The 56,771-nt window shown below is 68.5% G+C and carries 52 protein-coding genes (2 of these 52 cut by a window edge); 19 read left to right on the forward strand and 33 right to left on the reverse strand.

What is annotated here, in order from left to right:
- The 4 genes from ACWDTS_RS01000 to ACWDTS_RS01015 form a co-directional block, all read right to left on the reverse strand.
- Positions 1-183, reverse strand: the start of a protein-coding gene (locus tag ACWDTS_RS01000; RefSeq protein ID WP_450117364.1) for an SDR family NAD(P)-dependent oxidoreductase. The gene continues 693 nt to the left of window position 1, outside the view; only the first 183 of its 876 coding nucleotides appear in the window; its start codon is at positions 181-183; its stop codon lies beyond the left edge, outside the window.
- Between the two features lie 13 nt (positions 184-196).
- Positions 197-1,102, reverse strand: coding sequence for an LLM class F420-dependent oxidoreductase (locus tag ACWDTS_RS01005; RefSeq protein ID WP_450117365.1), 906 nt, complete (start codon positions 1,100-1,102; stop codon positions 197-199).
- A gap of 176 nt (positions 1,103-1,278) precedes the next feature.
- The gene (locus ACWDTS_RS01010) at positions 1,279-1,527 is read right to left on the reverse strand and encodes a DUF2798 domain-containing protein (RefSeq protein ID WP_450117366.1); all 249 of its coding nucleotides are present in this window, start codon (positions 1,525-1,527) and stop codon (positions 1,279-1,281) included.
- A 234-nt stretch (positions 1,528-1,761) separates the two neighbouring features.
- Complete coding sequence (locus tag ACWDTS_RS01015) at positions 1,762-3,519, reverse strand: GNAT family N-acetyltransferase (protein ID WP_450117367.1); 1,758 nt, start codon at positions 3,517-3,519, stop codon at positions 1,762-1,764.
- 49 nt (positions 3,520-3,568) lie between these two features.
- Between ACWDTS_RS01015 and ACWDTS_RS01020 the strand changes: the two genes are divergently transcribed.
- Positions 3,569-4,348: an alpha/beta fold hydrolase gene (locus ACWDTS_RS01020; RefSeq protein ID WP_248673867.1), complete on the forward strand. Its 780-nt coding sequence runs from the start codon at positions 3,569-3,571 to the stop codon at positions 4,346-4,348.
- A gap of 15 nt (positions 4,349-4,363) precedes the next feature.
- On the opposite strand, the gene ACWDTS_RS01025 is transcribed toward ACWDTS_RS01020, so the two are convergent.
- On the reverse strand, positions 4,364-7,018 hold the full coding sequence (locus tag ACWDTS_RS01025) for a hypothetical protein (protein ID WP_450117368.1): 2,655 nt from the start codon (positions 7,016-7,018) through the stop codon (positions 4,364-4,366).
- Between the two features lie 474 nt (positions 7,019-7,492).
- On the opposite strand from ACWDTS_RS01025, the gene ACWDTS_RS01030 reads away from it, so the two are divergent.
- Entirely contained in the window at positions 7,493-8,470 is a 978-nt protein-coding gene (locus ACWDTS_RS01030) for a pseudouridine synthase (RefSeq protein WP_197258018.1), read from the forward strand.
- Between the two features lie 23 nt (positions 8,471-8,493).
- On the opposite strand, the gene ACWDTS_RS01035 is transcribed toward ACWDTS_RS01030, so the two are convergent.
- The 7 genes from ACWDTS_RS01035 to ACWDTS_RS01065 form a co-directional block, all read right to left on the reverse strand.
- Complete coding sequence (locus ACWDTS_RS01035) at positions 8,494-9,606, reverse strand: helix-turn-helix domain-containing protein (protein WP_450117369.1); 1,113 nt, start codon at positions 9,604-9,606, stop codon at positions 8,494-8,496.
- Positions 9,525-10,304, reverse strand: coding sequence for a GAF domain-containing protein (locus ACWDTS_RS01040; RefSeq protein ID WP_450117370.1), 780 nt, complete (start codon positions 10,302-10,304; stop codon positions 9,525-9,527). The genes ACWDTS_RS01035 and ACWDTS_RS01040 overlap by 82 nt, the downstream gene beginning before the upstream one ends.
- Before the next feature lie 113 nt (positions 10,305-10,417).
- Positions 10,418-11,230, reverse strand: coding sequence for a hypothetical protein (locus ACWDTS_RS01045; protein WP_450117371.1), 813 nt, complete (start codon positions 11,228-11,230; stop codon positions 10,418-10,420).
- Positions 11,231-11,303: 73 nt separating this feature from the next.
- Positions 11,304-13,625: a hydantoinase B/oxoprolinase family protein gene (locus ACWDTS_RS01050; protein WP_450117372.1), complete on the reverse strand. Its 2,322-nt coding sequence runs from the start codon at positions 13,623-13,625 to the stop codon at positions 11,304-11,306.
- Between the two features lie 25 nt (positions 13,626-13,650).
- Positions 13,651-15,777: a hydantoinase/oxoprolinase family protein gene (locus tag ACWDTS_RS01055; protein WP_450117373.1), complete on the reverse strand. Its 2,127-nt coding sequence runs from the start codon at positions 15,775-15,777 to the stop codon at positions 13,651-13,653.
- Positions 15,778-15,806: 29 nt separating this feature from the next.
- A complete protein-coding gene (locus ACWDTS_RS01060) occupies positions 15,807-16,226 on the reverse strand; it encodes an acetone carboxylase subunit gamma (protein WP_197257938.1) in 420 nt (139 codons plus the stop codon).
- A 46-nt stretch (positions 16,227-16,272) separates the two neighbouring features.
- Positions 16,273-18,192, reverse strand: coding sequence for a hydantoinase/oxoprolinase family protein (locus tag ACWDTS_RS01065; RefSeq protein ID WP_450117374.1), 1,920 nt, complete (start codon positions 18,190-18,192; stop codon positions 16,273-16,275).
- A gap of 496 nt (positions 18,193-18,688) precedes the next feature.
- Here ACWDTS_RS01065 and ACWDTS_RS01070 point away from each other — a divergent pair, with 496 nt between their 5' ends.
- The 3 genes from ACWDTS_RS01070 (at position 18,689) to ACWDTS_RS01080 (ending at position 22,713) form a co-directional block, all read left to right on the forward strand.
- Positions 18,689-20,197: an ABC transporter transmembrane domain-containing protein gene (locus ACWDTS_RS01070; RefSeq protein ID WP_450108220.1), complete on the forward strand. Its 1,509-nt coding sequence runs from the start codon at positions 18,689-18,691 to the stop codon at positions 20,195-20,197.
- On the forward strand, positions 20,194-22,059 hold the full coding sequence (locus tag ACWDTS_RS01075) for an ABC transporter ATP-binding protein (RefSeq protein ID WP_450108221.1): 1,866 nt from the start codon (positions 20,194-20,196) through the stop codon (positions 22,057-22,059). The genes ACWDTS_RS01070 and ACWDTS_RS01075 overlap by 4 nt, the downstream gene beginning before the upstream one ends.
- 84 nt (positions 22,060-22,143) lie before the next feature.
- The gene (locus ACWDTS_RS01080) at positions 22,144-22,713 is read left to right on the forward strand and encodes a YdeI/OmpD-associated family protein (protein WP_197257932.1); all 570 of its coding nucleotides are present in this window, start codon (positions 22,144-22,146) and stop codon (positions 22,711-22,713) included.
- 58 nt (positions 22,714-22,771) lie between these two features.
- On the opposite strand, the gene ACWDTS_RS01085 is transcribed toward ACWDTS_RS01080, so the two are convergent.
- From ACWDTS_RS01085 to ACWDTS_RS01100, 4 genes are all read right to left on the reverse strand, one after another.
- Positions 22,772-23,407, reverse strand: a complete 636-nt coding sequence (locus ACWDTS_RS01085) for a sigma-70 family RNA polymerase sigma factor (protein WP_450117375.1) — start codon at positions 23,405-23,407, stop codon at positions 22,772-22,774.
- Between the two features lie 500 nt (positions 23,408-23,907).
- A complete protein-coding gene (locus ACWDTS_RS01090; RefSeq protein WP_450117376.1) occupies positions 23,908-24,711 on the reverse strand; it encodes an ABC transporter permease in 804 nt (267 codons plus the stop codon).
- On the reverse strand, positions 24,708-25,640 hold the full coding sequence (locus ACWDTS_RS01095) for an ATP-binding cassette domain-containing protein (RefSeq protein ID WP_248673864.1): 933 nt from the start codon (positions 25,638-25,640) through the stop codon (positions 24,708-24,710). The genes ACWDTS_RS01090 and ACWDTS_RS01095 overlap by 4 nt, the downstream gene beginning before the upstream one ends.
- Before the next feature lie 157 nt (positions 25,641-25,797).
- On the reverse strand, positions 25,798-26,157 hold the full coding sequence (locus tag ACWDTS_RS01100; protein ID WP_197257926.1) for an Rv2640c family ArsR-like transcriptional regulator: 360 nt from the start codon (positions 26,155-26,157) through the stop codon (positions 25,798-25,800).
- 95 nt (positions 26,158-26,252) lie between these two features.
- Between ACWDTS_RS01100 and ACWDTS_RS01105 the strand changes: the two genes are divergently transcribed.
- Complete coding sequence (locus tag ACWDTS_RS01105) at positions 26,253-26,750, forward strand: ArsI/CadI family heavy metal resistance metalloenzyme (protein WP_450117377.1); 498 nt, start codon at positions 26,253-26,255, stop codon at positions 26,748-26,750.
- Positions 26,751-26,883: 133 nt separating this feature from the next.
- Here ACWDTS_RS01105 and ACWDTS_RS01110 read toward each other — a convergent pair whose 3' ends face one another.
- From ACWDTS_RS01110 to ACWDTS_RS01125, 4 genes are read right to left on the reverse strand one after another with little or no spacing between them, the layout of a single operon-like run.
- A complete protein-coding gene (locus ACWDTS_RS01110; protein WP_197257922.1) occupies positions 26,884-27,936 on the reverse strand; it encodes an ArsO family NAD(P)H-dependent flavin-containing monooxygenase in 1,053 nt (350 codons plus the stop codon).
- Positions 27,937-27,950: 14 nt separating this feature from the next.
- The gene (locus ACWDTS_RS01115) at positions 27,951-28,391 is read right to left on the reverse strand and encodes an arsenate reductase ArsC (protein ID WP_197257920.1); all 441 of its coding nucleotides are present in this window, start codon (positions 28,389-28,391) and stop codon (positions 27,951-27,953) included.
- Between the two features lie 58 nt (positions 28,392-28,449).
- A complete protein-coding gene (arsB, locus tag ACWDTS_RS01120) occupies positions 28,450-29,529 on the reverse strand; it encodes an ACR3 family arsenite efflux transporter (protein ID WP_450117378.1) in 1,080 nt (359 codons plus the stop codon).
- Positions 29,526-29,927: an ArsR/SmtB family transcription factor gene (locus tag ACWDTS_RS01125; protein WP_450117379.1), complete on the reverse strand. Its 402-nt coding sequence runs from the start codon at positions 29,925-29,927 to the stop codon at positions 29,526-29,528. Before ACWDTS_RS01125 ends, arsB begins: the two co-directional genes overlap by 4 nt.
- A 102-nt stretch (positions 29,928-30,029) precedes the next feature.
- On the opposite strand from ACWDTS_RS01125, the gene ACWDTS_RS01130 reads away from it, so the two are divergent.
- Entirely contained in the window at positions 30,030-30,578 is a 549-nt protein-coding gene (locus ACWDTS_RS01130; protein WP_450117380.1) for a DinB family protein, read from the forward strand.
- Between the two features lie 55 nt (positions 30,579-30,633).
- On the opposite strand, the gene ACWDTS_RS01135 is transcribed toward ACWDTS_RS01130, so the two are convergent.
- The 4 genes from ACWDTS_RS01135 to ACWDTS_RS01150 form a co-directional block, all read right to left on the reverse strand.
- Entirely contained in the window at positions 30,634-31,128 is a 495-nt protein-coding gene (locus ACWDTS_RS01135) for an ArsI/CadI family heavy metal resistance metalloenzyme (RefSeq protein WP_248673862.1), read from the reverse strand.
- 208 nt (positions 31,129-31,336) lie between these two features.
- Entirely contained in the window at positions 31,337-32,416 is a 1,080-nt protein-coding gene (gene ychF / locus ACWDTS_RS01140) for a redox-regulated ATPase YchF (protein WP_197257912.1), read from the reverse strand.
- 20 nt (positions 32,417-32,436) lie between these two features.
- Positions 32,437-33,036: a class I SAM-dependent methyltransferase gene (locus tag ACWDTS_RS01145; protein ID WP_197257910.1), complete on the reverse strand. Its 600-nt coding sequence runs from the start codon at positions 33,034-33,036 to the stop codon at positions 32,437-32,439.
- A gap of 29 nt (positions 33,037-33,065) precedes the next feature.
- The gene (locus tag ACWDTS_RS01150; protein WP_197257908.1) at positions 33,066-33,548 is read right to left on the reverse strand and encodes a hypothetical protein; all 483 of its coding nucleotides are present in this window, start codon (positions 33,546-33,548) and stop codon (positions 33,066-33,068) included.
- Between the two features lie 173 nt (positions 33,549-33,721).
- Here ACWDTS_RS01150 and ACWDTS_RS01155 point away from each other — a divergent pair, with 173 nt between their 5' ends.
- On the forward strand, positions 33,722-34,888 hold the full coding sequence (locus tag ACWDTS_RS01155; protein ID WP_197257906.1) for an AI-2E family transporter: 1,167 nt from the start codon (positions 33,722-33,724) through the stop codon (positions 34,886-34,888).
- Between the two features lie 15 nt (positions 34,889-34,903).
- On the opposite strand, the gene ACWDTS_RS01160 is transcribed toward ACWDTS_RS01155, so the two are convergent.
- A complete protein-coding gene (locus ACWDTS_RS01160) occupies positions 34,904-37,882 on the reverse strand; it encodes an AAA family ATPase (RefSeq protein ID WP_450117381.1) in 2,979 nt (992 codons plus the stop codon).
- On the reverse strand, positions 37,879-39,054 hold the full coding sequence (locus tag ACWDTS_RS01165) for an exonuclease SbcCD subunit D (protein ID WP_450117382.1): 1,176 nt from the start codon (positions 39,052-39,054) through the stop codon (positions 37,879-37,881). The genes ACWDTS_RS01160 and ACWDTS_RS01165 overlap by 4 nt, the downstream gene beginning before the upstream one ends.
- 87 nt (positions 39,055-39,141) lie before the next feature.
- Between ACWDTS_RS01165 and ACWDTS_RS01170 the strand changes: the two genes are divergently transcribed.
- Together ACWDTS_RS01170 and ACWDTS_RS01175 are read left to right on the forward strand one after the other, a co-directional pair.
- A complete protein-coding gene (locus ACWDTS_RS01170) occupies positions 39,142-40,305 on the forward strand; it encodes a DNA recombination protein RmuC (protein ID WP_197250443.1) in 1,164 nt (387 codons plus the stop codon).
- A 23-nt stretch (positions 40,306-40,328) separates the two neighbouring features.
- Positions 40,329-41,309: a DUF6542 domain-containing protein gene (locus ACWDTS_RS01175; RefSeq protein WP_308200786.1), complete on the forward strand. Its 981-nt coding sequence runs from the start codon at positions 40,329-40,331 to the stop codon at positions 41,307-41,309.
- A 72-nt stretch (positions 41,310-41,381) separates the two neighbouring features.
- Here ACWDTS_RS01175 and ACWDTS_RS01180 read toward each other — a convergent pair whose 3' ends face one another.
- Complete coding sequence (locus tag ACWDTS_RS01180; protein WP_248673859.1) at positions 41,382-42,383, reverse strand: 4-hydroxy-3-methylbut-2-enyl diphosphate reductase; 1,002 nt, start codon at positions 42,381-42,383, stop codon at positions 41,382-41,384.
- Between the two features lie 101 nt (positions 42,384-42,484).
- Between ACWDTS_RS01180 and ACWDTS_RS01185 the strand changes: the two genes are divergently transcribed.
- Genes ACWDTS_RS01185 through ACWDTS_RS01195 form a run of 3 tightly spaced genes read left to right on the forward strand, consistent with a single transcriptional unit; the run spans position 42,485 to position 44,575 of the window.
- A complete protein-coding gene (locus ACWDTS_RS01185) occupies positions 42,485-43,087 on the forward strand; it encodes a lipid droplet-associated protein (protein WP_248673858.1) in 603 nt (200 codons plus the stop codon).
- On the forward strand, positions 43,084-44,331 hold the full coding sequence (xseA, locus tag ACWDTS_RS01190; protein WP_197257189.1) for an exodeoxyribonuclease VII large subunit: 1,248 nt from the start codon (positions 43,084-43,086) through the stop codon (positions 44,329-44,331). Before ACWDTS_RS01185 ends, xseA begins: the two co-directional genes overlap by 4 nt.
- 16 nt (positions 44,332-44,347) lie before the next feature.
- Positions 44,348-44,575, forward strand: a complete 228-nt coding sequence (locus ACWDTS_RS01195; RefSeq protein WP_197257191.1) for an exodeoxyribonuclease VII small subunit — start codon at positions 44,348-44,350, stop codon at positions 44,573-44,575.
- 34 nt (positions 44,576-44,609) lie between these two features.
- Here the strand turns inward: ACWDTS_RS01195 and ACWDTS_RS01200 are convergent, their stop codons facing one another.
- Entirely contained in the window at positions 44,610-45,179 is a 570-nt protein-coding gene (locus tag ACWDTS_RS01200; protein WP_197257193.1) for a DUF4245 domain-containing protein, read from the reverse strand.
- 185 nt (positions 45,180-45,364) lie between these two features.
- Here ACWDTS_RS01200 and glpX point away from each other — a divergent pair, with 185 nt between their 5' ends.
- Together glpX and ACWDTS_RS01210 are read left to right on the forward strand one after the other, a co-directional pair.
- On the forward strand, positions 45,365-46,399 hold the full coding sequence (glpX, locus tag ACWDTS_RS01205; protein WP_197257195.1) for a class II fructose-bisphosphatase: 1,035 nt from the start codon (positions 45,365-45,367) through the stop codon (positions 46,397-46,399).
- A gap of 93 nt (positions 46,400-46,492) precedes the next feature.
- Positions 46,493-47,902 carry a class II fumarate hydratase gene (locus ACWDTS_RS01210; protein ID WP_197257197.1) on the forward strand — a complete coding sequence of 470 codons (1,410 nt, stop codon included), beginning with the start codon at positions 46,493-46,495 and terminating at the stop codon, positions 47,900-47,902.
- Positions 47,903-47,926: 24 nt separating this feature from the next.
- On the opposite strand, the gene ACWDTS_RS01215 is transcribed toward ACWDTS_RS01210, so the two are convergent.
- Positions 47,927-48,118, reverse strand: coding sequence for a hypothetical protein (locus tag ACWDTS_RS01215; protein WP_197257199.1), 192 nt, complete (start codon positions 48,116-48,118; stop codon positions 47,927-47,929).
- Positions 48,119-48,174: 56 nt separating this feature from the next.
- The gene (locus ACWDTS_RS01220; RefSeq protein WP_197257201.1) at positions 48,175-48,786 is read right to left on the reverse strand and encodes an LGFP repeat-containing protein; all 612 of its coding nucleotides are present in this window, start codon (positions 48,784-48,786) and stop codon (positions 48,175-48,177) included.
- Between the two features lie 196 nt (positions 48,787-48,982).
- Between ACWDTS_RS01220 and ACWDTS_RS01225 the strand changes: the two genes are divergently transcribed.
- Genes ACWDTS_RS01225 through ACWDTS_RS01235 form a run of 3 tightly spaced genes read left to right on the forward strand, consistent with a single transcriptional unit; the run spans position 48,983 to position 51,452 of the window.
- Positions 48,983-50,578 (forward strand): serine hydrolase, encoded by a 1,596-nt coding sequence (locus tag ACWDTS_RS01225; RefSeq protein WP_450117383.1) that lies wholly within the window; start codon positions 48,983-48,985, stop codon positions 50,576-50,578.
- Positions 50,575-51,003 carry a limonene-1,2-epoxide hydrolase family protein gene (locus ACWDTS_RS01230; RefSeq protein ID WP_248673855.1) on the forward strand — a complete coding sequence of 143 codons (429 nt, stop codon included), beginning with the start codon at positions 50,575-50,577 and terminating at the stop codon, positions 51,001-51,003. Before ACWDTS_RS01225 ends, ACWDTS_RS01230 begins: the two co-directional genes overlap by 4 nt.
- A 50-nt stretch (positions 51,004-51,053) precedes the next feature.
- Positions 51,054-51,452, forward strand: a complete 399-nt coding sequence (locus ACWDTS_RS01235; RefSeq protein WP_197257209.1) for a carboxymuconolactone decarboxylase family protein — start codon at positions 51,054-51,056, stop codon at positions 51,450-51,452.
- Positions 51,453-51,524: 72 nt separating this feature from the next.
- Here the strand turns inward: ACWDTS_RS01235 and ACWDTS_RS01240 are convergent, their stop codons facing one another.
- From ACWDTS_RS01240 to ACWDTS_RS01250, 3 genes are all read right to left on the reverse strand, one after another.
- A complete protein-coding gene (locus ACWDTS_RS01240; RefSeq protein ID WP_248676134.1) occupies positions 51,525-52,889 on the reverse strand; it encodes a PhoH family protein in 1,365 nt (454 codons plus the stop codon).
- A gap of 247 nt (positions 52,890-53,136) precedes the next feature.
- On the reverse strand, positions 53,137-54,432 hold the full coding sequence (gene glyA, locus ACWDTS_RS01245; RefSeq protein ID WP_197257213.1) for a serine hydroxymethyltransferase: 1,296 nt from the start codon (positions 54,430-54,432) through the stop codon (positions 53,137-53,139).
- 94 nt (positions 54,433-54,526) lie between these two features.
- The gene (locus tag ACWDTS_RS01250) at positions 54,527-55,717 is read right to left on the reverse strand and encodes a DUF885 domain-containing protein (RefSeq protein WP_450117384.1); all 1,191 of its coding nucleotides are present in this window, start codon (positions 55,715-55,717) and stop codon (positions 54,527-54,529) included.
- Between the two features lie 175 nt (positions 55,718-55,892).
- Between ACWDTS_RS01250 and coaA the strand changes: the two genes are divergently transcribed.
- Positions 55,893-56,771 carry the 5' portion of a type I pantothenate kinase gene (coaA, locus tag ACWDTS_RS01255; RefSeq protein WP_197257217.1) on the forward strand. The gene runs 54 nt beyond the window's last position, so only the first 879 of its 933 coding nucleotides appear in the window; it begins with the start codon at positions 55,893-55,895; its stop codon lies off the right edge, out of view.

Genomic DNA, 56,771 nt, shown 5'->3' on the forward strand with positions numbered 1-56,771 from the left:
TCCCTGCTCGCGCAACGACGAAGCCAGTGCCGCCACGGCATCGCGATCGATGTCGATCACGGCCGGCCGCACACCGTTCGCGGCGAGGTCACGCACGATCGCCTCACCGAGTCCTCCTGCGCCCCCGGTGATCACGGCGACCGACCCCGCCAGTCCGGCGCGCTCTTCGAACCATCCCGTCACGGCAGCAGCCCTGTCACGAGAGGTAGGTGGCGCCGAACGACTCGAGGAAGTCGACGGTGGCCGACAACCCCTCGATGGGGCACGAGACCGTCACCCAGTCGACACCGGCCTTCTCCAGGTCGGCGAACACCTCTCGATGACGGTCGGGATCGACACCGGGCGAACCGATCTCGCTGCTGTAGGAATAGACGACGTCGATGTGGTCGGAACGTCCCGCCGCGATCGCCGCCTCGCGCAGTTCGGTGATCTGTCCGGCGAGTTCACCGATGGGACCCAGTTCGCGGGTGCGGGCGGTGGTGCTGAGTTGCGTACCGCCCGACATCGGCATCCAACCCTGGGCGCGTTGCGCGACGCGACGCCGCGTGAGCTTGGAGTTCCCACCGATCCAGATCGGGATCGGCGTCTGCACCGGGCGGGGCCTTGCAATGATGTTGTGCGCGCTGAAGTGGCGACCCTCATAGCTGAACGGCTCGCCGCTCCAGTGCAGCGGCAGCACGTCGAGCGCTTCGTCGAACAGCGCGTTGCGTTCGTCGAAGTCGACACCGAGAGCGTGGAATTCGCTCTTCTGATAGCCGGTCCCGATACCGAGCGTGAACCGTCCACCGGAGATCTTGTCCAGGGTTGCGGCAGCCTTGGCCAGCAGGAACGGGTTGCGGTAGGGCGCCACCGCGAGATAGGTCAGCAGGCGCAGCCGCTCGGTCGCGCCGGCGACATAGCCGAGCGCGACGAACGGATCGAGCGTCTGGTGCCCTCCGGCGGAGAGCCAGCGCGCGCCGGGCGCGGGATGCTCACTGAACGAGAAGGCGTCGAATCCGGCACGTTCGGCAGCAACCGCCACGTCGCGGACGGGACCCGGGTCCAGCACGTCGCCGTCGGGGCCGTTGATCTCCGGGTAGTGGAAGATGAACCGCAACGTCACCAGCGCGCACCTCTCCGGCGAGCCGCCGACCCGCCTGCACCCGAGCCTCGTGTTGCGAGGCCGTCCCGTCAGAGAACACTACTATCGCTCGAAGATAGTCTGATTCTTACTCGGTGCAAACGGGCACTTGACTGATCGGCGACCGCGAGCGGGAGCCGGTGCGGGTCCGGCCCACGTCACGAAGACCGAGAAGCACTCGCCTCGCCGCGGGCACCGACGATCTTCGCAGTGAGGGCCATCGACGCCGGCCAGGCGACCATCGTGAGGCAGAAGGCGATCGGCCACGCGACGATGAACTGCAGCGGCCACCCGCGCAGCCACTGCATCGAGGGCCCGACGTTGACGAGCCCCATGATGCCCGACATCGTCGCCGCCATGATGAAGGTCATGATGACCTGCGAGAGAAGGATGCTCTTCTTGTCCATCGTCCATTCCTGTCCGGGACGACGACGACATCGATACTCACCGGCGCCACCGTCCCTACGTTGAGGGTTCGGGCGCCTTGGGTTCACGCCGGGAGGCGCGACTTCATCTCAGGAGTACCGAGGGCTGGAATAACCACACCAGCCAGAATCTTTCAGGCCGTTCGATCATACCGATGCCGCACGATCGGGCCGATGTGACGCTCCTCGCAACAAGGTCGACCCGATCCGACAGCGTCAGAGCGCCCGCTCGAGCCCGACGCGAGTGTCGTCGTAGCCGAGCCGCGCGAAGAACGTACGGACCCGCTCGCAGACCCGGTCCGCGGTGACCTGAGCGAGCGACGCCCCACGCTGTCGGCCGTGCCCGTGCGCCCACTCGAGCATCGCGGTGCCGACACCCCGGGAACGTTCGGACGGCGCCACTCTGACCCCTTCGATCTGCATCCGCGTGACACCGCCGCGGGAAAGCCCCGGAACGATGGAGAGCTGCATGGTGCCGACGATCCGATCGTCCTCGTCGCGCACCGCGGCCAGGTAGTGCGCGGAGTCCCGGGTCACCGCGTCGTACGCCTCCTCGTACCGCGCGATCTCGGCGCCTTCACGGCCGGTGTCGCCGGACAGGAGCGCGACCAGCGCCGGCACGTCCACGCGGGCGGCGCGCGTCACCCGGTACGTCCGGTCGCCGACACTCAGCCGTCCCCCGACCGATTCCCGCGCTCGTGACCGCAAGCGGGCGATGAGCGTGTCCAGCCAATTGCCGACATTCAGCCGGGCCTCGGAGGTGTCGGGGTAGCGGCAGCGCAGGTGCAAGCCGGACTCGTCGAGGATGAACCACAGCATCACGCCGTCGGTGCGGATCGTCGCGCCGACGTACTGCGCCTCCAGCCCGGTCGCGTCGACCCGGACCGGTAACCGGCGCAGATCCAGCCACGAGATCGCGAACATCCCCGGCGCCTCGGGCATCCCACCCCACGGACGCAGCACGTCCTCGAGGGGCCAAGACCCCATCCCCACCGCTTCCTTGACCGCCTCCGCGGCGGCGCGGGGCTCGGGGACGGCCGATTCCAGCACCGAATTGGTGATGAACCAGCCGACGGAGTCGTGCCACGTGGCGTCGTACCGGCTGTGCACCGGGAACACCGCCCGCAACGGAGAGCCGGCCAGCTCGAGGGTCACGTCGGTCATCGCCGCCACCACCAGGGCGAGGGTCGAGACGCCGTCGTCTTTGGCCTGCGCCCCGAAGGCAGCGCTGTCGTCGACGTCGAGCACGTCGCGCACCTCCACGCGTTCGCGATGCAGCGTCTCCTCGCCCAGCGGCAGCGGGAACCGCGGCATCACGTCGCCACTGGCCGCGAGGACCTCGGCCCAGCGGCGGCGTACGTCGTCGGGTGCGGTCGGGCGGTCGCGAAGCGCGCTGGTGTGCTCGGCGAACGCCGGTGCCGTCGGCAATGCCGGTTCACGGCCCTCGTGGACCGCTGCGAGTGCGGCGAGCAGGTCGCGGGCGAGCACCAGCATCGACCACATGTCGACGTGCGAGTGGTCGGCGGCGATCACCACCGTCGGTCCGTCCGCTGTCTCGAGCATGCACAGCCGGTGCGACGGACGGGTGTACGGCGAGCACGCGCGGTCGAGCACGTCCCGCAGGGCATCGTTGACCGCCTGGCCGGGCGCGATCGAGTGCTCGACCCACCGGCCGGGTGTGATTTCGACCTCGTACAACTTCGGCTCACCGTCGTCTCCGGGCACGAAGACCGACCGCAACGTGCCGTGCCGCGCGATCACCGCCAGCCACGCGGTCGCGAGATCGTCGGGTGACACCGGCTCGGAGAGCCTGAAGGACAAGGCCATCCAGGATCCGGCACGGTCGCCCGCACCGACGTGGCGTCCCTGGTCGAAGGAGACGGGCAGGGGCCGGCCCGGCTGTCCGGCTGTCACGTCGTAGCCGAGCAGCCGACCGAAGGGAAGGCGCAGGTGCGCGACGTTCGTGAGCCGCATGGCGGTATCCTAGGCGCCTTCCTCAGCGACGACCGACCAAGGAGCCGCCGTGCCGACCTTCAGTGTTCCGGGAGCCGAACTGGACGTGGAGCTGAGCGACGAGGGTGGCCACCCGGTTGTGCAACTCCACGGCCTCACCTCCAGCCGCCATCGCGACCGCCTGATGGATCTCGATCTCGGGCGTGGACTGAGCGGGACCCGACTCCTCAGGTACGACGCGCGCGGGCACGGCCGTTCGACCGGCCGCGCGGTGCCGGAGGACTACCGCTGGGAGGTCCTCGCCGACGACCTGCTGCGACTGCTCGACCACTGGTTCCCCGGCGAGCAGGTCCACGGCGTCGGCCCGTCGATGGGCACCGGAACACTGCTGCACGCGGCGGTCCGGGATCCGGGGCGGTTCAGTGGCCTCACCCTGATGGTGCCGGCGACCGCATGGGAAACGCGCGCGGCCAAGGCAGAGAGTTACCGGCAGAATGCCCGGGTCATCGAGGAGCAGGGACTCGACGCGTTCCTCCGAGCGGACCTGTCGCAGTCGCGTCCGCCTGCAACCGCGGGAACCCCGGAGACCGTGCCGGACGTCGCCGAGCACCTGCTTCCGTCGCTGTTCCGGGGAGCCGCGCTGAGCGACCTGCCCGACCCCGACGAGGTCGCCAAGATCGACGTTCCCGCAACGATTCTCGCCTGGATCGACGATCCCGGGCACCCGGTGTCCACGGCGGAGGCGTTGCTGGATCTTCTCCCGGACTCGACTCTGGAGGTGGCCCGCACGCCGGCCGACCTCGCCCGCTGGCCGAGCATCCTGTGCGCGGACGTGGCGCGGCAGGGGTAGCGGCGGGGCGAGTCGTCACATGCGTGGCGACTGGCGGAACTCCGGGGCCGGGGTCGGGGCACCACTGCGGAGGTCGGCGTCGGGCACATCCGGCCCCTTCCCCACGTTCTGCAGCAGCGTCTTCGCAGGGTCCCAGAACTGGCCGTTACTCGGAATGAAGAGCTGAACCTCGTCCGTCAGGCCTTCTTCCTCCAGCCACGTCTTCCCCGCGGCCTCGGTGGCACCTGCCTCGTGGAACAGGTCGCGATACGCGGGAAGCGCGATCGCGGTCGTCTCACAAACCTCGTCGAGGGTGCTCACCGCTGCGCGCAGACGCAGCCACTTGTGGCGCTTCCAACGCTTTTCGTCGGCTGCGAAGCGGTGCCGCAGTCTGGCCCCGGCGAGCGCACCGCGCAACGCCATCGACGCGACCGTCTCACGCCTCATGAACAGGTTGGTTCCGCCTTCCTCGGCACGCTGCCGCACCCACGCGACCCGGCCGCGGGTGCTGGGCATGTTCGTCTGCATGACATCCCGCCAGGTCCGGGCGGTGGACACGATCGCCGCGACGAATCCGGCCGCGGTCCCGCGAACTACGCTGTACGGCGGCACGCTGGACTGCCAGTCCTCGGGAAACCACACGTCCTGATGCTCGAATCCCCGCGGATGCCGCCCCAGGTTCAGACCGAACGTCGGCCATTCCGGCAGAGACTGGTCGAACAGGTGCACCGGGAAGTTCGAAGTGATACCGCCGTCCGACAGCCACAGTTCCTCTGCGATTTCGTTATCGGCATTCATCATCGGGGACTCGAGCGCCTTCTTCGGCTCGAACTCGAGCGGCCGACCCATATCGTCGCGCACCGTGGTCGGCTTTCGCAACCGGTAGACGCGGACGGCCTTGAAGAGGAACGGTAGCGCCATGCTAGCCCGGACCGCGAATACGACGGGAAGGTCCCACGGCTCGGGAAGCGCACAGAGTTCGCGCCGTTCCCACTTCCCCTTCTCGCCCCAGCACTTGTACATCTGTGCATTCGACTCACCGTCGACCGACTCGGGTGCCAGCAGATCGACGACCTCCGGCGGGAAGATCGCCGCGAGATCCTTACGGTCGACATAGAACTGGCTGCCCAGCGACTCCTTCATGCTCGCGTTGTCGACGAACGGAAACAGGAACGGCCGCTGCTGCGCCAGATCGGTGGTGACCAACTGCAGATTGACGCGGCGCGCGCGGGCACGGTGTGCCAGCTTCTCCCCCCGTCTGTTCTCATCGTTTTCGTCGACGCCCCACAGGTCACCGAACGTCAACGGCCTTTCCTGCCCGGCGAGATCCCGGAGCCGAGCGTCGATCCATGCCACCAGGCGATCCCCCGAGAACAGCCCGTACTGATCCCGCGACCGGAACTTCGCGTTCATGTCCATTGCGATGACGCCCAGGAACGCCGCGGACACGAGCGCCCACAACCCGGTGAAGGCCAGTACGAGCAATGCGGCCAAGACGACTCCACCGAGATCCATGGCCGAGCGGTCCGTCGCGATCCACACGAACGCCGCTGCGGCCGCGACGCAGGCCACCAGCCCGATCACGGTCGCTACGAGCACGCCCTTCGTCGCACGCGGCTCCTCGGCACTGGTGTGGCTCTTCAGCAGCTCCTGGTAGAGCGCGGTTGCCTTCGCGTCCTTGCCGGCGATCCAGTTCTCGATCTCACGATCCAGATCCCGTTTCATGCCGCGCGCTCGTTGGAGACGGAATACACCGACCGCGCTCACGACCACCAACACGATCGTGAGGATCCCGGTCACCGACAGTCCCAACGCCGAGCCCCACCGGCCCCACGCGTCACCGGCCGGTTCGTCGACGGCCCGGCGCATCGCCACGACCAGGAGCGCGAAGGTCCCGGCGCTGATCAGCATGCCGAGGGTGCACCATCGCAATCCGAGCGCCAGCGCGGCCCGCCAGACCGCCTGGTAGCGATTGCGTCGCCGCATGATCGGCTCGAGCAACCCGAACAGCCGCCGCTCCCGACGCTTCGCCGACTGCGCCTTGCGAGACTCCGAACTACCAGGCGCCGGCTCGTTCGGACGGAAGAGTCCTGCGAGCCGAAATTCGTCGTCCGACTCCCCTTCCGTGTCGGGCCGGGTCCCATCGAGTTGCGTCAGCCAGCGCACGACTTCTGCGACTCCTGCGAAACCGCGCTGCACGGACTCCGGCGTGGACGCCTTCGTTGGCACTTCCACCTGTTCGATCTCCCGGATGCGCCCGAGCTCCGCGGCGGCAGCTGCGGCCGCGGCGATCGCACCCGCCGACGTCCCACCGATGTTGCGCAGCCGGAACGCGCGGGCGATCTCACACACCGCGAGCGGGTAGACGATGCCCGAGGTCGTGCCGCCGCGCATGGTGATATCCGTGCTGCGCCGACAATAGTCCCCGTACTTATCGACCTCGTCCGCGAACGTCTCCGCCGCCTCCGCGTGGCTGAGATTCAGATCAGGATTGCCCAGGTCGTTTTCGAAGTAAGTATTCGGGTTGAGATAGCCAGTCGCCGGGGGATCCGGCACGGGCGTCGGTGGCGACTCGGCCGGCTCGAGCCCCTTCGGATTCGGCTTGTCGCGCTGCCAGACCTTGCGCGACTCAGTACCGGCGAGCAATTCATCGAGTCGTTTCAGCGCCGACGACGGACCTGGCACGGCCATGGTCGCCGCCTCCTCCCTGTCGGTTCCACAACCGATCGCTATACGCTGCGCTCACCGAAAGGCTTGTCCAGAAGGCATTCTCGGATCGAGATCACACTTCCGAACCTGCCACCGCCGAGCCGGCATCAATGAAGAATTGGCCGAACCCAGATCAGAACGGCCCCAGCATATTCCGACACACCCTTGTGCCTCTTGGGCGATTTCGAACTCCCGAGAAGTGTCGAGTCCCCGCCTTTCGTGAGTAGCGCGAGCTTCGTTGCGTCTACAACCACGACCGAACTGCACGACACCGACCCATTCACATTCCGACCGGTGCAACAATGTCCCCCGACTGCGCATTCGATTCTAGGCCAGGGCCCTCGGGTTGGGCGGCGAGTTCGTGCGGTAAGCCCATCCCGACGACCATCGGCGTTGATCACCGTCTACCGGCGCCTCGGCGCGACCCGATGCGCGGCCGAACCGGCGGCCGATGAGATGATGACGGGCGTGCCCATGCCCTCACCACTACCTGTCAGGAACGGCGTCGGGCCGACGCGACTGCGCGTCCCGAACTCCGGCCCCTGGTCGACGATCGCCGAATACGTCGTCGCCAGGTTCGATCACCTCGACGCCGACGACCTGTACCGGCGGTTCGACGCCGACGAGATCGTGGGCGCCGACGGCAGTCCGATCGACCGCGATACGGAACTGGGAGCGCACCGGTTCGTCTGGTACTACCGCGATCTGCCGACCGAGGAACCGGTGCCGTTCGACGAGGAGATTCTCCACGTCGACGACGACCTCGTCGTGATCGACAAGCCGCACTTCCTGCCGACCACCCCGGGCGGGCGGTACCTGCGCGAGTCCGCGCTCGTCCGACTGCGGACCCGCCTCGACAATCCGGATCTGACGCCGATCCATCGACTCGATCGAGCAACCGCAGGTCTGGTGATGTTCTCGACTCGTCCCGAGACGCGCGGCGCCTACCAATCGCTGTTCGAGAAGCGGCAGGTCGTGAAGGTCTACGAGGCGGTGTCGGCGCTTCCGTCCGAATGGGACCCTGCCGCACCGGCGCTCGCCAGGCACGCCGTGCCCGTCGTCTACCGCAACCACATCGAGTCGCGCCGCGGCGAGCTGCGGGTCGTCGTCGACGATTCGCGAGAGCCCAACTCCGAGACGGTGATCGAGGTGCTCGGCACCGGCGTGAGCGCCTCGGGACGTGCGGTGCTGCACACGCTCCTGCGGCCGCACACCGGACGGATGCACCAACTGCGGGTGCATCTGGCGGCGCTCGGCGTCGGGATCCTGGGCGACCGTTGGTATCCCGACCTCTTGGCCGAGGAACCCGACGATTATTCCCTCCCCCTCCAATTACTGGCGCGGGAACTGGAATTCACCGATCCACTGTCAGGGGTGCCGCGACGGTTCGTCACCCGACGGACGTTGAGCGAAGCACCCGTTCCGGGACGCTGAGCCCGTCCGAAGATCGCACTCGGTCAACCGGCCGGCTCCGCAGCGTCGGCGAGCCCGAACTTGGCTAGTTTCCGGTACAGCGACGACCGTGAAATGCCCAGTGCGCGAGCGGTTTCCGCCCGGTTCCCGCCGGCATCCCGCAACGCTTTGGCCACCACGTCGCGCTCGACCGCCTCGACGGCGCTCAGTTTGCGGCCCGGCCCGTGATGGCACCATTCGGGCAGGTCCTCGCGCGTGATTCGCCCGGCCGGCCGCAGCGCGACGGCGCTGCGCAGCGCATCCTCCAGCTCGTGGATGTTGCGCGGCCACGGGTAGCGCACGAGGAGGCGCATCGCGTCGGGCGTGAGCTCGCGGCTCGACGAGCCGGTGATCGTCCGAAGCACCTGCGCCACCACTCCGGGGATGTCGTCGGTGCGGTGCCGCAGCGCGGGCACGTGCACGGTTCGCTCGAGCGCGTCGAGCAACGGAGCGAGGAACTCCGGCGCCGGTTCATCCGAATCCTGCATGGTGGCGACGACGAACACGTGCTCGGGACAGGGTTTCGCCAGCGCCGCCGCCAGGGTTGCAACCACCGGTTCGGGCATGGATCGAATGTTGCGCAGTACGTACAGGGTGGGAGTCGGGGAATCGTCGGTAAGCCCCGAGAGGTCGGTACTGCCGTCGACGAGGATGCTGCGCCCGCCGGGCACCACCGAGTGGAAGATCTCGGACGCCAGCGAGGCCTTGCCCGTGCCCGGCTCGCCGGTGACCAGCACCCGCTCCCCCGTCCGCACCGCGTCCTCGATCTCGTTGCAGGTCCGGGTCCACAGGGGCGAACCGCCGGCCCGCAACTTCCCGGTTCCTGCGGCAGCCAGTCCCGCCCCATGCGAGGGCACGCGGGGCGGAGCGGTGGGCCGGACCGCGGCCGGGATCGCGGCCGCCGCAGCGGCGGATTCGGACACTTCGATCAGGTACCCGGCAGTGTCCTCGCCCGCCCGGATCCGGACGGCCCGCACCCGGACGCTGACACCGTCGGGCAGTTCGACGTGCTCGTCGATGCGGTCGCGATGGCCGATCATGTAGTCGACATGCTCGCCGACGCGGCGCTGATCTTCCGGCGCCAGGATGGCGTGGGCGAGCGGATTCGCCAGCGACATCGCGCTGCCGGTGGCCAGCAGCGCCGTCCCCCACGTGCGTCGGCGCGGACGAACGCGTCGAACAGCGCGTGCTGACGGGCGCTGCGATCGCGAAACAGGTTCAGTTCGATCTCGGATGCTGCGCTGCGCGCCACGCTCGCCAGCAACGGGGAAGAATGCTCGGAGAGACAGCTGAGGTCGACGACACCGGCGATGTGGCCGCTGAACGGGTCGCGGATCGGGGCACCGGAACACGCGAACGGTTGGAACCGGTCGTGGAAGTGCTCGGCGCCGTCGATCTGGACTGCCTGTCCGGATTCGAGCACGGTCCCCACGCCGTTGGTGCCGATCTCGGCCTCCCGGTAGTCGAAGCCGGGCGCGAGCGAGACCCGGTCGAGGAGCCGGCCGATGCCGCGGGCACCGTCGATCCTCATCAGCACCTGTGCCTTCGCGTCGGTCAGTGCGATGCTGACGGGAACGTCGACCATGTCCGCCGCGAGCCTGTCGAAAACGGACATTGCGCATTGCACCAGCCGGGATTCCCGATCCACGTCACCGACGTACCCGACGTCCCCACCGGAAGGCTGCACCCCGGCTGCCTGCGACCGCTGCCACGAGGCGGACACGAGCGGCGACACCAGGGACTCGTCCGGCTCTCCGGAATCGAGGAACCCGGCGCGGGCGACCGCCACCGTCAGCCGTCGGTCTGCGTTCTTCATCGTGTTCCTTCCACCACGTCGCAGTGATCTGCGTCACTCGAGGGTACCGGTCGGTTCCGTGCGACGCCCGGACCGAGTGTTCGGTCGGTTCCGTGCGATGCCCGGGCCCAGTGTCAGTTCACCCCCGAGCGAACGCTCTCGCGGTCCAGGTCGGCCAGCCGGGCCAGCACTGTTTCCGGCACCGCACCCTCGGGGAGCCGGGCGAGCCGGAACGCCCCGGCCTCCGCGGGCACGGCGGCGCGGTCGCCGAGCCAGAAGTCGTCGCCGAGCACATCCCCGTCGCCTTCACCGAACGACACGCTTCGCTGGTCACGCAGCCCCAGCTCCCATCGGTAGTGCACGGCGACGTTGCCGATCGGCGCATAGGCCTCGGGGGGTACTGCAGGCACATCTCCGGCCGCGCGCTCGTCGAGCAGGACCGCCGCGACGGGCACGTCGGCGAACCCGCGCAGCCAGTCGGCCACGTACATCGCCGCGTTCTCCACCCGGTCGGCGTCGAGATCGTCCGTCGTTCCGGGGTGTGTCTGTGCCAGCCACGCACGCGGGGACGGGATCTGCAGGACGAGCGGCAGCCGTGTCGTGCCGGCCACGGTGGCAACCAGCGTCACCGCAGCCCGGCCGGCCTCCGCGTCTCCGAGCAGGGTGCGCAGCGCGTATCCGGGACGCGACCGTGCGGTCATCGCATCCTGCAGGCGGGGGTCCCCGGCGAGGATCCGATAGTAGGCACCGAGGTCGAGCAGCGTGGCGTCCGGGCGCAGCAGCCCGTGTGCCTGGTTGAACAGGTTCGACAGCGCGGTCGGGTCGCCCCAGGGAATCGGATTGCCGCGCAACAGGACCCGCTGACTGTAGTCGAGATGGTCGATGATCAAGGGGGTGCGGCGCCCCGAGGCCGGTGCAGCGAGGAACTCGGGCTTCGAAGTGGTCATCGTGGTCTCCGGGGGGTGAAGGGGTGCCCGCACGCACGTCGTGCGGGCACCCGGTGGACGGGGCGGACGGTGGTCAGGACTTGCGGTGGACCACCTCACCGTGCTTGGCCTCGAGTTCCTTCACCCGCGCGGTCAACTCGGCGATCTTCGATTCGCGTCGGTCGGGCATCATGATGATCGGCATCTTGTCGATCGTCGTGGTGACCCGCTGTGCACCGTGGACGGTGAAGTGGGTGGCGGTCAGTTCCTCGGTGTCACCCCAGGACCCGTAGTAGAGGAGGTCCTTTGGAGGTTCAGGGGTGACGAACTGCTCGACGAACTGCGCGTAGGGAACGCCGCGGGCGATCCGGGCTCGGCGCATCGACGCACGCAGTTCGTCGGTGGCTTCGGTGTCGACGACGAACGTCTCCGGCTCGTACACGACGCCGTAGATGTCGTGCGCGACCTTCGGTGAGATGCGGTCGATCTCGAGATCCGCGACCACGTCCTCGGGGGCTCGTTCGAGCGGGTCTCCGTAGCCGCCGCCGGTGCCCTGCGAAATCATGTACAGCTCACCGTCCTTGGCGACGTCGAACTGCAGGCCCATGTGGCTGGTGGTGTACTCGGCGCCTTCGAACGGCTGCTCGTTCATCACCTTCTCGATGGACAGGTCGAAACGTTCCGGGTTGCGCCGCAGTTCGTCGTAGACGTTGACGCCCTTGACCATCGCGAGCGGATAGGTGTTGCAGCCGTAGCCACCGAACTGCCCGGTGATGGACGAGAACTTCGCACCCGAGGTGACGGTCATGAAGCCCCACAGCGGGGTGCCTTCCGCCGCCACGATCATCTCGTAGCCCATGCCACCGCGATACTTGCCGAAGCCCTGATTGTCGCGGACGATCCGCTTGCTCACCAGCTGCATGAAGGGCACCTCCTCCTCCATGACCTCCTGTTCGGCGGTGTCGGCCATCGCGCAGAACAGGGGCGATACGGCGTCCTCGCCGTCGCGGAACGCCTTCGCGCCGCCGCCCATGCCGTTGAGGTCGGCGCACAGATTCCCGACCTGATCACCGTGCTGGGTGACCCCGCCCCACAGGAAGGTGTTGATCTGGTTGAACCACGGGGCGATGACGTTGGAGAACTTCTCCGGGTTGGAGAACTGCAGCTTCGCCCAGGGGTTCTGCAACGCCGAGAACCCGCGGAACGAGGCCTGCAGGGATTGGCCCATCGGGGCGTCGTAGCCGGCGTCGGACCAGGTGTGCTCATCGGAGATGATCTCGATCGGACTCATCGCCGACGTGCAGCGCGGCAGATCCGGCCACCAGAACGCGAGGATGGCCTGCATCATCATCGACTTGACCGAGCACAGCGGCGAATTGATGGCCCGGTTGAGAATCTCGGGTCCGCTCCCGCGCAGATCGATCGTCATCTTGTCGCCCTTGACGGTGATCGCACAGGCGAGCTTGATGAGGATGTTCTCCTTGAGCGTCGAGTCCATGAACTGGTTGAACCGGACGGTGCCGTCGGGCAGCTCGCGGATCCGGCGGCGCACCTCGGCCTCGACGTCCTCGACGGTGATGCGCAGTGCAGCGACGGAGGTTTCCACTCCGACCTCGTCGATGATCGCGTCAACTCGTTCCTGGATACGTTGCACCGCACCGATCTTCACCTTCAGATCGGCGAGCTGCAGCTTCGGGTCGCGCACCGAGTGCTGCAGGAAGGTGAGCAGGTCGCGGCGCAGCTCGCCCCGTTCGACGATCTTGAACGGGCTCATCCGCAGGCCGTCGTCGAAGGGCGTCTCCGAGCCGGAGGGCATGCCGCCGGGCTCGCACGCGCCGTTCTCGCCCTCGTGGATGGTGGCCGCGATCCACGCGATGATCCGGTCGTCACGGATGATCGGCATGATCATCGACTGGTCGGTGTTGTGGACGTTGCCGAAGCGGGCGTCGTTGTGGATGAAGCCGTCGCCCGGGTGGATGCCTACGGTCGGCTCGTCCTTCCAGTACTTCATGATGTACCGGATCGGGTGGTGCAAGATCGCGGAGAACGCGATCACGCCGTGGCAGGACAGGTAGGTCACATCGCCGGCGGCGGTGTAGATAGCGGTGGTGAGGTCACCCCATTTGGCGCCGGGAGCCGCACCCATCGCCTCGCACATCTCGAAGCCCTCGTCGAGGGCGCCGGCCAGGCGTTTACGGATGCGATCCACCTCGAGCGGATCGATGCCCTTGGCGATGCATTCCTCCTCGAGCTCGCTGCGCGAGGCGATGTGGTGCGAACGCATGATCTCCCGATCGGGGCCGAGGAACAGCGTGGTCTCGTCCATGAATTCGTCGACCCATTGCTGTTCCTGCTCGTCGAGCGACGCGAGGCGTTCGGCGGCGGCGTTGGCGAGGTCGTCGTGCACTGCGGTCATGACATTGTCTCCTGGTGTTTCTGCGCTAGTCCTTGAGGAACCAGACGGCGCCCTGCGGGGAGGGTTCGAGGCGCCAGCCCGGCTCGACGAGATAGGTCGTGTTCTCGGTGGTGACGATCGCCGGGCCGGGGATCACATGCCGGGCATCGAGGGCCTTCGCGTCGTAGACCGCGGTGCTGATCGCCCGCGGGTGCCCGACGAAGTGCGCGTCCCGATGTCCGATCGGGACAGGCAGCGTTCGTTCCCCGCCATGATGCAGCGAGTCGAATTCCACCGTGTCGCCGTTGACGTACGACGCGACACGGATGGTCTGCACACGGATCCCCGCCTCGGGTGCGGCCGACCCCTCCCCGTACCGTTGCGAGTAGATGTCGGAGAAGGTGCGGATCAGGTGCAGGACGTCCCCGACCCCGTGAATCCGGTTGATGTCGAAGGACACCGCGGTCGTCACCAGCTGGTTGCCGTACCGCAGGTCCATTTCGAGGCGATGCTCGATCACGTCGTCGGTGATGCCCTGCCGACGCAGATCCTCCGCACCCTTCGCTTCCAGGGCAGCCACGATGTCGTTGAACTCCTCGTAACGGTCGTAGAGTGCTCGCGTGGTTGCGTTGTAGAGCACCACGTGCACGCCCCGTTCGTGGATGTGCAGCTGCTTCATGTTGCCGGCGCCGCACGCGGAGAACACCGACGAGAACGGCGGCGCGAGGATCCGGCGGATACCGGCGTGGTCGGCGATGCCGCACGCGTGCAGCGGGCCGTTGCCGCCGTAGGCGAGCATCGTGAAGTCCTCGGGCAGGTAACCGCGCACCCGCAGTTCCTTGGCGATGCCGATCGCCATCTGCTCGTCGACGGAACTCTTGATGACCTTGGCCACGTCGATGACGTCGAGATCCAGTTCGTCACAGAGGTTTTCCTCGATGGCGAACACCGCGCGCCTGGGGTTGAGCTTGATGAAACCGTTCGCGTAGTTGTCGGGGTCGAGGTAGCCGAGCAGCAGATCGGCGTCGGTCACCGTCGGGCGCAGTCCGCCGCGGTCGTAGCACGCCGGGCCGGGGTCCGATCCCGCGGACTCGGGTCCGAGCCGCACGGACTGGTGGATGCGGTCGTAGCTGGCGATGGAACCGCCTCCGGCGCCGAGGGTTTCGAGGTGAATCATGGGTACCGAGACCAGCCACCGGTCGATGGTGGGTTGGAAGTCGTAGTGCTTGACCCCACCGGCGGGCACCAGGCCGATGTCGAAGGAGGTGCCGCCCATGTCGGTGGTGATGATGTTGCCGATGCCCGATGACTCCGAAAGATGCTCTGCGGCACTGACTCCCGCGACAGGTCCCGAGTGGATGGTCTGCAGAGCATCGGTCGAGTTCATCTGTGCCATGCCGCCGGAGTTGTGGATGATGAGCATCGGCTTGTCGTAGCCGGAATCGCGCAGGTTGTTCGCCAGCTGGCTCATCGCGTGGAACATGATGTCGTGCAGGAAGCCGTCGACGATGGTGGAGGTGGCCCGCACGTACTCGCCCTTGCGGCCGGACACCTGATGGCCGAGCAGCACCGGGATGGCGCCGAGCTGATGCTCGGGGTACTCCTCCTGGATGATCTCCATGATCCGCAGCTCGTGCGCCGGATTCTCGGTCGAGTTGACCAGCGACACCACCAGCGCCTGGACGCCGGCATCGACGAGTTCGCGCACCATCTCGCGCACGTTCTGTTCGACGAGCGGGATGACGATTTTGCCGGCGGAGTTGACGCGCTCCTTCACCGAGCGGATCAGGCTGCGGTGCACCAGTGGTTCGGGACGCTCGGCAGCGGGCAGATTCTGCTGCATCGACGGGTCCAGACCCTCACCGTAGCCACGGCCGCGCGAGAGCGGGATGGTGTCCTCGAAGCCGTGGGTGACGATGGCACCGACGCGGGGCCCCTTGCGCTCGATGAGCGCATTGGTACCGAGAGTGGTGGCGTACCGTACCGAATCCACCTCGGACAGCACGTCGTCGCGGTCGAGGTTGGCCCGTCGGCAGGCAAGGTCGAGGGCCTCGTTGAAGCCCTGCGCGAGGTTGTGGTGGGTGGTGAGGGCCTTGGCCTCGACGTACTTGTCGTCCCAGGCGAAGAAGCAGTCGGTGAAGGTGCCGCCGATGTCGACGGAGATGCGTTTCATGGTATCGGATTCCTTGCGATCGAAGATGTTCAGTGCTGGTGGCGGCGGCCTTCGAACTCGCCTTCGGCGTCCTGCCCCGGTCCGTAGGTGATGACCTCTTCCGGATCGGTGCCGCGTTCGAGCCACTGGGCACGCAGGGCGTCGATGTCCCACTCCATGTCGACGGTCGGCGGATGGCCCGGCGGGACGTACTCGGTCTCGATCTGGGTTCCGCAACCCGGGCAGTAGTACTCGAGGATCCGGCAGTAGTTCGGGTCCGGTGAGAATGTGAACTCGTAGCGGTCCGGGTCGATGATCGGCTGATGGATCTCGCGCGGATCGCGGTCGTAGACGAGGGTTCCTTCCTTGTAATTGCCACGGGCGCTGCCGAATTCGTGTTGGCACACCCGGCACAGCCACAGTTCGGTGTCGAGATCGATGACCAGGTATTCGGTCATGGGAATTCGCATGTCGTGCATCCTTCGAAGCGGTGGGAGCAGGCGTCGCGCCTGTCGGTCAGTGGGTGTCGGTGAGCAGCAGGTCGCCGCCGGCGGTGACGTGGAAAGTCCAGCCGTCCTGCACCCGGGCGGTGAAGAAGGGGCCTTCGACGATGGCAGGTCCCTCGGCGGTCGCACCCGGCTGCTGCTCGGTGAGCGTGTACACCGGCACCTCGGCGCGTCCCGCGGCACCGAGCACGGTGCGGACACCGGTCGCCTGCGGGTCGCAGGGTTCGGCGAACGAGCTGTCGGGCAGGGCGATTCGATTCATTCGGCGCGTGACGACGAGGGTCAGCGCCCTGGAGGCACCGGCCATGAGTTCCACCGGCTCGCCGGGCCGGTAGGCGGTTTCGTCGACGGTGACGCCGTGCTCGTCCTCCGAGGCAACCGTCCACGACAGAGTGCACTCGTCGAGGGAATGACCCTCCTGGAACATGTCGCGTTCGGCCTTGGCGAGCAGGTCGGCGGTGGCATCGGCGAGTGTCGCGTCGCTCGTGTCCACGAGGTCGGTCTCGTAGCTCTGCCCGATGTCGGAGAATCCGATCCCGAACGCCGAGAAGACGGCGGCGAGCTTGGGGATCAGGACGGTGCGGACACCGGCGTCCCGGGCAGCACCACACGCACTCATCGGACCGGCACCGCCGAACGCGGCGATCGTGGTCTCGTCGGCATCCTGGACTGCCGGGGCGATGGCACTCCCCATGGCTGTGAAGTAGGCCTGCTCCATCGCGATCAGCGCCTCGTCGAGGGTGAGGCCGAGCGGCTCGGCGACGGTCTCGCGGACGACCGCGCGGGCCCGGTCCGCATCGAGGGTGAAGCCGCCGTCGAGGTAGGTGGACGGATCGAGTACCCCGAGCAGCAGATTGACGTCGGTGATGGTGGCGGCGGTACCACCGAAACCGAAGCAGGCCGGTCCCGGTGCTGCGCCGACGCTCTCGGGGCCGACCGTGATGACACCGTCGGTGACGGCGATGACGGAGCTGCCGCCGATGCCTGCGGACTCGACGTTGGACATCGGGAAGGAGATGGGGATCCCGGCGATGGAACCTCGTCGGTCCGTGAGGATCTCGCCGCCGGTGACCGTGCCGATGTCGGTGGTCGTGCCGCCGACGTCGATCATGAGGACGTGCTTGAGGCCGTAGACTTCGGCCAGCGCCCGGGTGCCTTCCAAGCCGCCTCGCGGTCCCGACGAGTAGGTCTTGAGCGCAACCGATTTCGCCACGCGCGACGAGGCCCCGTCGTTGCGGTAGATCAGCAGTGGGTTGCGGACGCGATGGTCGCGCAGACGATGCTCGGTGTTGTACAGGAACCGTTCGATCGTCGGGTGCAGGAAGGTGTTGATCACGGCCGACCAGATGCGCCGGGACGCGGTGCGATCGGTGCTGAAGTCCCACGAGTACAGGAACGGCACCGACCCGAGCAGGTGGCGCGGGAACTTGCGCAGCAGGACCCTGCGGATCTCGCGTTCGCGGCCGTCGTTGGTGTCACCGACCGCGACGACGATGCGGGCCGCGCCGTCGGTGATGAGCCGGTTGACCTTGGCGACCAGTTCGCTGTCGAGGTCGTCGGCGGCGCTGTCGATCACCGCGACGCGGCTGCCGACGAGGTCGTCGAACAGCGCGCGCTGCTCGGGGGTGCGCCTGAGCTCGTCCACCGTGCCGGCCGAGTCGGTGAGGATGCCGACACTCGGACCCTTCCGCTCCACGAGCGCGTTCGTACCCTGCGTTGTCGAGTAGCGGATGTGTGCGGTCGAGTGCAGCAGCTCGGGCAGATTCTCCGTGCCGTAGATCTCCCGCGACACTTTGGTGAGACCGTCGAACAGGCACTGCGACAGGTCGAACGGGGTGGTGAGGGTCTTGGTGAAGCTGAAGTCGTGGCCGTCCCACGCGCAGATGTCGGTGAGGGTACCGCCATTGTCGATGTTGATCAGTCTGTCCATGGTGTCCTCGGTCCAATGCGGTGTTGCGATTCGGATGAGGAAATCCTGGGGCTGCAGACATCGTGTGAAGTGTGTCACTTGCGGACACCTTGAGTGATATACGCCCCAACCTGGGGTTTCGGTGTTCGTCCCGCACGACCGATGCGCGCGGGTGTCGGCGTGGTGGAGGGAAGTGTCCGGATGAGGGACACTTTCCGGTTCGATGGGGAGTGCAGGCGAACACGGGAACCACAGATCTCCTAGAGCTGGGGACGACCCGTTTCGGACCCGGCCCCGTAGGGGACTGCCCCACTCGAAGTGAGGGCAGTCCCTTCGGACTCTCGGTCCCTGCCGCTGATGCGTGAAACCGGAGACAGACCACCGCGACACGACAGCCGGGCCGCGGTAGTTCGCACGTGTAACATTTTCGCTCGTGCTCGTCATCCCTCAAGCTCACGGACAGGAAAGTATCGTCGACTATTCGGCGCTTCCCGGACCTGGCGGGCAACAGTCCAAGATGCCTGCGCTCGACGCACGGCAGTGGACGCTGAAGGTCGCGCTCTCGCAGCGTCCGTGGAGCTTCGTCGCCTCGGTCGGCATGGCGGTCGCTTTCATCTGCAACGGCCTGACGCCCGTCGTCGTGGGCAGGGCCGTGGATGAGGCCATCGCCACCTCGTCTGCCGGCCGACTGGGATTCTGGATCCTGGTTCTGGGTTGTCTTTTCGTGCTCGCCATCGTCGCGAACTGGATCGCGCGCTTCATGTTGATCCGCAGTCAGCAGCTGGTCAGCCATGATCTGCGCACCATGGTCACCGACCGCATCCAGGATCCACGTGGGTTCGCCGGCCGCGAGCGCACCGCAGGCGGCTTGCTGTCGATCGCATCGTCCGACACCAGCCGGGTCGGCGAGATCGTGATGATGACGGTCATGCCTGTAGCCGAGGCGGCGGCCATCGTCTACGGCGCCACCATGATGTTCACCATCAGTCCCTGGCTGAGCCTGGCCACCCTCATCGGCGGTCCGCTCCTGGCGATCGTGGCCCTCCGGGTGGCCCGCCCGCTGCAGAGTCGTTCGGTCGCACGTCAGCATGCGATTGCTCAGGCCGCGGCGACCGCCGCGGATGTGGTGCAGGGACTGCGCATCCTGAAAGGCCTGGGCGCGATCGTCACCGTCCGGGTTCGCTATGCCGAGGTCTCGGACATCGCCTATCACAAGACCATTCACGCCAATGCCGCCGAGGCGCGCCTCAACGGGGCCACAGAGGCCACCGGCGCGATCTTCGTCTCCGCCCTCGGCATCACCGCCGGCGCGTTCGCACTCAACGGGCACATGACCATCGGCGACCTCATCACCGTCGTCGGCCTGACGCAGTTCCTCATCACTCCGATGACCATGTTCGGCAGGAACCTCGCCTCGCGATGGGCCTCGGCCGAGGCATCCGGACGGCGTATCCGCGAGGTTCTCGGGGCAGACTTCGAACACACCACTGAAATCGACGAAGCCAGGACCGCCAACTTCCTGGAGGCCCTGCCGACCGGTCTCACTGTCGTGCGCGGCACCGACCACGAGCTGATCTCCCAGCTGGAGTCGCTACCCCGGACCAGGGTGATCGTCGTCCCGCACGCGGCTGACCTGTTCGACGGCAGCGTCGCCGACAACGTCCACCCCGACCGGGCCACCGCCGAGGAAGCACTCCGCGTCGCCTGCTGCGACGACATCCCCGAGGGCCCCGACAAGCGCGTCGGCGAGAACGGACGCATGCTGTCCGGCGGTCAGCGGCAACGCGTGGCCCTGGCACGCGCCATCGCCTTCGACCCCGAGGTCCTCGTGCTGCAGGATCCGACCACCGCGGTGGACTCGGTGACGGAGCAGAACCTCGCCGAGCGGGTGTCCCGGCACCGGGCAGGCAAGATCACGCTCGTGTTCAGCGAGGCCCCGGCCTGGAACGCCGTGGCGGCCAACCACTCGAGCGTGGCGGAGCTGAAGGCGACGGCGGAGGAGCTGCTGGCGGGGGCCGCCCGATGAATCCGTCGACGAACGCGAGCCCACCCGTCAAGACCGACACCGCCCTTCGGTTCCCCCTGGCCACGCTGACGCAGGTGCGGCGCGAGGTCGCGCGTCAGCTGGGCCAAGTCCGCCATGCGAAGCTGTTGTTCCTGCTCGCCCTGGTACTGCTCGTCCTCGGCGCGTACGCCGGTGTGCTGGTGCCGCAGCTGATGGGCCGGATCGTGGACCTGGTGACGGACCACACCCAGGGATCGCTGTGGCTGATCGGCGCAGGTCTGATTTCCGCCGCGATCGCCGGCGCGGTCGTGAATGCCTGCGGCTTCTATCTGGTGTCACGGCTGTCCGAGCGCGTGATCGCGAACCTGCGCCAGGACATGGTCGGCACCGCTCTGGGACTGCCCACCCACCGAGTCGAGGATGCAGGCGCAGGCGATCTGGTCAGCCGTTCCACCGATGACGTCGCCGAGCTGTCCGCCGCCGTCACGGAGACCGTGCCGACGCTGTCCACCTCACTGTTCACTGTCATTGCCACCGTCACGGCCCTGTTCGCGCTGGACTGGCAGTTCCTGATCATCCCGGTGATCGTCGCGCCGGTGTACTACATCGCCGCGCGCCGCTACCTCGCCAAGGCCCCCGAGCGCTATGCCGCCGAGCGCGCCGCCATGGCCGAGCGTGCCCGTCGCGTCCTGGAGTCCATCCGCGGTCGCGCGACGGTGCGTGCGTTCTCGATGGAAAACCGCGTCCACACCGAAATCGAGAACGCCTCGTGGGATGTGGTCCGCAAGGGCATCAGGGCTCGCAGCACCATGCTCGTCCTCAACGTCTGGATGCTCGGTGCCGAGTTCCTCATGCTGACGATCGCGCTGTCGGTGGGTTACCGGCTGGTGTCCACCGGCGCCCTCACCGTGGGCGCCGTGACCGGGGCGGTGCTCATGATCATCCGATTGCGTGGTCCTTTGAACACGTTCATGCGCGTGCTCGACGTCGTGCAGTCCGGGTACGCATCGTTGGCACGAATCGTGGGCGTGGTCTCCGATCCGCCGGTGCCGGTGCCCGACAGCGGCGCAGATGCTCCCCGAGGGCACGTCGAGCTGCGCAACGTCAGCTTCAGCTACGGCGGCCCCTGGGCCGTCCGCAACATCAACCTGACCATCACCCCGGGCGAGACCGTCGCCATCGTGGGCGCGTCAGGGGCCGGAAAGACAACGGTGGCAGCGCTGCTGGCGGGACTGCACATACCCGACGAAGGCGAGGTGCTCGTCGACGGACACCCCGTGTCGTCACTGTCCGACCGTGAGCGCGTCGCGCGTCTCGCCATGGTCAGCCAGGAGGTGCATGTCTTCTCCGGAACCCTGCGCCAGGACATGACCCTCGCCAAGCCCGATGCCACCGATGGAGAGCTCCGTTCGGTACTCGATCTGGTACATGCCCGCTCATGGTTCGACCGGCTTCCGCAGGGGCTGGACACGGTGGTCGGCGCGCGTGGCATCCAGCTGGAGCCGGTCGCCGCGCAGCAGCTGGCGCTGGCTCGCGTTCTACTTCTCGACCCGGCCATCGTCATCATGGACGAGGCGACTGCCGAAGCCGGCTCGGCGGGGGCGGGGGCGTTGGAGGATGCCGCTGATGTGGTGACCCGTAATCGTTCGGCCCTGGTGGTGGCGCACCGCCTGGACCAGGCCTCGCGTGCCGACAACATTCTCGTCATGGACGCGGGTCAGGTCGTGGAGCAGGGCACCCACGACCAGTTGCTCGCCGCCGGCGGGATCTACCACCGTCTGTGGGCCGCTTGGACTGCCGGTCGGCGAGAGATCGGCAGCGCCGGCCGCGCTCCGGACGGAGATTCCGATCCCGACCTCGTCACTTCGGGGGTGACCACGTAGCCGCGTGCTCCATCCGGACCGGCAACTCGCCCCTCTTGCGCCGAGACCGGCCGTTGCGCGACCGCAGGCCCTAGCCTGGTCCGCATGGCCGACCCGAACGCAGAACACCTGCACCTCGAGTCCCTCGACGAGTGGCACGCGTGGCTGCGGGACAACCACGACCGGCCCCCCGGCGTCTGGATCGTGTTCTGGCGCAAGGAGTCCGGTAACACTCCCCTCGACTACGAGCAGGTCGTGCGGGAAGCACTGTGCTGGGGGTGGGTAGACGGGCACACCCGGATCATCGACGAGCACCGCCGTGGCATGTGGTTCACCCGACGCGCGCGCAACAGCGCGTGGGCCGCGTCCAACAAGGCTCGCGTGACCGAACTGATCGCCGAGGGACGAATGCAGCCGCCCGGGCAGGCCGTCGTCGACGACGCCAAGCAACGCGGTCTGTGGACGCTGCTCGACGACGCCGAGGCACTCGTCGAATCTCCGGAACTCACCGCAGCCCTCGACGCCGACCCTCGGGCGCGCACCAACTGGGACGCGTGGCCGCCGAGCGTCCGCAAATTCGCGCTCAGCCAGATCGCATTCGCGAAGCAGCCGGCGACCAAGACCAGGCGGATCGCCGGCATCGTCGAGAAGGCCGCCCGCAACGAGCGACCGTGATCGGGGCCGCGCCTACGGAACCAGGATGGTCTTGCCCGTCGTCTGCCGGCCGACCGATTCACCGGTCCGACGCGGGCTGTGTGGCACCGCAGGCGCAGGCGCCGCCGCTACGCGGTTGGTAGTCGTGCACATGACCGGTGCGGTCCTGGCTGATCCGGCAGCAGGCCTGCAACCGCTGCCGGAGGTGGGCGCGGCCTCGCTGGACGCGAGATTTCATGCCGGAGACGGAGATTCCGGCCTCGTCGGCGGCTGCGGCATGCGTGCGGGCGTCGAGATCGACCATCTTCACCGCCTCGGCCTGTTCGGCGGGCAGACCCGAGAGCATCGGCACCAGGCACGCGGCGAGTTCCTTCTGGACCGCCTCATCGGTCTCGGAACCGTCCGGCAACTGGTTGTCCGGGACGGCGTCGACAGGCAGTTCCCGGCGATGAGCCGCGGACCGGTAGTAGTCCGTGATCGCGTTGCGGGTGATCGAATACATCCACCCCAGCAGCCGATCCTGATCGCGCAGACCGTCGAGACTCCGGGCCATCCGCAGGAAGGCGATCGACAGGATGTCGTCGGCGTCCTCCGGGGTCGAGACCCGGCGGGCGATGAATGCCCGCAGGTCACCCGAGAAGTCCCGCCACAGTTGCTCGAGATCGCCCGGTGCCGGTTGCAGTGTTGTCGCAGTGGGGTCCGTCGTCTCGCCCATGATCTCTGATTCCTCTCCGTCTCCAGCATCCTCGCCGCGCGGCGCTTCCGCGAGCCCCGGACGGTTGCCGTCTCGTCGAGACGGACGATCTAAAGGGCTGTCGGACGCAACCCTGCGCGGCTGCAGCGAGGCAGGCGCTGCGTCCGATTCACATGGGTCTCGTCTGTAGAGGTGTCGATGTCGATATCGGGTTCCCCGATTCGACGTACCGGTAGAAGCGCGGTGAGGAGGTGAGAGCGATGTTGACCACGCATCTGTTGTCGGGTCTGACCAGTGAAGAGGTGGACCTGATCCTGGCGGAGGAACTGCATCTGCTCGACACCGCCGAATGAGCGCTGTCGACGCCCGCCCCGGACGTATCCACTGAACGCGGTACCCCTATCCCCTTCACGGATAGGGGTACCTGCCGTGCCCGGTGTCGGGCGGCGCCGAGACGCCGGAAACCGCCCTGCCCGTACCCGCCACCGGAGCGGGAACGGCGCAGAGCGGGATCCCGGCGCTCAGCGGGCCGACGACGGCCGGATCCGGCGGATCACGATCGGGAGGGCGATGACCACGGCCCACAACCCGATCGCCGCGATCAGGGCGGTGACGGTGTCACCGCCGCTGGCGGTGCCGAGCACGTGCCCGCGCAGGGCGTCGGTGGCATGCGCGACCGGGTTGAGCGACGCCATCGCCCGCATCCAGCCGGGCATCGTCTCGAGCGGCGCGAACGCACTCGAGACGAACATCAGAGGCATCATCACCATCATTCCGGCGAACTGCACGACGTCGGGACGCCGGAGCCGGTCCCCGATCAGCCCGAACAGCGCACTCATCGCCCCGGCCAGGACCACCAGCACAATCACCGCGGAGACGGCGTCGGCGGCGGTGCCGTGGAATTCGAAACCCAGTGCCGCTGCGGCGATCCCGAGCAGCACCGCCCGAGCCAGGGTGAACATCGCTTCGTTGAGGGTGCGGGCCACCCCCGGCACGCTCGGGCGCATGGGCAGAGCAGCGAACCGGTCGTGGAGGCCGTTGGTGTGATCGATCGCCGCGGACACCCCGGCGTTGGTGCCGGCCATCACGGTGGAGACGGCAAGCATCGCCGGAGTGAGGAAGTCGATGTAGCTGACTCCGGCCGGAAACTCCGCTCCGGCCGCGACGCTGCGGAACACCTGGCTGAACAGCACCAGCATCGCCATCGGCATGGTCAGCGAGAACATCAGCAATTGCGGGACGCGGGCGCTGGTGCGCAGGTTGCGTATGGTCAGGGCGGCGACCTGGCTCCCGAACGGGGAGACGGTCGGGCGGATGGTGGTCATCGGTGTGCTCCAGTGTTGTGGGCGAGGTGGGTGAAGACGTCGTCGAGACTCGGGGATGTCACATCCAGATCGGTGAGCTCAATACCTGAGCGGTGCAGGTCGGCGACCAGTGCGGTGGCGGCAGGAGCGTCGTCGACGGTGACCGACACCCGGATCCGGGCGCCGCCGTCGACCGGACGTTCGGTGTCCGGGGTGAACGGCAGCGCGCTTGCTCGAACGGCCGGGACGGTGGCGGCGAGGACCTTGCCGCCGACGATCCGCTTCAGATCGCTCGGGGTACCGCGGGCAGCGACCCGGCCACTGCGCAGGACCACGATGTGGTCGGCGAGCCGGTCGGCTTCCTCGAGGTACTGGGTGGTGAGCACCACGGTGGTACCCGCGGCGGTGAGTTCCTCGACGACCTCCCACAGCCCGGTGCGGGCGATCGGGTCCAGGCCGGTGGTCGGCTCGTCCAGGAACAGCACCGACGGGGAGCCGACGAGGCTGGCGGCCAGGTCGATTCGCCGGCGCGATCCCCCGGACAGTTCCCCGACCCGGCGGGTCGCGTACTCGTGCAACCCGAGCCTCTCGATCAGCGCGTCCGCCCGGGGGCGGGCGGTGCGACGCAGCCCGGTGAGGCGACCGATCAGCTCCAGATTCTCTCGGGCAGTGAGGAATTCGTCGAGACCGGCGTACTGACCGGTCACCCCGATGCGGCGGCGGACTGCGGTGGCGTCGGCGACGACGTCGAGACCGTCGACCTGCACTCGTCCGATGGTCGGGGTCACCAGGGTGGTCAGGGTGCGGATCAGGGTGGTCTTGCCGGCGCCGTTGTGGCCGAGCACCCCGACCGTGGTTCCGGCAGCGGCTTCCAGGTCGACGCCGTCGAGCGCCCACGTCTTGCCGTAGGCGACGTGGAGGTCTTCGACCACGACGGCCGGGGCGGTCATCGCACACCCCCGGCGGAGTCGGCGGCGGGACGGGCGGACAGTTGGGTGGTCATCGCTGGTTCCTCTCGAGCTGGCGGTGCCCCCACACGAACGTGGGGTCCGCTAGCTCAGACGAACCAATCGCTGCCCGGACGCACTGCCGCCGAGCGTTGGGGCGTCAGCGGCAGCAGTTCGGATCGAGGACGATCCGCAGTGCGTCGAGAGACTCGGTACGGGCGCGATAGAAGACGTTCATCCCGCGGCGTTCGGATTCGACCATGCCGGCCTTGCGGAGCTGCCCGAGATGATGACTGACGGTGGATTCGGCCAGGTCGACACCGGCGGCGAGATCGCAGGTACACACCTCGCCGCCGTCGGCGGTGAGCAGGATGGATACGAGCTTGATGCGGACCGGATCGGCCAGTGCCTTCAATCGGAGTGCGAGCTCGAGGGCAGCGTCGTCGCTCATCGGCGCGGCCGACACCGGAGCGCAGCAGATCGGTGCACTGACGTCGATCACGGGCAGGGCTTTCGGCATGATTCGAGACTACCCAAAAGCTTGACATATATCGAAAAGGTGGCGCACCCTGTAGCCGTCATACTTCGATATATGTCTCAGAGGTGGAGGTCATCATGTCCCGCGCCCAACTCGCCCTCAATGTCGACGACCTGCAGGAAGCGGTCACGTTCTACTCGAAGCTGTTCGGTACCGAACCGGCCAAGCTCAAGCCGGGCTATGCGAACTTCGCGATCGCGGAGCCGCCGCTCAAGCTGGTGTTGCTCGAGAACCCCGGCAAGGGCGGCACCATCAACCACCTCGGGGTGGAGGTCGAATCGAGCGAGAAGGTGCATGCCGAGATCGCCCGCCTGACCGGCGAGGGGCTGTTCACCGACGAGGAGATCGGCACCACTTGTTGTTTCGCCACGCAGGACAAGGTGTGGGTCACCGGTCCGGCCGGTGAGAAGTGGGAGGTGTACACCGTCCTCGCCGATTTGGAGACCTTCGGGACGAGCCCGCAGCACCTCGACAGCCCGGCCGGCGAGGGTGGCGTGTGCTGTGGCACCGCCGCCTGCACCCCGGAGGAGAACGAGCAGCCGCAGCCTGCAACCGCCGAAAAACCCTGCTGCTGAATCACATACCGGTGTCGGCTGCCTTTCAGGTGGCCGACATCGGTGCCCTCGGCGACGCACTCCTCGGGAGCAGGACTTCGGACGCGAGGCGTTGATCGCCGGGGTGCGCCCGGTCGAAGTCCTTTCACCGAGATCAGTTGTCGAGGTCGAGGTCCAGTTCGGCGACGGCAGATCGAGCGGTGCGGCCGACGCCGAGGATCGTGGCCGAGCCGGGGCCAGTCCAGTCGCCGTAGCCGAGCAGATGCAGGCGCGGTTCCTTCAGGGAACGGGTGCCGGCGACCGGCACCGTGCCGGTGTGATCGCGCAGCCGAAGCGGTCTCAGATGCGCGAGTGCGGGCCGGAAGCCGGTGGCCCACAGCACGACGTCGGCGTGCTGCCTACGCTCACCCCAGGCGATGCCGTCGACGGTGAGCCGGTCGAACATCGGCAGCGCGGTCAGCACCCCGCGGTCGCGCGCTGCGAGGACGTCCGGGACCATCACGATGTCTCCGAGGGCGGCGATGCCACCGGGATCGGGCCGGCCGGAGGCCAGGGCGATCGCGCGGCGGGAGGCGAACTCGAACAAGGCCCGGCCGTCGACGCCATCGGGCAGAAATCGTGGTGGCCGGGTGGTGACCCAGGTGGTGGTCGCGGTGGTGGAGATCTCGGCGACGAGTTGAGCGGCGGAGTTGCCACCGCCGACGATCACCACGTCCGCCCCGGCGAACTCGGCCGGGGTGCGGTAGTCGACGGTGTGCAACTGCCGTCCGGTGAACAAGTTCGCGCCCGGGTAGCTCGGCCGGAACGGTCGCTGCCAGGTGCCGGTGGCACTGATCACCCGGCGCGCCCGCCACTGCCCGCTGTCGGTGTCGACCAGCAGATCGAGGCCGTCACGCCGGACCGCGTGCACCCGCACCGGCCGCTCGACCGGCAGGTCGTAGCGGGTTTCGTAGGCGGTGAGATAGTCCACGACATGACGTGCCGGCGGGAACCCGTCCGGCCACCGGGGCATCGGCCGGCCCGGCAGGGAAGCGAATTCCGCCGGCGAGAACAGCCGCAGCGACGGCCACATGTGCGGCCAGGCTCCACCCGGACCCCGCTGGTCGTCGAGGATCACGAAGCGGTGCCCGGCCCGGCGCAGATAGTAGCCGGCGGCCAGGCCCGCCTGGCCGCCGCCGATCACGACCACGTCGACGCTCGTCGTCATCGAAGATCCTGCAGTCAGCGCTGGGACGGCTGCGCGGTCAGTTCGGCGATGAGCGCTCCGACCTTGGCGCGGATCTCGTCGCGGATCGGGCGCACCGCGTCGATGCCCTGCCCGGCCGGGTCGTCGAGCACCCAGTCGCGGTAGGACTTGCCCGGGAACACCGGGCAGGTGTCCCCGCAGCCCATCGTGATCACCACATCCGAGGCCTGCACCGCGTCGGTGGTGAGGACCTTCGGATTCTCCTTCGAGATATCGATGCCCACTTCGGCCATCGCGGCGACGGCAGCCGGGTTGACGTGCTCGGCGGGTGCGCTTCCGGCGGATCGGACCTCGATCCGGTCCCCGGCCAGCGCAGCGAGGAATCCGGCGGCCATCTGGGAGCGGCCGGCGTTGTGGACGCAGACGAACAGCACCGAAGGCCGGGTGTTGCCGCTGGTGGTGGAGTCGGTGGTCATGACGCTGGGGATTCCTTTCCGCAGGAAGTTCGGACGGAGACGGCGCTGTCCGGTCCCGTCAGCTCGTGGCGACGGCAGCCTGGCCGGTGAAGCGTTTGCGCAGTGCGAGCGAGACACAGACCAGGGCGACGAGGACCGGCACCTCGATGAGCGGTCCGACCACCCCGGCCAAGGCCTGCCCCGAGGTCACCCCGAACGTGCCGATTGCGACCGCGATGGCCAGTTCGAAGTTGTTGCCCGCCGCGGTGAACGCCAAGGTGGTGGTGCGCTCGTAGCCGAGTCCGATCGCGGCACCGAGCAGATACCCGCCGCCCCACATCAGCGCGAAGTACGCCAGCAAGGGCAGCGCGATACGCACCACGTCCAGCGGCCGCGAGGTGATCTGCTCGCCCTGCAGCGCGAAGAGGATCACGATGGTGAACAACAGCCCGTACAGGGCCCACGGCCCGATCTTCGGCAGGAACTTGTCCTCGTACCACTGCCGGCCCTTGGCCTTCTCACCGAAGTGACGGGTGAGGAACCCCGCGATCAGTGGGATGCCGAGGAAGATCAGCACCGACTCGGCGATCTGCCACGGAGAGACGTCGAGGGTGGTCTGCTCGAGACCGAGCCACCCGGGCAGCACCGACAGGTAGAACCAGCCGAGCACCGCGAACATGATCACCTGGAAGACCGAGTTGATCGCCACCAGCACGGCGGCAGCTTCGCGGTCGCCGCATGCCAGGTCGTTCCAGATGACGACCATCGCGATGCAGCGGGCCAGGCCGACGATGATCAGGCCGGTCCGGTACTCGGGTAGATCCGGGAGCATCAGCCAGGCGAGGGCGAACATGAGCGCCGGGCCGAGGATCCAGTTGAGGAGCAGGGAACCGACGAGGAGTTTGCGGTCGCCGGTGACGGTGTCGAGGCGGTCGTAGCGCACCTTCGCCAGCACCGGGTACATCATGATCAGCAGACCGAGGGCGATGGGCAGCGAGATCCCGTCGATCTCGATGAAGCTCAATGCTTCCCCGAGTCCGGGGATCATCCGCCCCAGCATCAGGCCGGCAACGATGGCGGCGCCGATCCACACCGCCAGATACCGGTCGAGGGTCGACATCTTCCCGACCACAGCCGGGTGTTCGGTGGTCGTGGTCACGAGACGTTCTCCTGAGGGAATTCACTTGGGGCGCAATCCGATCCGGGCAATACGCCGGATTCGGTGGCCAGCACCGCGGAGAGCTGCTCGAGCACGGACGGAATCACTCGGTAGTAGACCCAGGTCCCGCGGCGCTCGCAGTCGAGCAGCCCGGCTTCGCGCAGCACCTTCAGGTGGTGCGAGATGGTCGGCTGGGACAGGTCGAAAGCCGGGCTGATATCGCACACGCAGCTCTCCCCGCCCTGGTGGCTGGCGATCAGGCTGAGCATCCGCAGCCGCACCGGATCACCGAGGGCTTTGAACATCCGGGCCAAGTCGGCGGCCCAATCCGAGGTGAGGGGCTGCCGCATCAGCGGGGAACAGCAGGCGTCGCCGCTCGGATCTGCTTGCATTGACATGGATCAATATTGACAGACGTCGAATCAACGGCCAAACTCGGGTGGGTGCGGACGTTCCGTCACGACGGATGAGACCCGCCCCTTCCCGCCCCGAGGCACGCCATGCCGGAACAACAATCACCGGTCGACCGCCGGGAGATCGCCGCCGACCTCGAACGTGCCCGCCGCACCCTGCACTCACTCCTCGATCACGCCTCGTCCGAGGAACTCGACCGCCGCTCGCACGGCACCCGCTGGACCAACGAACAACTGTTGTTCCACATGGTGTTCGGCTACATGGTCGTCCGCCGGCTACTACCGCTGGTCCGGGTGTTCTCCCGGCTGCCCGACCCGGTCGGCCGCGGATTCGCGCGCGCCCTGAACGCGGCGACACCGGCTTTCCACGAGGTCAATTACCGGGGCTCGTGCGCGGCCGCGTCCGTATTCGACCGCCACCGGATGGGAAGGCATTGCGACCGCGTGATCGCGAAACTCCAGCGCTCGCTGGCCACCGAACCCGAGACGAACATGCAGCGCAGCATGGCGTTTCCGGTGCGCTGGGACCCCTTCTTCACCGACACGATGACCGTCGAACAGCTCTACCGCTACCCGGGCCGGCACTTCGACTTCCACCGGAATCAGCTCACCCTCGACAGAAATCCCCCGCTCTGACAGGAGGGCACCGGCGTGGGGCGCCGCAATCCCGCGGCACCCCACACCACCGAGGTCATCCGCAGCAGACGCTGCCGGCCGACGCATCCTGCTCGGCGCCGTCCTGCTCAGCGTTGTCCTGCCCGTTGCACGCGACCTCACACGCCGAGGTCGTCAGACCCTCGGGGTTGGCGGGGCTGTCGTCGGTCACCGCGTAGAACTCCCACCACCCGTTGGGCACGTCCGGTGCCTCGACGAACACCTTGTCCTGCACCGCATGGCAGCACAAATCCTGTTCGGCCACCGTCGCGGTCAGACCCACGTCCCGGAACCGCGCCAACGCGGCGGAGACGTCCTCGGATGTCGGCGATTCGACACCGATATGGTTCAGACTCTCCTGGGCACCGGGATTCTCGATCAACACCAGCTTCAGCGGAGGATCCTCGATCTCGAAGTTGGCGTATCCGTCGCGCTGCTTGTGCGGGGACACCCCGAACAGCGTCGAGTAGAACGCGGTCGCCGCCGTCACGTCTTCGACGTTGAGCGCGAGTTGAACTCGGGAGGTAGGCATCGTCGTCACCTTTCGGGAATTCGGGCACCGGCGCGAGCGTCCCCATCGGACTCTCGTCACCGTGTGCCGCCCCTACTGACGAGGCTCGTCCCGCAAGGACGCAACTCGGCCAGTGAACCGGTGGCATAGCCGCAAATGAGAAAGATAGCCGCGCGAGGCATGCATCGCGCGGCTATCTTTCTCGTCTGCGCTTGCGCGCGTCGGGGTCCTACACGTTGAAGCGGAACTCCACGACGTCGCCGTCCTGCATGATGTAGTCCTTGCCCTCCATGCGCACCTTGCCGGCGGCCTTGGCGGCGGCCATCGAACCGGCCTCGGCGAGGTCGTCGAAGGAGACGATCTCGGCCTTGATGAAGCCCCGCTCGAAGTCGGTGTGGATGACGCCGGCAGCCTGCGGAGCGGTGTCGCCCTTGTGGATCGTCCAGGCGCGAGCTTCCTTCGGGCCGGCCGTCAGGTAGGTCTGCAGACCGAGGGTGTGGAAGCCGGTGCGGGCCAGGGCATGCAGACCGGGTTCGGTCTGGCCGATCGAGTCCAGCATCTCCTGCCGGTCCTCCTCGTCCAGCTCGAGCAATTCCTGCTCGACCTTCGCGTCGAGGAACACGGCGTCGGCGGGGGCGACGGATGCGCGCAACTCGGCGACCTTCGCCTCGTCGGTGAGCACCGCCTCGTCGGCGTTGAAGACGTACAGGAACGGCTTGGTGGTCAGCAGGTGCAGCTCGCGCAGCAGGCCGAAGTCGAGCTTGTCCTTGACGCTGAACAGCGTCTTGCCCTCCTCGAGGAAGGCCTGAGCCTTGACGGCCTCCTCGTACTGGGGCTTGAGGTCCTTGTTCTTCTTCGCTTCCTTCTCGAGACGCGGCAGCGCCTTCTCGAGGGTCTGCATGTCGGCGAGGACGAGTTCGGTCTCGATGATCTCGATGTCCGAGGCCGGGTCGACGCGGCCGTCGACGTGCACAACGTCGTCGTCGGAGAACACGCGCACCACCTGGCAGATGGCGTCGGCCTCGCGGATGTTGGCGAGGAACTTGTTGCCCAGGCCGGCACCCTCGGATGCGCCCTTGACGATGCCGGCGATGTCGACGAAGGACACCGTGGCGGGCAGGATGCGCTCGGACCCGAAGATCTCGGCGAGCTTCTTCAGCCGCGGATCGGGCAACTCGACCAGGCCGACGTTCGGCTCGATGGTGGCGAACGGGTAGTTCGCGGCCAGCACATCGTTCTGGGTCAGCGCGTTGAACAGCGTCGACTTGCCGACGTTGGGAAGTCCGACGATTCCGAGAGTAAGGCTCACGGAATCAGCATTCTACGTGGTCACGCGCCGGCCCCGTCAGCCGCACGACGTGCGACGGCGACGAGCCAGTCCGCGGCGTCGTGCCAGGGGCGCAGATCCCAGGTCGCGAACCGCTGCTCGAGCACCATCCCGGAGGCGGCGAGGTCCGCGGCGAACTGCTCCGGACGGTAGACGCTGCCGGTGGTGAATCCGGCGACGAACACCCCGCCGGGCCGCAGGTGCGCGGCGATCGCGGCGAGCACCGTGCGTTCGCTGCCCGGTTCCAGGAACACCATCACGTTGCCGGCGGCGACGACCGCGTCGAACGGCTCCCCCGGCAGGTCCAGGGTCGCCAGGTCCGTGAGGTGCACGGTCAGGTCGGGATGGCGGCGGCGTGCCTCGTCGATCAGCACGGGATCGAGGTCGACGCCGGTCACCCGGTGACCGCGCCGGGCCAGTTCGGCCCCCACCCTGCCGGTGCCGCACCCGGCGTCGAGCACCCGGCTGCCGCGCGCGAGGAGGACGTCCACGAAACGCGCTTCACCGTGCAGGTCGGCGCCGGATTCCTCGAGACCGGTGAACCGTTCGATGTAGGCGCGGGAATCGTCGGCGCTGCGCTCGGTCTGCCATCGGGTGCCCATGGCACCCGAACGTACCGAGCCGGCAGTGCCTACGGGCAGGCGACCTTCACGAGCTGCGCGATGCGCGCCGCCTGGTCGTCGGTCGGTTCCACCGAGCCGTTGGTGGCGAGTTCCTGGACGGTCGCGTCGATGTCCTGCTGCGGAGCGCCGTCCTCGATCATCGGGCACGTGTCGGTGACGATCTTCTCGATCGACTCCGTTTCCCGATCCGCCGCCAGGTCCGGGTAGGCGGTGCGGAACGTACCGACGAATGCGCTGAGCTTCGCCTGGTCGATCGCTTCCCCGGCCTTCTCCGCGGCGCTCTCCGCGGCGCTCTGCACGGACGACACCGCACCCTCCGCCTGCTCGCGGACACTCGTCACGACCGCACCCAGCGACGACTGCGCCTCCTCGCTCGCCGGGGTGTTGTCCTCGTCGGAGGAACAGGCGGCGAGTGTGCATGCGACCGCGAGTGCGGCGACGGCCGCCGGAACCGACTTCCGGATCCGAGATCCCACGCTTCGTGTGCTCATGCACTCGAGGGTCCCACGCGTCCCGCGGCCGAACGCGGGAATCGTCGAATTCCGCCAGGTACACGACTCACAGCCCGGAGTTCCGCGGGGTCCGACGCGAGGCCCGTGTGCATCGGCGAACCGGACGCTCGCTCCGTTAGATTGTCGGAACGAGGCCGTCGGAAGGATCCCCGTTGAGCGAAGCGAAGTCCCCGCCCGAACTACCCGCACGTCCCCTCGATCGGGGCGCGGTCATCGGCGCCGGCGGCATCTGGCTGGCCAAGGTGTCGGCATGCGTCGTCCTGATCGCCGCGGGCGCTGTCGTCCTCGGCTGGATCATCGAGAAGATGTGGGTGGTCGTACTCCCGGTCGCCCTCGCGATCGTGGTGTCGACGGTCCTGTGGCCGCCGACCCGTGCCCTGATGAAACGCCGTGTGCCACCCGCGGCGGCCGCGTCGGTCACCCTGCTGCTGTTCTTCGCGGTCGTCGGCGGCATCATCGCCGGCATCGTGCCGTCGGTGGTGTCGCAGGCCCCGGAGCTGGGTAACAAGGCCACCGAGGGTATCCACAAGGTGGAGGACTGGATTCAGGGACCGCCGATCAACCTCCGCGACGAGCAGCTCGAGAACGCGGTCCAGGTGGTGGTGGAGAAGGTTCAGGGCAGCGCCGCGACCATCGCCAGCGGCGTGTTCTCGGGCGTCAGCACGGCCGGCTCGCTGCTGGTCACCCTCGGCCTGGTGCTGGTCCTGACGTTCTTCTTCATCAAGGACGGCCCGCGGTTCATCCCGTGGCTGCACGCCGTCGGCGGTGGGCGCGCGGGACGTCACCTCGAAGAAGTGCTCGTCCGCATGTGGGACACGCTCGGCGGGTTCATCCGCACGCAGGCGCTGGTGAGCTTCATCGATGCGTTCTTCATCGGTCTCGGCCTGGTCATCCTCGGTGTTCCGCTCGCACCCGTGCTGGCGATCATCACCTTCATCGGCGGGTTCATCCCGATCGTCGGCGCGTTCGTCGCCGGCGCCCTCGCGGTCCTCGTCGCGCTCGTGGCCAACGGCCTGACCACCGCGATCATCGTGCTGGGCATCATCATCGCGGTACAGCAGCTCGAAGGGAACGTGCTCCAGCCGGTGCTGCAATCACGGAGCATGCACCTGCACGCGGTCATCGTGCTGCTCGCGGTGACGGCCGGGTCGTCGCTGTTCGGCATCGTCGGGGCGTTCCTCGCCGTGCCGGTCGCGGCGGTCGCCGCGGTGGTGATCCGCTACATCGGCGAACAGATCGACGAACGCGTCGAAGCAGCCAACAAGGAAACCCTGGCGCTGCCCGCTCCCGGGGAGGGCTCGGCACCCGAACCGAGCTGACCGACGTGGCCGGGTTCAGCTCGCGATCTCGACCGTCGAGCCGGCCCGGCCCCGGACGACGTGCAGCCTGCTCGGGATGCGCTGCCGCATCTCGTCGACGTGGCTGACCACCCCGACGACGCGGCCACCGGCACGCAGTTCGTCGAGCACACCCATCACCGAGTCGAGGGCGTCGGCGTCGAGCGTGCCGAACCCCTCGTCGATGAACATGGTGTCGAGCACGAGCCCCCCGGATTCGGCGGCGACGACGTCGGCCAACCCGAGCGCCAACGCGAGCGACGCCTGGAACGACTCACCACCCGACAGGGTCTTCGTGGACCGGACCATCCCGGTGTACTCGTCGTGGATGTCCAGACCCAGACCGCCTCGTTTGCCGTGGCTGCCTGCGGCGTCGGAGTGCACGAATTCGTAGCGTCCACCGGACATTCGACGCAGCCGCTCGGACGCCGCCTCGGCGACCTCCTCGAGTCGCGCCGCGAGCACATACGACCGCAGCGACATCTTCCGCGAGTTCTGCCCGCCACCTGCGATCACATCCGCGAGTCCGGCCAGTTCGTTCTGCTCGGCCCGCAGGGGCGCGAGCTTCGCATCCTCCTGCTCGAGCCGGGTCGTGTACTTGTCGATGTCGGTGAGCCGCCGATCGGCCTCCGAGGCAGCGGTGAGCGCCGCGTGCAGTTCGGCGGCGGCGCGGTTCGCGGCGTCCTGCCGCGCCGCGACGTCGGCCGTCTCGTCTCCGATGAGCGCCGCGAGCTCGGGTTCGGCGAGCGTGGCGGCCGCGACCGCGCGGGCTTCCTCGGCGGCGCGGACGAGTGCGTCGATCTCGGCCAGACGCGCGTCGGATCGCACGGCGGCCAGTGCCGCGTCCAGGTCGTGGAATCCGGCGTCGACGGCGGCTTGCTCGGCGTCGCGGGCCCGCTCGTCGGCGAAGGTCCGGGCCCGGACGGCGGCCGCTCGCCGGTCGAGCAGTTCGGTGGCCGCGGCCGCGAGGGCCGCCAGCCGCGCGCGGCGGTCCACGAGCGAACCCCCGTCCCCGACCGCGGCGTGGATGCGAGCCCGGATCTCGTCGGCTTCGGCAGCGGCGACCGCGTCGGCCTGCGCGATCTCCGCGACCTCGGCCTCCGTGCCGCGCAGCCGCTCCTGCAGTTCCGCGTCGAGCCGTTCCAGGGTGTCGACCTGCGTGCGACGCCGATCGAGTTCCCCGGCCTCCGTGGCCGCCGCGTCGTGGGCCGACCTGGCGGCGTCACGTTCGGCGACGAGGTCGTCGAGCGGCCGCTCGCCGCACCGCTGGCGCAGCGCCGCAACGACTTCGGCCGCCTCGGCGACGGCAGCGGTTGCCCGGGCGAGTGCCGCCTCGGCGCGCTGCTCGGCCTCGCGGGCCGCGTCCTCGTCGGCCTTGGTGACAGTGTCCGGTGCGGGCCGCGCCGGCGCGGGATGCTCGGTGGATCCGCAGACGGCACATTCCTGCCCGTCGACGAGTTCGGCCGCCAATTCGGCTGCCATACCGGCGATTCGCCGTTCCCGCACGTCGAGCAGGACGGCCCGGGCGTCGAGATGCGCCGCACGCAGCTCCACGACGCGCTGCTCACGCTTGTCGAGTTCGGTTCTGCGCGAAGCAAGTTCGTCCGCTGCGGCGACCGCATCGGCGGCGCGGTCGCGGGTTGCGGCGAGACCCGGCAGTGCGGCCGCGGCCTGTTCCGCGGCGCGGACGGCGGCGGCAGCCTCGTCGCGGCGCACGGGCAACGCATCCCGCTGCGCGGTGAGTTGTTCGATGTCGGCGGCGAGCGTGCGACGACGCTCGTCCAGCCGGGACCGTTCGTCGTCGAGGGTCGCGACGCGACGCTGCTGCGCGATGAGATCGTCGAGCCGCACGACCTCCGCGGACCACCGCTGCTCGTGCCCGCGGATCCGATCGCGGTCGCCGTCCTCGGGCTGTTCGGGCAGTTCGTCGAGCAGCGCGCGACCGTCGTCGTCGCCGGACAGCGCGGCGAGTGCATCGGCCGCCGCCTGCAACGCTGCCGCGGCGGTCGACGCGGCGCGGCGGGATTCCTCACCGGTCACCGCGACCGGCACCGCCCGCAGCGCGGCCGCCCTCTCGGCGGCCAGCGCGGCCCGCTCGTCCGCAGTGGCGTCGAGGGCCGCGAGTTCGGACTGTGCGGCGGCGCGGCGCTCCAGGCGACGGGCCAGCGCGACCGCCTCCTCGAGTTCCGCGCGGGCGCTGCGCTCCGCGTCGCAGGCGGTGTCCAGCGCGACGATCATGCTGTCCCGGGTGTCGACGGCGTCCTCGCGCAGCTTGCGCGCCCACCCGACCGGGTCGGCGTCGGCACCGGCCTCGATCCCGGCCGCCGCGTCGACCTTCGCGCTGAGCACGTCGACCTTCTTCTGCTGTTCGGCGAGCTTCTTCGCACCGGCAGCGGCCCGCTCGCGGAACCATTTCTCGACACCGCCGAAGAGCGTCGTGTCGAACAGCCGCTCGAGCAGCGCGCCGCGTTCCTTGCTGTCGGCCCGGAGGAACTTCGCGAACTCCCCCTGGGGCAGCAGGACGACCTGGAAGAACTGAGCCGCGCTCATGCCGAGCAGTGCCCCGATCACCTCGCCGATGTCCTCGTGCCGCGACAGGTTCTGCCCCGACCCGTCCAGCCAGGTCAGCGTCGCCTTCGCCTTCTCCTTGGTCGTGCCGGTGCCGCGCAGCTTCGGGCGTTCGTATTCGGGGCTGCGCACGATCCGCAGGCGTCGGCCGGCGATGGTGGCCTCGAGCATCACCTTCGGGACGGCACCGGCGGCGGCGTGATCGGACACCAGCCGGCGCCCCTCGGCGCGCGCACCCGGCACCGTCCCGTACAGCGCGAACGCGACCGCGTCGAGGATCGAGGTCTTGCCCGCTCCGGTGCGGCCGTGCAGCAGGAACAGCCCGTCGGCGCCGAGTTCGTCGAAGTCGACCCGGACCGTGTCCGCGAACGGCCCGAACGCGGTGACCTCGAGTGCGTGCAGCCTCACGCCGACACCTCCACGACCTCGTCGGCGGCCGCGATCTTGTCCGCGCCTACGCGGTCGGCCTCGCGCAGCGCCTGTTCGATCCAGCGGGCGTCCCGCTGCGACGGCTCCGACCGCACGTCCGTCAGGAACGCGCACGCGACGTCGAGGTTGCTGCGGCCGTGCACCTTCTCCCGGTAGCTGGTTCCCGACGTCGTGTCGGGGCGGTTCCAGACGACGTGCACCGCGTGCGGGAACCGGGTCTGCAGCCGTCGCATCGCATCGAGCGGCCGAACCGCGTCGGTCAGCTCGGCCGCGACGTAGTGGTCCTCTGCAGCGGCGTGCTCGGGATCGGCGAGCAGATCCTCGAGTGTTCCGGACAGCTGGCTCAGGCCCCGCACGACGGGGAGCTCGACCCGTTCGACCGACGCCACGCCGGTCGCGTCGAGGTCGACGAGCCACACCGCCTTGCGGTGACTGCGTTCGCCGAAGGAGTACGGCAGCGGTGACCCGGAGTAACGGACGTGCTCGGCGACGGTCTGCGGGGAGTGAAGGTGCCCGAGGGCGACATAGTCCATGCCGTCGAACGCGGACGCGGACACGGTTTCGACACCGCCGACCGAGATGGACCGTTCCGAACCGGTCGCCTCCGCCCCGACGACGAACGCGTGCGCGAGCAGCACCGTCCGGCCGCCGCGGATCTCGGCGTCGGCGCGGACCCGGCCCATCGCGGCGTCGAGGATCTCCTGGTGGGAGCGGGCCTTGGGCACGCCCAGTTCTGCTCGGGTGATCTCCGGCTCGAGATAGGGGATGCCGTAGAACGCGACCGGGCCGTGCTCGTCGTCGACGATCACCGGGCGGTCCACGTCGGCGACCTTGGTGATCAGGTGCAGTCCCCCCTTGGCGGCGAACGCGGCGCCGGCACCGAGCCGCACCGGCGAGTCGTGGTTGCCGGAGGTCGCGACGATGATCGCGCCCGCCTCGTGGATCGCCTCGAACCCGGCGTTGCACACCGCTACCGCGTCGGAGCTGGGGATCGACCGGTCGTACACGTCGCCGGGCACGACCACGATGTCGACGCTGCGCTCGGCGACCAGTTCGGCGATCGCGGTCAGGGCGCGCGCCTGGTCTCCCAGCAGGTCCACACCGTGGAAGGTGCGGCCGATGTGCCAGTCGGAGGTGTGCAGGATCCGCATGGCGACGACCGTAGAGGACCGCACCGACACGTCCGGTTCGGGGTGAGTGCCCCGCGCATGTCGGTCCCGTGCGGCATCATCCGCCTCATGACTGCTCTCACGGCACTCGGGCTGATCGTGGCGCTCGTTCTCGGGTTCGGGCTGGGGTGGCTGGCGCAGGCGTCGCGGATCGGCGACCGGACCGCGCGCGCCGAGGCGCAGCTCGCGGCGCTGCGGGACAACGAGACGCAGTTGCGGCAGTCGCTCGGCGCAGTCAGCGAGGACGCGGCGCGCCGGCAGTCCGGCGCGATCGGCGAGCAGGTGTCGCGGCTGGTGGGGCCGCTGCAGGAGGCGGTGGGCGCGCTGGCCCGTCAGGTCGAGCACGTCGAACGCAATCGGGTCCACGCGTATGCCGGTCTGACCGAGCAGGTTGAGGGCATGCACCGGGCGTCGCTGTCGCTGTCGCAGCAGACCCAGCAGCTCGTGACGGCGCTGCGGGCCCCGCAGATCCGCGGCCGGTGGGGTGAGATCCAGCTCGAGCGGGTGGTGGAACTGGCCGGGATGGTCCGGCACTGCGATTTCGACACGCAGGTCGCCGCCGAGGGGGTGCGACCTGATCTGCTCGTCTACCTGGCAGGCGGCAAGCAGATCGTCGTCGACGCGAAGGTCCCGTTCGCCGCGTACCTCGACGCGGCGCAGGAAGAGGACGTCGCCGAACGCGATCGGCACCTGGCACGGCATGCTCGGCAGCTGCGCACCCACATCGACCAGTTGTCCGCGAAGGCGTACTGGGAGTCGTTCGACCCGACGCCCGAATTCGTGGTGCTGTTCGTGCCGGGCGATCCGTTCCTGGACGCTGCGCTCACCGCGGACTCGGGTCTGCTGGAGTACGCGTTCGGCCGGAACGTGATCCTCGCGACACCCACGACGCTGGTGGCGTTGCTGCGCACCATCGCGCACACATGGCGGCAGGAGGCACTGTCGCGCGACGCCGCGCAGATCCACCGGCTCGGCCGCGAGTTGTATCAGCGGCTCGGCACCGTGGGCAGTCACCTCGACCGGCTCGGCGCGCAACTGGGCAAGGCGGTCGATTCGTTCAATCAGACGGTGTCGTCGATGGAGACACGTGTCGGGGTGACGGCCCGGAAGCTCAGCGAACTGGAGATCTTCGACGGCGACGTGCCCGAGGTGCGTCGGGTCGACGCGTGGCCGCGGCGCGCCACCCTGACCGAAAACCCGGATCCGGCCGGTGCCGTCGACGAAGCAATCTGAGTCGGTGGGTCTACTGTCTATGTGTGTCTGCATCCCAACGTGCTCGCCCGGCGGTGGCGCTCGACATGCGCTCGCTCGCTCCGACCATGCCCGGAGTGCCCTGGTGGGGTGCCGTCGTCATTGCCGCCGGGGCGACTCTGCTCGGTGCGTTGATCGACTCGTTCCGCGGTGACGAGCTGACGACGGTCTTCTCCGTCTTCTATGTCCTCGGATGCATCGCCGCGGTCGTCGCGGTGCAGCAGCGCGGTGTGTTCACCGCGATGGCACAGCCTCCGCTGCTGCTGGTGGCGGCGATTCCCCTCGCCCAGGAGTTGCTGTTCGAATCGAGCGGCTCCGGCCTGCGGGATCTCGCGCTGAACGTGGCGTATCCGCTGGTGAACCGGTTCCCCGCGATGTTCGTTGCCACCGCGGCGGTGCTGATCATCGGTGGTGTCCGGATCTACATGGCCCAGCAGGAGACGGCGAATCGTTCCGGCGGGGCGAAGAGGTCCCGACCCGCCGCATTCAAGGGCACTGTGTCCAAGAGCCCTGCGTCCAAGAGCGCTGCCTCGAAGGGCGCGGCGGTGAGGAGCGCTGCGGTCAGGAGCTCGCGCCCGGCCGAGCAGAAGGCATCCGGAAGCGCGACCGCTCCCCGTCGCGAGGTCGTCGACGAACCCGGCCGGCGGCCGCGGACCGCGGCCGCACCCGCCCGCACCCGGCAGAGCGCGGAGCGTGCCCCGCAGAATCCGGCGCGGTCCCGCCGGGAGCGCGAGGCGGCCGACCCGACGAAGACGTCCGTCCGGCAGGTCGCCGACACCCGCGACAATCCGTCCGTTCAGCGGCGCCCGGCAGACGACGCCCGCGCACGGAGGTCGGAATCGGCGCCGCGCCGTGAACCGGATCCGCGCCGCCGCGAGCCGCAGCCGGAGCGGCAGGCACCGCCGCGCGCGACGCCCCGACCGCAGGTGAGCACCCCCGCCTACCCGCCGCCCGCGGTGCGTTACCGCGACCGCTACGAGGACTGAGCTGCGCTTCGCGCCGGTGTGTACTTCTGGCGGCTCCCGCCGCCACAAAGGCACACCGGCGGCGCAGCCGCCTTACCTGGCCCTGGCTGCGCGCAGCTCGCGTGGGAGTGCGAACACCAGCGTCTCGTTGGCGGTGGTGACGGTCTGCACGTCGCGGTAACCGTGTTCGGCGAGCAGATCGAGCACGCCGCGCACGAGGATCTCGGGCACCGACGCCCCCGAGGTGATGCCGACGGTCTCGACGCCGTCGAGCCAGGCCGGATCGACCTCACGCGCGTAGTCGACGAGGTGCGCGGCCTTCGCGCCTGCGCCGAGCGCCACCTCGACGAGGCGCACCGAATTCGACGAGTTGCGTGATCCGACGACGATCACCAGATCGCATTCGGGAGCCATCGCCTTCACCGCGACCTGACGGTTCTGGGTGGCGTAGCAGATGTCGTCGCTCGGCGGGTCCTGCAGCTGCGGGAACTTCTCGCGCAGCCGTTTCACGGTCTCCATGGTTTCGTCGACGCTCAGCGTGGTCTGCGAGAGCCAGATCACCTTCGATTCGTCGCGGACCCGGACGGCGTCGACGGCGTCGGGGCCGTCGACCAGTTGCACGTGATCGGGGGCCTCACCTGCGGTGCCCTCGACTTCCTCGTGGCCTTCGTGCCCGATGAGCAGAATGTCGTAGTCGTCGCGGGCGAAGCGCTTGGCTTCCTGGTGGACCTTGGTCACGAGCGGGCAGGTCGCGTCGATGGTGTGCAGGTCGCGGGCGGCGGCCGCCTGGTGGACCGCCGGGGACACCCCGTGTGCGGAGAAGACCAGGACCGATCCGGGCGGAACCTGGTCGGTTTCGTCGACGAACACGACACCGCGCTCGGCTAGCGTGTCCACCACGTGCCGGTTGTGGACGATCTCTTTCCGCACGTAGATCGGGGCGCCGTGCTTCTCGAGCGCCTTCTCCACGGTCTCGACCGCGCGGTCGACCCCGGCGCAGTATCCGCGGGGTTCGGCGAGCAACACCCGCTTCCCTGCGGACGCGGTCCCCGCCGACCGTGTGATACCGACTTCGAGTGGAACAGGCGCAGACATGCCTCCAGGGTACGGGCCGATGCGGGGCGGAGCCCGCCTCGGCTTCCGTCACGGCCCACCTCGGCTACCAATCGTGGGGCTCGTGAGGCAGTCTTGGGGGCATGATCCGTCCACCGTTCATGGCTCGGGTGGCGGCCGGGGTCGCCGTCACCGCCTACGAAGAGACACTCAAGCTGCCGTCGACCGCCCTCGCGCTGCCGATGACGACGGTCAGCCAGGTCCTGCAGACGACGATGAGGATCCAGCAGTCGATGACCGCGCTCGCGATCAAGGGGGATCGTCTGTTCGAGGCGCTGGGCGCCCGAGCCGAGGAAACCCCGGAGTGGGCGGTGTTCGACGAGGACGAGGCTCCGGCACCGAACGCCGCCACCAACGGGGCGGAGCAGTCGGAGGCGCCCGGCCGGTTCGCGCTGTACTCCATGCCGCCGGCCGTCGAGACCGAAACCGCGGCCGAGAAAGCGGCCGACGCCCCGGAACCGGGTGAGAGCGCGAAACCGGCCCCGACCGCGGCGGAGACCGAGGTGCCCGGGATCGTCGAGGACCTCGACTACACCTCGCTGACCCTCGCGCAATTGCGTGCGCGCCTGCGCACCCTGTCCGTGGAGGACCTGACGGCGCTGCTCGACTACGAGAACGCGACACGGGCGCGGGCGCCGTTCGTGACGATGTTGTCGAACCGGATCACGACCACCACCACGAAGTGACCTCGGCGCATCCCACCACCCAACCGAACTCCGCGGACAATCCGTGGCCGGTACGCACCGTGTCGCAGAAGGTCGCGGGCTGGATCGATCGGCTCGGCACGATCTGGGTCGAGGGCCAGATCACCCAGATGAACGTGCGCCCCGGAACGCGCACGGCGTACCTGACCCTGCGTGATCCCTCGGTGGACATGTCCCTGTCGGTGACGTGCTCCCCGCAGCTGATCCACAGTTCGCCGGTGACGCTGGTCGAGGGCGCGCGGGTCGTGATGTTCGGGAAACTGTCGTTCTGGCCGGCGCGCGGCAGCATCTCGCTGCGTGTCACCGAGATCCGCGCGGTCGGCATCGGCGAACTGCTCGCCCGCATCGAACGGCTGCGCGCGCTGCTCGCAGCGGAAGGTCTGTTCGATCCGCGGCTCAAGCGGCCGCTGCCGTTCCTACCGGGCCGTATCGGCCTGATCACCGGCCGCGGCGGCGCCGCCGAGCACGACGTGGTGTCGGTGGCGCAGCGCCGGTGGCCCGCGGTGCGGTTCGAGATCCGCAACACCGCGGTGCAGGGCCCGACCGCGGTACCGCAGATCCTCGATGCGCTCGCCGAACTCGACGCCGACCCCGCGGTGGACGTGATCGTCCTGGCCCGCGGCGGCGGCAGTGTCGAGGATCTGCTGCCGTTCTCCGACGAGACGCTGTGCCGCGCGATCGTCGCGTGCACGACCCCGGTGGTCAGCGCGATCGGCCACGAACCCGACAGTCCGCTGTGCGATCACGTCGCCGATCTGCGGGCCGCCACCCCCACCGACGCCGCCAAACGGGTCGTGCCGGATGCCGCCGCCGAGCAGGCGCTCGTCGACGATCTGCGGGCGCGCGCCGCGTCGGCGCTGCGCAACTGGGTGCGCCGCGAGGAGCACGTGGTGGCACAGTTGCGGTCCCGGCCGGTCCTGGCCGATCCGCTGCGCGCGATCGATCAGCGTGGCGAGGAGGTCGAGCGGTTACGGCAGGCCGGTCGCCGCGACATCGATCGGGTGCTGGCGGCGCAGGCCACCACGATCGAGCATCTGCGGGCCCGGCTGGCGACGCTGGGTCCGGCCGCGACCCTCGCACGCGGCTACGCGGTAGTGCAGCGGATCGTGCCCGACGGCGACCCGGAGGTCGTCCGGTCGATCGACGAGATGCCCCCGGGAACCCAGTTGCGGGTCCGGGTCGGTGACGGTGCCGCGCGGGCCGCGGTGATGGGACGAGAGAAGTGACGACGAGGATGACGGTGTGAGTGACACGAACGCGGATGTGGCGGAGCTCGGCTACGAGAGGGCCCGCGACGAACTGGTCAACGTGGTGAAGATGCTCGAACAGGGTGGCCTGGACCTCGACGAGTCGCTGGCGCTGTGGGAGCGCGGCGAAGCGCTCGCCAAGCGGTGCGAGGAGCACCTCGCGGGTGCTCGGCAACGGGTCGAGAACGCCCTGTCGCACAGCGAGGACGACGAAGAAGACTGACCGGTCGGGGACAACCGACCGGCCCGGTCGCGGCCTACGGGGTGAGCGGCTCCGCTGCGTTCGCCGCGGCAGCGATCGTGGCGAACTCGGCTTCGTCGCCGGATCCGCCGATCAGGATCCGCACGTCACCGAAGTCCGAGACCCACAGCGGCTCGCTCCCCTCCTCGGCGTACACCGTCCAGTCGCGGCCGTCGATGGTCTCGGTGCCGGTGACGAACCGGCTCGAGCCCGCGACGAACCGCACGAGCTCGTCGGTACCGGCGTTGGACTGGGTGAAGCGTACGTAGCGGCCGGACGGGGTGATGAACCCGACCGTGCTCGAGTCGCCGCCCTGCTGGCCGGTGATGATGCTGCGGCTGCCCGAGTTGGCCTGCCAGTCCTCGGGGACCTGCGGATGCCGGATGGGGAATCCCAGTTCCCTCGCGTCGTACTCGAGACCTGCATCGATGTCGAAGCTCGGCACCGGACCCGCGGTGGGACCGCCCGGGTTGAACGAGCATTGGCTTGCGATCGCAGCGATGACGAGGCACGCCAGGACGAGCGGAATGAGCGACCACGTCATGTCACGGGCGTCGTTCAGGATGCGGGGTTTCTCGGAAGCCACGCGTCCAGTCTGACAGCCTCCGCAGGAACGGGCCGCGGCCGGTCCGGGTCCCAGCCTCCGCCGCACCGGCGCTGATGAGACAATTGCAGCCTGAACCACCATCGGATTCGGCGGCCGCGCGACTCGACGGCCGTCCCTCGTGCCGGCGCACCGCGTCGACCGACAGCATCAGGAGGCAGTAGCCCATGACGGCCACCCCATCGCACCGCGAAGCTCCGGACCGCAACCTCGCCCTCGAGTTGGTCCGCGTCACGGAGGCCGCGGCGATGGCGGCAGGCCGCTGGGTCGGCCGCGGCGACAAGGAAGGCGGCGACGGTGCCGCCGTCGACGCGATGCGTCACATGGTCAGCTCGGTGTCGATGCAGGGCATCGTGGTGATCGGCGAGGGCGAGAAGGACGAAGCCCCGATGCTGTACAACGGCGAGGAGGTCGGCAACGGCGACGGCCCCCTGTGCGACGTCGCCGTCGACCCGATCGACGGCACCACGCTGATGTCGAAGGGTGCGCCGGGCGCGATCGCGGTCCTCGCGGTCGCCGAGCGCGGCGCCATGTTCGACCCGTCGGCCGTGTTCTACATGGACAAGATCGCCGTGGGTCCCGAGGCTGCCGACGTCATCGACCTGTCCGCGGGTGTCGCCGAGAACATCCGTCGCGTCGCGAAGGCCAAGAATCGCACCATCTCCGATACGACCGTCACGATCCTGGATCGTCCGCGGCACTCCGAGATCATCCGGGAGATCCGGGAGACCGGTGCGCGCATCCGCCTGATCTCCGACGGCGACGTCGCCGGTGCGATCGCGACCGCCCGCCCCGATTCCGGTGTCGACATGCTCCTGGGCATCGGCGGCACCCCGGAGGGCATCATCGCCGCGGCGGCGCTGCGCTGTATGGGTGGCGCGCTGCAGGGCAAGCTCGCCCCCAAGGACGACGCCGAGCGGCAGAAGGCCATCGACGCCGGCCACGACCTGGACCGGATCCTGACCACCGAGGAACTCGTCACCGGCGAGAACATCTTCTTCTGCGCGACCGGTGTCACCGACGGCGACCTGCTCAAGGGCGTGCGGTACTACGGCGGCGGCGCGACCACGCAGTCGATCGTCATGCGCAGCAAGTCCGGCACGGTCCGCATGATCGAGGCCTACCACCGCCTCGAGAAGCTGCACGAGTTCTCGTCGATCAACTTCACCGGTGTCGACGGCGCGCAGCCCCCGATGCCCTGACAATGCGCTTCGCGCCGGTGTGTCTTTGTGGCGGTCGGAACCGCCACTTCGACACACCGGCGGCGAAGCCGCCTCGGTGGCAAGCTGAGGTTCATGACTGAGAACAGCGAACCGCAGTTCCGCATCGAACACGACACGATGGGCGAGGTCCGGGTTCCGGTCGACGCCCTGTGGCGCGCGCAGACGCAGCGCGCCGTGGAGAACTTCCCCATCTCGGGTCGCGGTCTCGAACGCGCCCAGATCCGGGCGCTCGGCCTGCTCAAGGCGGCCTGCGCGCAGGTCAACAAGGACCTGGGGCTGCTCGACGCCGGCAAGGCGGACGCGATCATCGCCGCGGCCGGTGAGATCGCGGCCGGTGAGCACGACGACCAGTTCCCCATCGACGTCTTCCAGACCGGCTCGGGCACCAGCTCGAACATGAACGCCAACGAGGTCATCGCGTCGATCGCCGCCCGCAACGGGGTGACGGTGCATCCCAACGACGACGTCAACATGTCGCAGTCGTCGAACGACACCTTCCCCACCTCGACGCACGTCGCCGCCACCGAAGCCGCGGTGCGCGATCTGATTCCCGCGCTCGAGCATCTGCACGCCGCGCTGGCCGCGAAGGCCACCGAGTGGCGCACCGTCGTCAAGTCCGGGCGCACGCATCTGATGGACGCCGTTCCGGTGACGCTCGGGCAGGAGTTCGGGGGCTATGCCCGGCAGGTCGAGGCCGGGATCGAAAGGGTGCAGGCGTGCCTGCCGCGACTCGGAGAGCTGCCGATCGGCGGCACCGCCGTCGGCACCGGGCTGAACGCCCCCGAGGGGTTCGGGCGGCTGGTCGTCGCCGAACTCGTCGAGTCCACGGGCATCGACGAGTTGCGCCCCGCCCGCGATAGTTTCGAAGCGCAGGCCGCGCGGGACGGGCTCGTCGAGGCGTCGGGTGCGCTGCGCACGATCGCGGTGTCGCTGACGAAGATCGCGAACGACATCCGGTGGATGGGGTCCGGTCCGCTGACCGGGCTCGGCGAGATCCGGTTGCCCGACCTGCAGCCGGGCAGCTCGATCATGCCCGGCAAGGTCAATCCTGTTCTGCCCGAAGCAGTCACCCAGGTCGCGGCACAGGTCGTGGGGAACGATGCCACTGTCGCGTGGGGCGGCGCGGCCGGGGCGTTCGAGCTGAACGTGTACATCCCGGTGATGGCGCGGAACCTGCTCGAATCGATGCGCCTGCTCGCGAACGTGTCCCGGTTGTTCGCCGACCGGTGCATCACCGGGCTGGAGGCGAACGTCGAACACCTTCGGACGCTGGCGGAATCGTCGCCGTCGATCGTGACGCCGCTGAATTCGGCGATCGGATACGAGGAGGCCGCGGCGGTCGCCAAGCAGGCGTTGAAGGAGAAGAAGACGATCCGACAGACCGTCGTGGACCGGGGTCTGATCGGCGACGGCCTCAGCGAGGAGGAACTGGACCGGCGCCTCGACGTGCTCGCGATGACGAACGTCGAGCGCGACTCCTAGACGAGGACGGGTGCGGCGCACACGTCACTGCGCCGCACCCTCCGTGTCGTCGAAGAAGTGCCACGTGCCGTCCTCGTGCTGAGCCTCCATCCGCCAGCCGAGTTCGCTGTTGTCGGCTCGCTGATCGACGAACCAGGCGTGCGCGTCCTCCGCGCTCTCGATGTCGCGGGTGTCCACGACCTCGCCCTCCGGGTTGATCACTCTGTAGGTAGCCATGAGGACCGGCTTCCCGCGCCCAGGAGACGCCAAACGTCCCGACACACCGGCGGACGCTACTCGGTGACGACCTCGGTCCTGCCGTCGATGAAGGTGATGTGCCCCATCTCGAAATCGCTCTGCACACCGCCGGGGATGGGATGTTCGTCGCTGGTGGGGAAGCCGAGTTCGCCGGCGGCACCACCGGCGGCCTCCCACGCGACCCGGATCTCGCCCCCCACGATGTGGGCGTCGGTGTCCGGACTCCACGCGATGACGCCGCCTTCGAATTCGCCGATGCTGCCGTCGCCTATGCTCTCCTGGCTTCCGGTCGGCGGGCCGAGCGGACCGGCCGCTCCCCCGGTCTCGTTGTACTTGTCGAGGACAGCGCCGCTGATCGCGTATTCCTGACCGTCGGGGCCGGCCACCACGGTGGTCGCGTCACCGGCGATCTCGTTTCCGGCACTCTCGGCGGCGCCCACGGCGCTCTCGGCAGCGCTCTCGACCGCGGACTGGGCGCTCTCCACCACCGACTCCGCAGCGGACTGCGCGGCCTCGGCGGCACTGGTCTCACTCTGGTAGGCGCTCTCGGAGGTGGTGTCGTTGTCGTCGCTGCAGCCCGCGACCACCAGCCCGACGGTGGCAACCGCGGCGGCGGTGGTGGCGACTCGTCGTGGGATTCCCTTCACGGCTGACTCCTCACTGCTGAACTACACGGCTGTGCACTACGCATGCGTCCCTTCGCACGCTGCCATCCCATCGCGCGCCTCGTCGCGAATCCGCACAGACTCCTCCGAATCGTTGCAGTTCCCCGTCCCGGGGGTACGCTTTCGCCGACAGGCAGGCTCGCGCGGGACTATCATCCGACCGACGGAAAGGTCGCTCATGCGTGCATTCCCTCGCTTCGCGCTCGGTGTCGTGCTCGCTCTCGCGGCCTCGACAACCGGCTGCGTCACGATCGACACGAGCGACCGTGAAAGACCCCCGTCGCAACCCGCCGACCTCGCGCCCGACCAGGTTGCGGGAGTTCCCATTCCGGACGGGCAGATCGACGACGCGATCGCGCAGCTCGACGGCCTCGCGCAGAAACTGCTCGATCACACCGGGATCCCGGGTATGGCGGTCGCGGTCGTGCACGACGGGGAAACCGTGTATGCGAAGGGTTTCGGTGTCCGCGCGGCCGGTTCCGACGAGCCGGTCGATGCCGACACGGTGTTCCAGCTCGCGTCGATGTCGAAGTCGATCGGGGCGACCGTCGTCGCCCAGCAGGTCGGTGCCGGTGTGGTCGGCTGGGACGATCCCGTGATCGAGCACCTTCCGACCTTCGCGCTCGCCGAACCGTACGTCACCGAACACGTCACCGTCGGGGACCTGTACGCACACCGTTCGGGGCTGCCCGATCACGCCGGCGACGACCTCGAGGATCTCGGCTACGATCGCGCGCAGATTCTCGAACGGCTGCGGCTGCTTCCCCTCTCGCCTTTCCGTATCACCTACGACTACACGAACTTCGGTGTGACCGCGGCAGCCCAGGCGGTCGCGGACGCGGCGGGTGCGGACTGGGCCGACCTGTCGCAGCGAGTACTGTACGAGCCGCTCGGAATGAGCTCGACCAGTTCACGATTCGACGATTTCACCGCTCGGGAGAACCGGGCGCCGGGGCACATGCTGGTCGACGGCGAGTACGTCGCGCGTGAGGTCCGCGATCCGGACGAGCAATCGCCGGCTGGCGGGATCTCCTCGTCGGTGAACGACGTGGCGAAATGGCTCACCATGCTGCTCGCCGACGGGCAGTTCGAGGGGCGCACCGTCGTCGAGGCGTCGGCGCTGCAACCCGCACTGTCCCCGCAGGTGGTGTCGCGTGCGCCCGCGACCCCGGACAGCCGCGGCGGTTTCTACGGCTACGGGTTCAACGTCGGAACGCTCGCGTCGGGACGGACCTCGGTCGGTCACGCGGGGGCGTTCGCACTCGGCGCGGCCACCGCGTTCACCGCGGTGCCGTCGGCCGACGTCGCGATCGTCACGCTCACCAACGCCGCGCCGATCGGGGTCCCCGACACGCTCAATGCCGAGTTCGTCGACCTGGTGCAGTTCGGGGAGATCCGCGAGGACTGGGCGGGGCTGTACGAGAAGGCATATTCGGCCTACGCCGACCCGAAGGGTTCGCTGGTCGGCCAGGAGCCGCCCACGGATCCGGCGCCGGCGAAGCCCCTCGACCGGTACACCGGGATCTACGACAATCCGTACTTCGGACCGGCACGCATCGACCAGCGGGACGGCAGCCTCGCGCTCACGATCGGGCCGGTGGGCCAGACCTATCCGCTGACCCACTGGGACGGTGACGTGTTCACGTTCGAAGTCACCGGCGAGAACGCCCCGGACGGGACGATCTCGACCGCGACGTTCACCCCCGATGCGGTGACGTTCGAGTACTGGAATTCCGACGGCATGGGAACCTTCACACGACAGGGAGCATCATGACCACATCCGACACGACCACTTCCCAGTCCGCGATCGCGGTGGTGCGCAATTTCCTCGACGCACTGGCGGCATCCGACATCGCCACCGCGGTCGCGCTGCTCGATCCCGAAATCGCTTGGTACAACACCGGACTGCCGACGCTGCGCGGGCTCCCGAGGGTCAGCCGCACGCTCCAAGGAATGTCCCGCCCCTCGGTAGGCCTGAACGTGGTGATGCACCACATCGCCGACGACGGGAACGGCGTGGTGCTGACCGAACGCACCGACGTGCTGCGGGTGGGCCGGGTGTCGATCGCGTTCTGGGTGTGCGGCACGTTCGAGGTGCGCGACGGACGGATCCGGGTGTGGCGCGACCACTACGACATGGCCACCTTCCTGGGAGCCACCGCGACCGGTGTCCTCCGGGCGGTACTGCGCCGGTCGTAGAATTCTCGAGGCCGCCGAACCGTTCGGCGGTGTGAACAGGGAGCAGTACGATGAGCGACGCCGAGCGCACCCCCGGTTTCGAGGCCGGACTCGAGGTCCGCAGGGAGGTGATGGGCGACGACTTCGTCGAGCGCGCGTTCGACCGTGCCCGTGGCACGGATTCGGAGGCCTTGCAGGAGTTCGTGACCGAGCACGCGTGGGGCGCGGTGTGGACCCGTCCCGGTCTCGATCGCCGCAGCCGCAGCCTGCTCAACATCGGCATGCTCATCGCCCTCCGCGCCGAGAACGAGCTGCGCGGCCACATCCGCGGCGCCCTCCGAAACGGCCTGACGCGCACCGAGATCACCGAAGCCGTCATCCATTCGGCCGCCTACTGCGGCTCCCCCGCCGCCCTCGCCGCGATGCGCGTCACCCAGGAGGTCCTCGAGGCCGAGCTCGGCCCCGCCTGACCGACCACGAACCCGCAGGATGGGAACATCCACCCGGTGAGACCGGATGGATGTCCCATCACCCAACGGATTTCAGGCGCCGGGGGCGAATTCCTCGAGCATCTCGGTGACCAGCGCGGCGATCGGCGACCTCTCGCTGCGCGTGAGGGTCACGTGCGCGAACAGCGGGTGCCCCTTGAGTTTCTCGATGACCGCGGCGACGCCGTCGTGACGACCCACACGCAGGTTGTCGCGCTGCGCGACGTCGTGGGTGAGCACGACCCGCGAACCGGACCCCAGCCGTGAGAGCACCGTGAGCAGCACGTTGCGCTCGAGGGACTGCGCCTCGTCCACGATCACGAACGAGTCGTGCAGCGACCGGCCGCGAATATGCGTGAGCGGCAACACCTCCAGCATGCCGCGGCTGATCACTTCGTCCATCACGGCGGGGCTGGCCAGGCCGTCGAGGGTGTCGAAGACCGCCTGCGCCCACGGTCCCATCTTCTCGCTCTCGCTGCCCGGCAGGTAGCCGAGATCCTGGCCGCCGACCGCATAGAGCGGGCGGAACACCACGACCTTGCGCTGGGTGCGCCGCTCGAGCACCGCTTCCAGCCCGGCGGTCAACGCGAGCGCCGATTTGCCGGTGCCGGCCTTCCCACCGAGGGACACGATGCCGACCGAATCGTCGAGCAGAAGGTCCAGCGCCACACGTTGTTCCGCGGAACGTCCGTGCAGCCCGAAGGCCTCGCGGTCGCCGCGCACCAGCTGCACCCGCTTGTCCGGAGTCACCCGGCCCAACGCGCTCGACGCCCCACCGAGCATCCGGATTCCCGTGTGGCACGGAAGATCCCGCGCCTCGTCGAGGTCGATGACTCCCTCGGAGAACAGGGTGTCGATCACGGACCGGTCCACGTCGAGTTCGGTCATGCCCGTCCAACCGGAGATCACCACGTCCTGCGCGTGGTACTCGTCGGCGGGCAGACCCGCGGCGCCCGCCTTCACCCGCAACGGGATGTCCTTGCTGACCAGCACCACGTCCCGGCCGCCGACCGCGAGATTGAGCGCGCACGCCAGGATCCTGGAATCGTTGTCGTCGGTGCGGAACCCGGCGGGCAACACCGACGGGTCGGTGTGGTTCAGCTCCACGTGGAGGGTGCCGCCGGCGTCACCGATCGGGATCGGCTGGTCGAGACGACCGTGCTCGAGGCGCAGATCGTCGAGCAGCCGAAGCGATTCGCGTGCGAACCAGCCCAGTTCGTGATGATGCCGTTTGCCCTCCAGTTCCCCGATCACCACCAGGGGGAGCACCACCTCGTGTTCTGCGAAGCGGGTCACCGCCCACGGATCGGAGAGCAACACCGAAGTGTCCAGCACGTACGTGCGGACCGGGGACTTCTTCGCAGCGGACTTCGCGGAGCGATCGCCGGTGCGAGCGGGGACGGAGCGTGTTGCGGTCACGTGAGGCTCCTAGACCTGCGCGGCACCACGCAAGTGTCTTTCTCGGTGGGCCGGTCGTCCCGGGTGTCCGCTACGGACACGAGGGCCGGGTGCCGGCCCCTCGCACTGATTGCCTCAGCCACGACCAGGACCTCCCGTGTAACCGGCAACTGTGTCGGCTACAACGTCGACGCTAACGCCGACACGCCCCGAACGCTCGATGAGCGCGGGGCGTGTCGGTGAAGAATGCGTTAACGCAGGCGGGCGATCAGATGAGCGTCCAGTCCTCCAGGCCCTGGTACAGCGGCACATCCTGAGCCAGCTTGCTGACGCGGGCGCGCAGCGCGTCGACGTCGGCGCCACCGATCAGGGTCTGCGCGATGATCTCGGCGACCTCGGTGAACTGCTCGTCGCCGAATCCGCGGGTCGCGAGGGCCGGGGTGCCGATGCGCAGGCCGGAGGTGACCATCGGCGGGCGCGGGTCGAACGGCACGGCGTTGCGGTTGACGGTGATGCCGACCTCGTGCAGCGCGTCCTCACCCTGCTGGCCGTCGAGCTCCGAGTTGCGCAGGTCCACCAGCACCAGGTGCACGTCGGTGCCACCGGTGAGCACGGAGATGCCCTTGTCGGCGACGTCCGCCTGCGACAGGCGCTCGGCGAGGATCTTCGCGCCGGAGAGCGTGCGCCGCTGACGATCCTTGAACTCCTCGCCGGCGGCGATCTTCAGGGCGACGGCCTTCGCGGCGATCGCGTGCATGAGCGGTCCGCCCTGCTGGCCCGGGAACACCGCGGAGTTGATCTTCTTGGCCCACTCCTGCTTGGCCAGGATCAGACCCGAGCGGGGTCCGCCGAGGGTCTTGTGCACGGTGGTGGACACGACGTCGGCGTAGGGCACGGGCGACGGGTGCAGGCCGGCAGCGACCAGACCGGCGAAGTGCGCCATGTCGACCCACAGGTAGGCGCCGACCTCGTCCGCGATCGACCGGAACGCGGCGAAATCCTCGTGACGCGGGTACGCCGACCAGCCGGCGACGATGACCTTCGGCTTCTCCCGCAGCGCGATGTCGCGGACCTCGTCCATGTCGATACGGTGGTCTTCCTTGCTGACCCCGTAGGACGCGACGTCGTACAGCTTGCCGGAGAAGTTCAGCTTCATGCCGTGGGTGAGGTGGCCACCGTGCGCGAGGTCGAGGCCGAGGAGCTTCTCGCCCGGCGTCATCAGCGCCATGAGCACCGCGGCGTTCGCCTGGGCGCCGGAGTGCGGCTGCACGTTCGCGAACTCGGCACCGAACAGTTCCTTGGCGCGGTTGCGCGCGAGGTCCTCGACGATGTCGACGTTCTCGCAGCCGCCGTAGTAGCGGCGACCCGGGTAGCCCTCGGCGTACTTGTTGGTCAGCACGCTGCCCTGGGCCTGCAGCACGGCGCGCGGAACGAAGTTCTCCGACGCGATCATCTCGAGGGTGTCGCGCTGACGGGACAACTCACCCGCCATCGCCTGCGCGACTTCCGGGTCGAGATCGGCGAGCGAGGCAGTGTTGACGTCGGTGCCAGGCACGGTGGTCATCGAGGATTCTCCAAGCTGGGGGCGGCAGGATACGACCTCCAGTCTACGAAGCGCATCCCGAAATCAGGAACCCGGGACCCCGCCGTGATCGAGGTCACCGCAGCGAACTCGGCACCAGCGGTTCGTCGAGCAGCCTGCGGAACCGTTCGGCACGCTCGGCACCGGCCGGAACCCGCTCGAGCCAGCCGCCGAGCAGCCGGTAACCCTCCACATACGTGCTGATGTACGCGCGCCACAGCGGCGAGGACAGGAATCGCAGCGACTGCCGTGCCCGTTCCGGGGTCGACAGCGACCAACGCTGCAGGAACGCGGCGACGTCGTCGTGGCTGCGACCGCGGTCGTGCAGCAGCAGCGCGGCATCCTGACGCACCGACAGCAGCCCCGCGGACGCCTCGTGCAGCTGCTCCGCCAGTTCGCCGTCGAAACGCAGGCCGAGGTCGGCGTAGATCTCCTGAGCCCACCGGCCCCATCCCGGGCCGACGATCGCCTCGAGCGCGAGGTCGGCCAGACCCTCCGCCATGAGGCACTGCGGGGTGTTCACCAGGAACAGCGTCTGCTCGGCCTGCCCGCCGGCGACCAGACCGGCTTCCTTGCGACAGTGTTCGGTGTGGTGACCCGGGTACGCCTCGTGCGCGATCAGGCGCGGCAGGTGCGACATGTGCTGCTCGAGGTCGGAGTTGATCGCCACGCGGGAGCGGTAGTTCCCCAGGTAGTAGTTGAAACCCGACCACGGTTTGTCGCCGACCACCTCGTATTCGATCTGCTCGGTCTCCGGCAGCGGGTACACGGCCCGAACCTTGTCGCGCAGTGCGCTGGAGAACGCCTCGACGCACTCGGCGAGGCGATCGGCGGGCACGATCTCGCTCTTGCGGTGAGCCTGCAGGCGTTCGGCGAGCGGTCCCGATCCGGGGAGCAGCGCGTCGAGACGACGATGCGCGTCGCGGTAGTCGTCCTCGTTGCCGGGGGCGATGCGCACGTCGAAGTACGCCTCGACCTCGTCGACGAAAGCTATGTCCTCACCTGCGAATTTGCGTGCCGAGCACTCCATGGCGCGCAGGTGCACGTCGAGGAACCGGGTGCGTTCGTCGGACAATCCGGCGCCCGCCAGTTCCGCGCGGAGCCGGTTCGCGGTGTGGGATAGGTCACGGGGATCCGGTTTCGGCGCGTTCTCCACCTGGCGACGCAGCGACGCGTCGCCGGTGTACGCGTCGACGAAGCCCTCCTCGAGCCGGTCGAAAGCGAGGCCGAGCAGCAGATATTCACGCACGAAACCGTCCGATCCCATGCTTCCGAACACTAGTCGTTCGTGCGGCGTCGCGACGGGGCCGGACACTCCGATGCGGGACCCCGAGCGGACACGCCCCTGTGGCAGCGCGCACAATTCGGTGCATGGACTTCCTTCGTCGCAAGCCGCACCCGGGCTGCACTGCCGGTTCGCTAGCCACGGAAGGATCGTGTCGATGGCACGTCTGAGCGAGCCGAGCCCGTACGTCGAGTTCGACCGCAAGCAGTGGCGCACGCTGCGCAAGGCGACGCCGCTGGTGCTCACCGAGGACGAACTCATCGGCCTGCGCGGCCTCGGCGAGCAGATCGATCTCGCGGAGGTCGCCGAGGTGTACCTGCCGCTGTCGCGGTTGATCCACCTCCAGGTAGCGGCCCGGCAGCGGTTGTTCGCCGCGACCGCGACGTTCCTCGGGGAGAAACACCCGGACCAGCAGGTGCCGTTCGTGATCGGGGTCGCCGGTTCGGTCGCCGTCGGCAAGTCCACCACCGCGCGTGTGCTGCAGGCACTGCTCGCGCGCTGGGACCACCACCCCCGGGTCGACCTGGTCACCACCGACGGATTCCTGTATCCGACCAAAGAGCTGATTCGTCGGAACATAATGCACCGCAAGGGTTTTCCCGAGAGCTACGACCGCCGGAAGCTGCTCCGTTTCGTGACGGAGGTCAAGTCCGGGGCCGCGGAGGTCGCGGCGCCGGTGTACTCGCACATCTCGTACGACGTGATTCCCGGTCAGTACCACGTGGTTCGGCAGCCGGACATCCTCATCATCGAGGGCCTCAACGTCCTGCAGACCGGTCCGCGCCTGATGGTCTCGGACCTGTTCGACTTCTCGATCTACGTCGACGCCCGCATCGAGGACATCGAAAAGTGGTACGTGGAACGGTTTCTCGCGCTCCGCAAGACGTCCTTCGCGAATCCGGACGCGCACTTCCACCACTACGCGAACCTGTCCGATCGCGATGCGGTGAACGCGGCCAAGGAGATCTGGCACTCGATCAACCTGCCGAACCTGGTCGAGAACATCCTGCCGACCCGTCCGCGCGCGACGCTGGTG

This window comes from Rhodococcus sp. NPDC003383, assembly GCF_053589115.1.

Coding starts and splice junctions, on each gene's coding strand:
- ACWDTS_RS01010 (WP_450117366.1), bottom strand. CDS start 1,527: ATGGACAAGAAGAGCATCCTTCTCTCGCAGGTCATCATGACCTTCATC.
- ACWDTS_RS01015 (WP_450117367.1), bottom strand. CDS start 3,519: ATGCGGCTCACGAACGTCGCGCACCTGCGCCTTCCCTTCGGTCGGCTG.
- ACWDTS_RS01025 (WP_450117368.1), bottom strand. CDS start 7,018: ATGGCCGTGCCAGGTCCGTCGTCGGCGCTGAAACGACTCGATGAATTG.
- ACWDTS_RS01030 (WP_197258018.1), top strand. CDS start 7,493: ATGATGACGGGCGTGCCCATGCCCTCACCACTACCTGTCAGGAACGGC.
- ACWDTS_RS01035 (WP_450117369.1), bottom strand. CDS start 9,606: ATGTCGCTGGCGAATCCGCTCGCCCACGCCATCCTGGCGCCGGAAGAT.
- ACWDTS_RS01040 (WP_450117370.1), bottom strand. CDS start 10,304: ATGAAGAACGCAGACCGACGGCTGACGGTGGCGGTCGCCCGCGCCGGG.
- ACWDTS_RS01045 (WP_450117371.1), bottom strand. CDS start 11,230: ATGACCACTTCGAAGCCCGAGTTCCTCGCTGCACCGGCCTCGGGGCGC.
- ACWDTS_RS01050 (WP_450117372.1), bottom strand. CDS start 13,625: ATGACCGCAGTGCACGACGACCTCGCCAACGCCGCCGCCGAACGCCTC.
- ACWDTS_RS01055 (WP_450117373.1), bottom strand. CDS start 15,777: ATGAAACGCATCTCCGTCGACATCGGCGGCACCTTCACCGACTGCTTC.
- ACWDTS_RS01060 (WP_197257938.1), bottom strand. CDS start 16,226: ATGCGAATTCCCATGACCGAATACCTGGTCATCGATCTCGACACCGAA.
- ACWDTS_RS01065 (WP_450117374.1), bottom strand. CDS start 18,192: ATGGACAGACTGATCAACATCGACAATGGCGGTACCCTCACCGACATC.
- ACWDTS_RS01070 (WP_450108220.1), top strand. CDS start 18,689: ATGCCTGCGCTCGACGCACGGCAGTGGACGCTGAAGGTCGCGCTCTCG.
- ACWDTS_RS01075 (WP_450108221.1), top strand. CDS start 20,194: ATGAATCCGTCGACGAACGCGAGCCCACCCGTCAAGACCGACACCGCC.
- ACWDTS_RS01080 (WP_197257932.1), top strand. CDS start 22,144: ATGGCCGACCCGAACGCAGAACACCTGCACCTCGAGTCCCTCGACGAG.
- ACWDTS_RS01085 (WP_450117375.1), bottom strand. CDS start 23,407: ATGGGCGAGACGACGGACCCCACTGCGACAACACTGCAACCGGCACCG.
- ACWDTS_RS01090 (WP_450117376.1), bottom strand. CDS start 24,711: ATGACCACCATCCGCCCGACCGTCTCCCCGTTCGGGAGCCAGGTCGCC.
- ACWDTS_RS01095 (WP_248673864.1), bottom strand. CDS start 25,640: ATGACCGCCCCGGCCGTCGTGGTCGAAGACCTCCACGTCGCCTACGGC.
- ACWDTS_RS01100 (WP_197257926.1), bottom strand. CDS start 26,157: ATGCCGAAAGCCCTGCCCGTGATCGACGTCAGTGCACCGATCTGCTGC.
- ACWDTS_RS01105 (WP_450117377.1), top strand. CDS start 26,253: ATGTCCCGCGCCCAACTCGCCCTCAATGTCGACGACCTGCAGGAAGCG.
- ACWDTS_RS01110 (WP_197257922.1), bottom strand. CDS start 27,936: ATGACGACGAGCGTCGACGTGGTCGTGATCGGCGGCGGCCAGGCGGGC.
- ACWDTS_RS01115 (WP_197257920.1), bottom strand. CDS start 28,391: ATGACCACCGACTCCACCACCAGCGGCAACACCCGGCCTTCGGTGCTG.
- ACWDTS_RS01125 (WP_450117379.1), bottom strand. CDS start 29,927: ATGTCAATGCAAGCAGATCCGAGCGGCGACGCCTGCTGTTCCCCGCTG.
- ACWDTS_RS01130 (WP_450117380.1), top strand. CDS start 30,030: ATGCCGGAACAACAATCACCGGTCGACCGCCGGGAGATCGCCGCCGAC.
- ACWDTS_RS01135 (WP_248673862.1), bottom strand. CDS start 31,128: ATGCCTACCTCCCGAGTTCAACTCGCGCTCAACGTCGAAGACGTGACG.
- ACWDTS_RS01145 (WP_197257910.1), bottom strand. CDS start 33,036: ATGGGCACCCGATGGCAGACCGAGCGCAGCGCCGACGATTCCCGCGCC.
- ACWDTS_RS01150 (WP_197257908.1), bottom strand. CDS start 33,548: ATGAGCACACGAAGCGTGGGATCTCGGATCCGGAAGTCGGTTCCGGCG.
- ACWDTS_RS01165 (WP_450117382.1), bottom strand. CDS start 39,054: ATGCGGATCCTGCACACCTCCGACTGGCACATCGGCCGCACCTTCCAC.
- ACWDTS_RS01170 (WP_197250443.1), top strand. CDS start 39,142: ATGACTGCTCTCACGGCACTCGGGCTGATCGTGGCGCTCGTTCTCGGG.
- ACWDTS_RS01180 (WP_248673859.1), bottom strand. CDS start 42,383: ATGTCTGCGCCTGTTCCACTCGAAGTCGGTATCACACGGTCGGCGGGG.
- ACWDTS_RS01185 (WP_248673858.1), top strand. CDS start 42,485: ATGATCCGTCCACCGTTCATGGCTCGGGTGGCGGCCGGGGTCGCCGTC.
- glpX (WP_197257195.1), top strand. CDS start 45,365: ATGACGGCCACCCCATCGCACCGCGAAGCTCCGGACCGCAACCTCGCC.
- ACWDTS_RS01210 (WP_197257197.1), top strand. CDS start 46,493: ATGACTGAGAACAGCGAACCGCAGTTCCGCATCGAACACGACACGATG.
- ACWDTS_RS01215 (WP_197257199.1), bottom strand. CDS start 48,118: ATGGCTACCTACAGAGTGATCAACCCGGAGGGCGAGGTCGTGGACACC.
- ACWDTS_RS01225 (WP_450117383.1), top strand. CDS start 48,983: ATGCGTGCATTCCCTCGCTTCGCGCTCGGTGTCGTGCTCGCTCTCGCG.
- ACWDTS_RS01230 (WP_248673855.1), top strand. CDS start 50,575: ATGACCACATCCGACACGACCACTTCCCAGTCCGCGATCGCGGTGGTG.
- ACWDTS_RS01235 (WP_197257209.1), top strand. CDS start 51,054: ATGAGCGACGCCGAGCGCACCCCCGGTTTCGAGGCCGGACTCGAGGTC.
- glyA (WP_197257213.1), bottom strand. CDS start 54,432: ATGACCACCGTGCCTGGCACCGACGTCAACACTGCCTCGCTCGCCGAT.
- ACWDTS_RS01250 (WP_450117384.1), bottom strand. CDS start 55,717: ATGGGATCGGACGGTTTCGTGCGTGAATATCTGCTGCTCGGCCTCGCT.